The sequence below is a fragment of the Vibrio cholerae ATCC 14035 genome (genome assembly GCF_000621645.1).
In the GTDB taxonomy this organism is placed as follows: domain Bacteria; phylum Pseudomonadota; class Gammaproteobacteria; order Enterobacterales; family Vibrionaceae; genus Vibrio; species Vibrio cholerae.
The window spans coordinates 26,483-84,153 of the sequence record NZ_JHXR01000010.1; the positions used below are offsets into that span (position 1 = coordinate 26,483).

Genomic DNA, 57,671 nt, shown 5'->3' on the forward strand with positions numbered 1-57,671 from the left:
ACAGCAACAGCAACAGCAACAGCAACAGCAACAGCAACAGCAACAGCAACAGCAACAGCAGGATTCGTCATCTGGCTCCTCCGGTCAAGAAGTGCAAGAAGACTCATCAGCAAATCCCTCAAATACAGCTAAGGAGCAAGAGGCGAGCTCTCAAACAAAAGGCGCATCGACGCCTGATCCACAGCAGGATCTACAAGAGAGTACTGAGCCCAAAGCGAATGCAAAACCACAGGAGCAACCAAACGCTGTGGATGATGCGCAAGCTGGGGAACCCAGCGCGCACCAGGAGCAATCAAAAGATCCGAAAAATGGGCAGCCAAGTGGAACCGAGCAAAACGATGAGCAGAGTGACAAAGCCAATGCCGCTCAGCCCTCCGAGTCGGTCACCACCTCTTCTGATCCCAATCTTGACCCTATGTTACGTAAGTTGGAGCAAGTCGAGAGTGCTCGCGATCCGAGTGCACTACTGCGCGCGCAATTTATTCTGCAAGCCCAACGTAAACCTCAACCCACGGAACCCGATCAGCCATGGTAAAGATACACGCACCGTTTCAATCCGTACTTTTTTGGCTAACGCTGCTGGTAAGTTTGCTGGCACTTCCCGCGCATTCCGCTGATTTAGTGGCCAGTGTCAGCAAAAATAAAGTGGTCAAAAATCAAGTGTTTCAGCTGCGAATTGTCAGTCATGACAAAGTCTCTGCTGATGCCCTCGATTTTTCCCAACTGGAGCCTGACTTTTTTGTTGGCCAGCCGAGTTTTGCCTCCTCGACCAATATCATCAATGGCAACTACTCACAACGCAGTGAATGGACCGTTGCGCTTGCGGCGCAAAAAGTAGGCATAGTGACTATCCCAAGTTTCCAGTTAGGGAGTCACCAAACCTCCCCTATCGCGATCCAAGTGACTGAAGATCAAGACCAACCTGCCCAGGAAGAGTTGGCGGAGGTACGCAGCCGTTTAGAACGAACAGAGCTTTATCCTGGTGAAAGCACACTATTCCACGCGCAGTTGATCATTAAGGAAGACATTCGTCGCCTGCGCGACCCCAAGATTACCCCACCGAAAGTCGAGGGCATGCGTTTAGAATCGGCGAGCGAGCCGAAACAGTATCCGAGTGTGCTCAATGGGGTAGAAGTGACGATTGTCGAACAATCCTTTCGCATCACCGCTGAGCAGGCAGGCCAGTTTACCTTAAGTGAGCCTGTGCTTAAGGCCGGCTTATTGTATGGTAACCAATACAGTGGCAATACTCGCTTAATCCCAATACTGACTAAGGCCAAAAACTACTCAATCCAAGTATTAGAAAAACCCAAACACTATCAGGGCACTTGGCTGCCCACCGCCAAGCTGAGCCTGACTCAAGAGTGGCAAGATGGGCAACAAAAGCTCGACTCAACCACTGCCTACTCGACTCAAGTTGGCCATGCCATTACTCGCGAGATTCGTCTGCAAGTCAGTGGGTTGACTCAACAACAATTGCCAAACATCCACATCCCATACCCAGAGAGCATCAGCGTCTATGCTGAGAAGCCGCAATTTAGTACGCTGGATAATGGCGATACCGTAATGACCTTCAAGCAAGTGCTGATCCCTCGTCAGGCAGGAGATATTCACTTACCCGAGTTCAACCTCAACTGGTGGAACACCCAGACACAAGCGGAGCAGACCAGCCAAGTGGCAGGCATGACTTTGCAAGTCAAACCCAGCGAAGAAACGCCTGTATTACCCACGCCGAGCCAGCCGAGTACTCCTGAGATCCAGCAGGTCGTCGACGCTGGCTATTGGCCATATATCACTCTGCTGTTTGCGCTGCTGTGGCTCAGTACGGCCCTCTTGGCTTGGATGTTGTGGCGTCACAAGCACACCGACCCTCAGGCGAACCATAAAACGAAAGCGGCCTCTAACGCACCGTCTTGCGCCTATCAAGCCGTGCTACAAGCTATCGAGCAACAAGACTTACTGGCTCTGAGCCCAGCGTTACGTACTTGGCAAAAGGAAGTGATGCTGAATCAAGAAGAGGAGCAAACCCTGACGGCTCTTGTCCATACATTACAGCAAGCTTGTTTCTCGGAGCGGACGGAGCAACCGGATTTCAATCCCTTGAAAAATTGGCTTGTGGCTAAACAGAAACAGCAGGGGAAAATGCAGCGCAGCCGTTCATCCACTTTACCACCGTTATAACTTTGGCTTTGACAGGAGGCTGACAATTTCATGTCCTCGAGGGATAGCTTGTTAAGCGTGGTAAGAGTAATTTAGAGCGCGATGAAAAATGGTGGAGAATGTGGCTAGGTGTGGTACTTCTCTGTCGTCAGTTAAAAGGTCAATCACTGGGAGGACATCCATGACCAATATCAATACCAAAGCCGCCACTGTGCTCGGACTAAGCCTGATTATCGGGCTTTCCGCACTGGGCTTCTTGGTACAACAAATGGCGGTTAAGTTTAAAGAGTACGAGCGCGTTGTGGCGGTGAAAGGGCTGTCTGAACGTGAAGTGGTGGCCGATACCGTCATCTGGCCAATTCAATTTACCGTTGCGGATAATCAGCTCTCTTCTCTGTTTGCCACTGTCGATCAGCAAACTCAGCTCATTACCCAATTCTTAGTGGAAAAAGGCGTGGATCGCGCAGCGATTTCCCTTTCAGCACCTGCTGTGATCGATAAAAAAGCTCAACAATATGGTGAAGACCGCGCTGAGTTTCGCTATTTAGCGACTCAAACCTTGACCGTGTACAGCAAACAAGTCGATCAAGTACGCAAAATCATTAGCGAAATTGGTCAGTTGGGTAAGCAAGGCGTGGTTTTTAACCAAGATCCTTACAACAATCGCGTTGAATTTAGCTTCACCGGGCTCAATGCCATCAAACCAGACATGATTGAAGAGGCGACGAAGCAGGCAAGAGAAGTCGCGCAGAAGTTTGCAAAAGATTCGCAAAGCACGCTAGGCAAGATCAAAACGGCTTCACAAGGACAGTTTTCCATTACTGATCGTGATAACAATACGCCATACATCAAAAATGTACGCGTAGTCACCACCGTTGAGTATTACCTGTCCGATTGATACACCCTAACCATTTCTCGTAGCAACAGTGTGGGCAAGATGAGAATCACGTCTTGTCTATGCTGATAGGGATGAGGCTGATGGGGATGAGCTCACTGAACAGCAACACTAGGGTGTTTGGGATAAGAGCGCATTCATCGAAAGCAAAAAATGAATGGAAATCCATTTATTAGAAATTCATTTTTTAGAAAGCAATTTTTGTTAGAAAACAATGTTAGAAAATAATCTATTAGAAAGTAAAAAGGGGCGTGGTTTTCACCACGCCCCTTTTAGAATCAATCTGAGCTAATTACAGCGCAGTAACTTGAGCAGCTTGTGGGCCTTTTTTGCCTTGCTCAACGGTGAAGCTTACACGCTGGCCTTCAGCCAGAGTTTTGAAGCCTTCAGAAACGATAGACTTGAAGTGTACGAACACGTCTTGACCGCCGTTGTCTTGAGAGATGAAACCAAAACCTTTAGTTTCGTTGAACCATTTTACTGAACCAGTCATTTTCTGAGACATAGTAACCTCTGATATATATTTGCTATGAGTTTATTTGGCTGATAACGAAAGCTATTGAATGGTATATCAAGACAAAGTTGACGCAGGTTTAACGAGAAATCGATAACGATCTGAGATTGAACTTTCACTGAATTTAACATTAACAACTCTTACCTAAGAGCCGAGGTAAACTATACACGTATTTTTTCGAAACGCTACATTTATTTGTGTTATTTGCCAAAGCGTAAGAAATCTGCTGGATAATGCTACATTTCTACCTGTATGCAGTCGATATTTTCAACAATAACGCCAATAACCTGATTCCGTCCTTGGCTTTTCGCTCTGTACAAGGCTTTATCCGCTTCTGCATAGAGCTGATCAAATTGAATCTCTCGCGGTTTATAACGAGAAGCAGCATAACCAATCGATACGGTCAGTAGCTCACCACTGGGATTTTCGCAGTGTTCTATGCATTCAGCTTCAATACTTTTACGAATATTTTCAGCCAGTAAGTGAATCTCCTCGGCGCTTCGATTGGCGACTAAAAGCAGAAACTCTTCCCCACCAATACGACAGAACAGTTCATGCTCAGATTGCGCATGTCGACTGAGGATATTACCAATCCGCATCAGAGCAATATCGCCTTCAAGATGACCATAGCAGTTGTTGAAAAGCCCGAAATGGTCAATATCGAGCAAGATCACGCCATAATTGACCACCTCTTTGATGGTCTGTTCGCAAGTTTGCTCCAGTTGGTGCTCAAGCATACGGCGATTCCCTAAACGAGTCAGCGGATCTAATTTCGCCATTAAATCGAGTTTTTCGTTGGCTTTTTGCAAATCACGAGTGCGATTACGCACCTCAAGCTCCAGCGTTTCATTGAGTACCGAGATCGCTTCTTGGGCTTTGGCTCGCATCAAGACTTCGGTGAGGTTTGAAGCAAACATACGAATCACTTCACGCAGTTGTGAAGTCAAGGGGGAACGTCGGATCAAATTATCCGCCGCAATAAAGGCAATCGGGGTGCCTTTGTCGGTGAGCATGGTCATCGCCGTCCAACCATAACCTACAATTTTACAGTCGTGATAGATGGGAACACTCTCTTTAAACACCACTTCGTTTGGGTACACTTTGGCAAGGTCGACAATGTCATTTTCATGCGTTGAACCACGGAAATAGGATTCATCGACAATATTGCCTTGAATATCCGTCCCCCACGTCCCCTGAATATAAGAGCAAGCTTCATCTGTCAAAAACACCGCCATGCGATCAATCCCCATTCGGTTGATCGCAAAGGTGACTGCCGATTTACACACTTCACTGACTGTCATACAGCGAGACAGTTCGACCATGCTGGCATGCAGCATACGTACGTTTTGTTCCTGCTTTTTACGAATATAAATTTGCGCGAGCAATGAGCCAAACGACTCAAGCATCTGTTTTTGATACTCGGTAATCGGCTGCCGATTGATATAGTTGTCGATGGCAATCCAGCCTATGGTGTCATTACCATCACGCAAAATCAGCATGGCATTCCAGCCTTGTCCCACTACCTGTCCGACGGTGTACAAAGGCACATCTTCTACCACCATCAAAGTGCACTCTTCATTGGATAAAGCTTCGAGATATTGAGGCTCTAATTGGTGCAGATCATACTGGGTGTGCTGTTCATCAATCGTATTACCGTGCTCATCGGTACCATAAGTACCGCTGAAGCAACGCTTTTTCATATCAAGCAACAAGAGCGCGGATCGATCAAACCCGAGACGATGTCGCATAGCCTCGACCGATGCGCGGTGTAGCTCATCAAGATTGGCGGGGTTGGACAACTCGAGCGCGACTTGATGCACCAGCTTCATGTTGTCAATAAACTGCTCTCGCTGACGAATTTCACTAAGGTACTGCGCCTCACGTAAATCACGATTTTTAAACTCTTTCGATGCTTCAATTTCCGCTCGTAAGCATTGCCATTTCGCTGCAATTAACTGTAAAAAATCCAACTCACCGGATTGAGTGCTCAGGTGTACTTTATCGACGCATGCCGCTTGAATGATCAGATAAGTCCGATGCTGAGGATGATTATCCAGCATAAAAATAAACGACTCACCGCCCATCACTGGCAAATAGTTCCAGCGACAGGTATTGATGGCAAAAGGGATCAAGCCATCGGAAGTATCAAACTGCGCAGCCCATGCCCAAAAGGCTTCAGGATACGCTTCTAGCGGCGTAAACGTGTTGGAAGAGAGTAAGGTGTGACCTGCCACGTCTTGAGATGGTGCTCGTACGATCCCAGCTGATTGCGATAATAGAAATGTCGTTAAGTACTCAAACGTGGTCTCGGCCAACATTCGATAATTACGACTTGAGGTAACTCTTTTGAGTAGGGTTCGAGGAAACATGCGCAGCCTGACTTAATCTTTGTTTTATGCGAAATCATGGCCGAAATTCTGATAAGCAATCAATTGGTTATCCTTCTGGCAGTTAACTACGCCGCACTTTTTTTAGATAACTGATCGCATACTCGGCACAGCCAGCATTTTTGCGAGGTTGTTTCCATTTATTGCATCAATAGCATGCTCTTTTTGAATTTTTTCTCATTAATGAGTCAGTTTTTTTGTGGTTGCCGTCTCCTTGTAATAGCCCAGTTTTTTCAAATCCCTTCCCGAACGATTTGGACTTTGAGGTAGACACACTCTCTTAAGCGCTGTGCGGAGTGTGAAGTCAGCATGGCTAACCACACCATAGCTTCAAGTAGCAAGAAGATATCTGCTAGAATTAGGCGCAGTTTGTTTCCATCTTGGGTCTCCTATGCGTCTTTTCTCTGCCGTACTGCTGTTATTGCTGATTTTCCCTAACCTGAGTTATGCGCAAGTCGATTTAGTGAAAGTGGATAAATCGAAACGGCGTATGTACTTACTCCAAGGCAATGAAATCATTCGTGAGTATCGTATTGCTCTAGGAAAATCGCCTAAAGGGCATAAGCAGCAAGAAGGCGACCAACGCACACCAGAGGGACACTATCTTTTAGACTTTATTATTGAAGATTCGAGCTTCTACCGTTCGATACACATTAGCTACCCCAACACTCGCGATCAGCAGCTCGCTCATTTGCGCGGCGTAAATCCCGGTGGTGATATTAAGATTCATGGCTTAAAAAACGGTGATGAGAGAGAGCCGAGTTTCGTACAAAGCTTTGATTGGACGAACGGCTGCATTGCCATTACCAATCAAGAAATGGATGAGTTTTTAAGCCTAGTTCAGCCCGGTGTGCCCATACATATTGAGTGGTAAATGGGTTGGTCTCGCGCTGAAAACGCAGACCAAGAGATCGCCACAACATGGCGCAGCAATCCAGTTTGGTTACTGTTTTAAAGGTTTGACTAAGGATTCTAGCCCCTCAATTTTGATCGCTAGGCAGAGCTCCAGTAACACGCCTAGCTCTCCTTCTGGAAAACCTTGTTTTTGAAACCAAAGTAAATAAGGTTCTGGCAAATCAATCAAAACTCGACCTGCGTATTTACCAAATGGCATTTTCATTTGTGCCAATTTTATAAGATGCGTTTTCTCAAACATTGTGAATATTGAATATCGTCGATAACTCAGCGGGCAGACTAAAGCGAAGCGTGAGAAAAGTAAATCTCTTCCTGCATCTGGATGCAGATAAAAATAGCGGAATAAATGTGATTCACCACCCACTATTTTATTTTTTGTTAGCGTATTCTCAATTTATTCATTTGTCAGATGACGAATGGCTATTTTCATCCATAATCAAAGTGGGTTTGAAATGAATCATTTCAAATAGGTGAAAATATGAGAACGCACAACAACTCTAGTATCTGGTTTACCCTCGATTATAAAATCGCTTTCTTCTTTCCTGCGTAATCCCTTCTCGCGTGGATGACTAGGCATGTTTTTGCAGTCAATCGACTGCAATCCGGTTTTGTTATTCCGCTGTCTTACTCGCTTGACGCATGGCTTTATATACCCACACCACTTGGAATTGCAGGTAGTAGGCAAGGGTGTTCATCCCCATGAGCATAGATAAACTTTGGGATTGGCGGTGAACGAACGTTGCCAACAACGCTGCAGCCTCAAGTAAGCAGGGGATATCGCTTACTGCCAGATATCGACAATTTTAAGTCTATCTAATGACTTATATTGGTCTTTATCTGTGTTTAGTTAAGCCATTGAAGAAAATATAAATATGCGTTTTAAGCTTTGTAAGCATTAAATATGCATTCGCTTCGACGTAGATATTATTTACGTCATAGCTGCATAGTGAATCAATCTCAGCACAAGGAATTTCATTTATTCCTTGCACGACTTTATATTTAAATTTTTAGGAATACCCAGCATGGAAAATTTTAAACACTTACCAGAACCTTTTCGTATTCGTGTTATTGAACCTGTTAAACGTACCACACGGGAATATCGTGAAAAGGCGATTTTAAATGCCGGAATGAACCCCTTTTTGCTCGATAGTGAAGATGTATTTATTGACCTGCTCACCGACAGCGGCACTGGCGCTATCACGCAGGAGATGCAAGCCGCCATGTTCCGTGGTGATGAAGCCTACAGCGGCAGCCGCAGCTACCACGCACTCGCGAGAGCGGTTAAAGATATTTTTGGTTATGAATACACGATTCCAACCCACCAAGGTCGTGGTGCAGAGCAGATTTATATTCCTGTTTTGATTAAAAAGCGTGAAAAAGAGAAAGGACTCGATCGCAGTAAAATGGTCGCCCTATCTAACTACTTTTTCGATACCACTCAAGGCCATACCCAAATCAACTGCTGTGTTGCTAAAAACGTGTACACCGAAGAGGCATTTGATACCGGTGTTAAAGCCGATTTTAAAGGTAACTTCGACTTAGAAAAGCTCGAACAAGCCATCCTTGAAGCGGGCCCGGCAAACGTCCCATATATTGTCAGCACCATCACTTGTAACTCTGCGGGTGGCCAGCCGGTTTCGATCGCCAACTTAAAAGCCGTGTATGAGATTGCCCAGCGTTACGACATTCCCGTGATCATGGATTCTGCTCGTTTTGCTGAAAATGCGTATTTTATTCAGCAACGTGAGCGCGATTACCGCAACTGGAGTATCGAAGAGATCACGCGTGAAGCTTACAAATACGCCGATGGACTCGCGATGTCGGCCAAAAAAGATGCCATGGTGCAAATGGGCGGTTTACTCTGCTTCAAAGACGAAAGCTTCTTTGACGTATACACCGAATGCCGAACCCTGTGTTTGGTGCAAGAAGGCTTCCCTACATACGGTGGCTTAGAAGGCGGTGCGATGGAGCGGTTGGCGGTTGGCTTATATGACGGTATGCGCCAAGATTGGCTCGCTTATCGCATTAACCAAGTGGAGTATCTGGTCAATGGTTTAGAAGCGATTGGGGTTATTTGCCAACAAGCTGGCGGCCATGCTGCGTTTGTCGATGCGGGTAAACTGCTGCCTCACATCCCAGCAGATCAATTCCCTGCTCACGCTTTAGCTTGTGAACTCTATAAAGTCGCAGGCATTCGCGCAGTAGAAATTGGTTCACTCCTGCTTGGCCGTGATCCTGCAACCGGAAAACAGCATCCTTGCCCAGCCGAATTGCTCCGTTTAACCATTCCACGCGCGACTTATACGCAAACACACATGGATTTCATCATCGAAGCATTTGAGAAGGTGAAAGCCAATGCTCGTAACGTCAAAGGATTGGAGTTTACTTACGAGCCACCCGTGCTACGCCACTTTACGGCTCGCTTAAAAGAAAAAGCCTAATACGGTATTGAAAAAGTGCAGCCTGCATAGGCTGCCTTTTTTTGACCTGAAAAACATAACAACAAAATCAACAATAACGTGAAACCCAAGGATTTTATCATGTCGAAACAACCCTCACTGTTTGGGGGAGCCTGCATTATTGCCAGCGTCTGCGTAGGTGCTGGTATGCTTGGTCTCCCCAGCGCAGGTGCCGGAGCATGGACTCTCTGGTCTATGTTGGCGCTCGCTTTAACCATGGCGGTCATGACGCTTTCAGGCTGGATGCTACTTGAAGCCTTTAAACACTATGATCTTCGAGTCTCGTTTAATACCGTGACCAAAGATATGCTAGGCAACCATATCAATCGCTTTAACAACCTGACCGTTTACTTTGTCGGTGGCATTTTGTTGTACGCCTACATCACCTCTTCTGGTTTGATTTTGCAGGATTTACTGCATATTAATAGCAAAATAGCCTCGATACTGTTCGTGGCGGTATTTTCCGCTTTCGTTTGGCATTCGACTCGCGCAGTGGATCGCATCTCAGTTATTTTGATCGTATTTATGGTTCTGAGTTTTATTTTTGGTGTTTCAGGATTAGCGATCAATGTGAAAACATCCATCCTATTTGACACCCTAAATCAAAGTGGTGAGTACGCTCCTTATGCGATGGCAATGCTGCCCGTTGCGCTGACCTCGTTTGGTTATCATCACTCCGTTTCATCCATGCGTGCCTATTACGGCGAAGAGCGCAAAGCCAAGTACGCGATTTTGGGAGGCACAGTGATTGCGCTAAGTCTTTATGCGCTTTGGCTATTTAGCATTTTTGGCAATTTACCTCGTGCCGATTTTGCGCCTGTCATACAGCAAGGTGGGAATGTGGATGTGCTTTTAAAAGCCTTAGGTTCGGTGGTGGAGTCGGAGAAAGTCTCACAAGCGATCAACGCCTTTTCGATGGCCGCAATCCTATCTTCCTTTATCGGCGTTGGCTTAGGCGTATTTGATTTTCTGGCCGATTTATTTCAGTTCAGCAACTGTAAACAAGGGCGTACCAAAACTTGGCTGGTCACCTTTTTGCCGCCTCTCATTCTCTCTTTGCTGTTCCCATTCGGCTTTATCATTGCGATCGGTTACGCAGGCGCAGCCGCCACTATTTGGGCCTGTATTATCCCAGTACTGCTTGCGCGTAAATCGCGCACTTTAGCCAATGGTGCGCAGGGGTTTGTCGTACCGGGAGGCAATCTAGCTCTTGGACTTGTTCTGATTTTTGGTGTGCTTACCGCGGTTTTTCATATGATGGCGATGGCCAATTTGTTACCTGCGTTTAAGGGATAACGTCAAAAACAACCCCATCAATACAAAGAAGCCGTAGCGAAACAATTTCTTACGTATCGCCGCGGCTTCCCTATTTTATAGCGCAGACAAGCATATCGATGAGATCTAATCTCAGCATTACATAAACCCTTACAATTACTCGCTATGACATAGGCCAGCAATATGACTAATCTTTAATCAACCAAGGAGCTGGCTATGAAAAAATTTAAGAATATCTTATTTGCAACTCAAGGCTTACCCGGACACAGTGACGCGTTGGAGCAAGCGATTCAACTTGCTTACAATAACCGCGGTCAACTTGCTGGTTTGATTGCATTTCCAGCATTTCCTGCCGATCTACAACGCTATCAAGAACCCTACGAGCAATCCTATCTGAACACTTTGATGGAAACCGTAGAGGCGTGCCGTTCACAGCACCACATCCATAAAGATGAGGTTCCTTTTCCTTTAATGGTTAAGCACAGCGAGCAACCCGCGGTCGCGATTATTAAGTCGGCACTCAACCATCATATCGATCTGTTGATCAAAGAAGCGGAACCTATGACTCATAGTCAGCAAGGTTTTAAAGCTTTGGATATGACACTGCTGAGAAAATGCCCTTGCCCGGTTTGGTTGCATCGCCCGTTAGCCAAGCCAAAAGCCAATCGGCGTGTTGCGGTGGCTATCGACCCTATCACCACGACCGAGCAGCAAAAGGCCCTAGCATTGCGTTTACTCGAATTATCACGCTCAATTGCCAACACGTGTGACAGTCGCCTGCATATTGTTTCCTGCTGGGAGTACTATTTAGAAAACTATCTGCATGATCAGGTATGGATTCAAGTTGAGCAGCAGCAAATCGCAGAAGAAATCGCACAAGCAAAAATCAGACATGAGCAAGCCTTACGTCAACTGATTGATGAATCAGGCATTACAGGCGAGTTGGTGATACACCATCTACACGGTAAACCCGATGAACTGATCCCCGAATGGGTCACGGCAGAGAATATCGACATTCTAGTGATGGGGACTCTCGCTAGAACCGGTATTGCAGGCTTTGTGATTGGCAATACGGCAGAAAACATCGTTCAGTCGATTGAGTGCTCTTTAGTCGCTCTTAAACCAGAAGGATTCGTTTCGCCGATCAAAAACGAGTAAGTAATGCCACATTGGGTCAACCGACCTTCATCTGTTGGCTAGACCGTTGTGATCCTTAGTCTAAGGAGGATGTGATGAAAAAGTTCTGCCCACACTGCCACTGTGAAATGTTGGAGCGTGCCAACCTCTATATCTGCCCAAGAAATGCGATCGGTGATTGTGTTTACGACGCCATGCTCACGAATGAGCTACCGCTCGTCAGCCTGCCTTTTGACTCAGAACGCAGCCATTTTGATGAGCGACCTACACCCTTTGACTCACAATCAAAGTAGATCATGCGTCACGCTTCCACCAACGAACTCGACGCTATCAACAATTAGCCTATACTTTTCAAAGTAGTAGATACCTGTACCCGCTCAGGACGTCGCAACAAGGACGCACTGAGCGGCGTTAATATGACATCGAAGAGGCTGCCATCTTGAAGACAGGACTCGATAAGCATACATCCCTCACCCCAAATACAGTGTCGGCGAGATTACTTCCTTTCGCCGTTTTACCCATCCTTCTATTTGGGTGGGTGTTTTATTGGCATCAAACCGGTGGTAACGCTTGGCAAGTCACTTGGGTTCCTGGGCTGGATCTGAATCTCAGTTTCCGACTTGACGGGCTCTCTTTTCTTTTTGCCTCGTTGATCACAGGCATCGGTGCCTTGATTCAAATCTATGCCCTCGCTTACATGAAAGAGAAAGCGGCGCGCTTCTCATTTCATCTCTACCTCACTCTCTTCATGCTCGCCATGCTTGGCGTGGTGGTAAGCGACAATATTTTACTGCTGTTCATCTTCTGGGAACTGACCACCATCACTTCCTATCTGCTGATTGGTTTTAATCATGACAAACCAGTCTCACGCAAAAATGCCCTACAGTCACTTTTAGTCACGGGGGCCGGAGGACTCGCGCTGTTAGCCGGACTGATTTTACTTGGCTTGATGGCCAATAGTTATCAAATCAGCGTCATCATTGAACACGCGGATCACATCGCGCAACATCCGTGGTTTATGCCTTCGCTGATTTTAGTTTTACTCGGTGCATTCACTAAATCTGCGCAATTTCCATTCCATTTCTGGTTACCCAATGCCATGGCCGCACCGACACCGGTGAGCGCTTACTTGCATTCAGCGACCATGGTTAAGGCTGGAATCTATCTTTTGGCCCGCTTATCACCGATTTATGCCAGTAGTGATTTTTGGTTCTACTGCTTAACCATTGTGGGCGCGGTAACGGCACTTTGGTGCGCGCTACTGGCGTTCAAGCAAACCGATCTAAAACTGATGTTGGCCTACAGCACCAATGTTGCGTTAGGCAAATTGACCCTGCTGCTGGGATTAGGTACCGAGGTCGCGCTGACCGCTGCTGTGTTGTTTATTTTCGCCCACTCATTTTACAAAGCCGCACTCTTTATGGTGGTCGGCAATATTGATAAAGCGACGGGCACTCGAGAGCGAGAAAAGCTCGGCAACTTAAAATCCGTCTTGCTGCTGAGCCTTATTGCTGCGGTTATTGCCGCTTTATCCAAATCCGGTGTTGCGCCTATGCTCGGATTTTTGAGCAAGGAGTACATGTACAAATCCAGTGTGGAATCTGGCATTGCGTGGATTTCGCTGGTCTTATTACTGATTAATGCGCTGATGGTGGCGTTAGCCATCGCACTACTTTACAAACCCTTTTTTGGCCAAGCGACCAAGGAGAGTGAAAGCCACCCACCCAAAGCGATCGAACAGAAAAAATCCCTTTGGCTACCTGCGATGGGATTGGCTATCGCCAGTTTCCTACTGCCTGTTTTTGCCCTGGATTGGATTAACCAGCATTTAGTCATACCAGCAGTCATGGCGATGGATCCAAACAGCGTTCCACAAGCCGCAAAATTATGGCAAGGCTTCAATATCCCGCTGGCTTTGAGTGGTATCACGCTTGTGTTAGGGGGCGTGCTGTATCTGAACTACGCAACCCTAGTCACATGGCTCACGCGCCTAGTGAAGCCGCTGCCCAAAGCTGAGCAAATGTTTGATGCCGTGCTGGCTTATTTAGCGACATTGGCAAGCTGGCAAACGCAAATGCTGCAACAAAAACGCTCAAGCGGTTATATGCTGCTATTTTTTGCCGTTTTAGCCTTAATACTGCTCTATCAGCCGCTACCTTTACCAGCCACTTTCAGCGCCTCGCTGTTTGATGTTCATTTTTATGAAGTCGCAATTGCGCTCGCACTCATCGCTTCTGCGCTGTTGTGTGTGCTGAGCACGTCTCGTTTGCTGTCGGTATTAGCGCTCGGCATGGCTGGATTTATGACGACGCTGGTCTTTATGATTTACAGCGCTCCTGATGTTGCCAAAACCCTTTTGCTGGTCGAAACACTGATGGTGGTGTTTGTGGTGCTTTTGATGCGTCATATGCCCTACTTGTCGACGGTCGCTCGCCATTCTGTAGCGCGTCGCACATTGAATGCGGTGATAGCCAGTGTGATTGGCGCATCCGTAACCTTAATCCTGCTCAATATCACAGCGCATCCTATCGATACCACTTTGTCTGACTATTTTGCGCAGCAGAGCGTTCCCGGCGGTCATGGCCGCAACATCGTCAATGTCATTTTGGTCGATTTTCGTGCCTTTGATACCTTGGGAGAAGTCATTGTGGTCATCATGGCGAGCCTTGTCGCGATTAGCCTCTTACCCAAACGAACCGAGCAACCACAGAAGATTCATTCTCTAATCTTTGCCACTACCGCACATATTGTGACTGCCTTGATGCTGATGTTTTCCCTCTATCTACTGCTGAGAGGACACAATGCTCCCGGCGGCGGCTTTATCGGCGCATTGATCGCGGTGATCGGCTTTTCGCTGCTCCTCTTCGCCGAATCGCCCCAATACGTGAGAGATCGTCTCCACTTCTCGCCACTCAATATTGCCCTGTTTGGCATTCTGCTCAGTTTTATGGCAGGAGCCATGAGTGTCGCGGTCGGTTTACCTTTCCTAACTGGATTATGGTGGAAAGAAATTTTACCGCTTGGCACCCCACTGCTCTTTGATGTCGGCATCTATCTGGCGATCATCGGCGGTGTCATGAGCATGTTGCTGCGCGTTAAGGAGGAACTCGACTAATGGAAGGATTATGGAGCATTGTTGTCGGTGTTTTTGTCGCCGCCGGTATCTACTTAATGCTAGAGCGACACTTACTGCGCTTATTGTTTGGCCTGATCCTCCTCAGTAGTGCGGTGAACTTGGCCATTTTTACCGCAGGACGCTTAACCCCCGCCTCACCACCATTAATTGAGGTAGGAGCCTTGTTACCAGCGGAAGGTGCGGCGAACCCGCTGCCACAAGCCCTGATTTTAACCGCCATTGTGATCGGTTTTGGCTTACTGGTTTTTGCTTTGATGTTGTTTTACCGAGCTTATTTTGAGACTCGCAGCGCGGACGTCGATGAGATGCGTCGCTCAGAGGAGGAAGAATGACCGCGATTGGGTTGACCTTACCCGTTGTGATCTCACTGCTCACCGCAGTTGCGATCTTTTTAGCGGGGCGTAATCGTTGGCTGACCAACGGTTTGAGTGTGATCTGCAGTGTCATCAATCTCTTTACTGGCGCTCTACTCACGATCACCATTTACACTCATGGCCCAGCATCTATTGCCTTTGGGCAATGGCCAGCCCCCTTTGGCATCGTTTTTGTCGCTGATTTATTGAGCGTCGGTATGGTCATGGTGACGGCCATTATTGGTTTGGTTAGCGTTATCTATGCGATTGCCGATTTAAGCGCCAAACTCTCATACGCGCGCTACCACGCACTGTTGCATGTTCTACTGGCTGGTGTGTATGGCGCTTTCTTAACGGGGGATATTTTCAACCTTTATGTCTGGTTTGAAGTCATGCTGATCGCTTCTTTCGGCTTGATGGTGTTGGATGCAAACCAGCAGCAAATCGATGGCGCCATCAAATATGTGCTGCTCAATCTTATCTCTACCTTGGTGTTTTTACTTTCGATAGGACTGCTTTACGGTGCCACAGGAACCTTAAACCTCGCAGATTTACATGACAAAGCTCAATCCCTCGCTCCTGAGATGAAAACCATGCTCGCTGGATTGCTATTGTTCGCGTTTTCTATCAAAGCAGCGCTGTTTCCTCTGTTTGCTTGGCTACCGGCGTCTTATCACACCTTGCCGAGCGCCATTGTTGCCCTGTTTGCTGCTTTACTCACCAAAGTCGGTGTCTACGCTTTGCTGCGGGTCTTCACTCTGGTGTTTCCGCTCGATGGCAGTGGTTGGCAACCGGTTCTACTGGGGATTGCGGCGCTGACCATGCTCACTGGCGTACTCGGTGCAGCAAGCCAATATGACATTAAAAAAATCCTTTCTTTTCATATCATTAGCCAAATTGGCTACATGATTATGGGACTGGCCATTTATACTCCTTTGGCCATCACAGGGGCGATTTTTTATGTTATTCACCATATCTTAGTAAAGGGGAACCTATTTCTGATTGGTGGCCTGATTGGCAGAAAGTACGGCACTACACAATTGACGCAGCTCGGCGGAGTCTATCGCGCCATGCCCTGGCTTACCTTTGGCTTCTTACTCGCCGCCTTCTCTTTGGCGGGCTTCCCTCCTCTGTCGGGGTTTTGGGGCAAGTTTCTAGTCATCAAAGCGAGTTTGGCTGCTGAGCTGTATTGGCTTGCCGCAATTGCGCTATTGGTTGGCCTGCTAACGATTTTCTCGATGACCAAAATTTGGAATGAAGTGTTTTGGAAAGATGCTCCTGCCGCTCTACCGCAGGAGACGTTAGCCCGCTCAACACTCGGTCTTTATGCACTGCCGATCCTCGTGCTCACTCTGTTTAGCCTAGTGATTGGTTTGGCTGCGCAGCCGTTTTACCAATTTGCAACCTTAGCGGCAGAACAATTATTAACGCCAACCGCTTATATCCATGCTGTTTTGGGAGGCTCAAAATGATTTATCTCTTCCTCAACCTCTTTCTTGCCACAGCGTGGATGCTGCTCAATGGTGACTACTCCAGCTTGCAATTCTTATTGGGATTCGTGGTGGGTTTTTGGGCATTGCGCCTCAGCCAGCCATTTGGCTTAAAAACCACTTACTTTCGCCGTTTTAGAGCCATCACCACTTTAATTCTCTATTTCATCTACGAGATGGTCGTCTCTGTCGCACGAGTCGCATGGGATGTCGTGACGCCAAAGCATCTGAGCGATCCTGATATTGTCTACGTGCCATTAGATGCCCGCAGCGATCTTGAGATTACCCTTTTGGCCAACATGGTTTCGCTCACTCCCGGCACTTTAAGTCTCGATGTTAGCGAAGATAGACAATATTTGATCGTTCACGCGATGTTTGCGCCAGAGCACCAAGCGGTGATCAACGACATCAAAAATGGTCTTGAAAAACGGATACTGGAGGTCACTCGTGGATAATTCATTACCGCTGGCGATTCACTTCGCCTATCTAGGACTTTTGCTTAGCTTGGCAATGGCGTTTATCCGCTTAGTGTTAGGCCCATCGCTCGCCGATCGCGTGGTGGCTCTCGATTTAATTTCCTTTATCACCATAGGCTTTATTGTCGTTTATAGCTTAGACAGTGGTCAGCAAACGCTATTGGATATTGCCTTAACCCTAGGCTTAGTGGCTTTCCTTGGCACCATAGCATTTGCACGATTTATCGCTAAACGAAAAGGAGAACTTTAATGTCGATGTTAGCGGCCCTCTTACTGGTTCTCGGCACCTTATTCACGCTATTTGCGAGCCTAGGCATTTTGCGCATGCCCGATCTCTATACTCGCATGCACGCCGCCACCAAAGCCGGTACCGCAGGCTTGTCTCTATTGCTCCTTGCTGTCGCGCTCTGTATGCCTGAGATTGGCGTAATATCACGACTGGTTGGCATCATGCTGTTTATTTTTCTGACCGCTCCCGTTGCGGCTCATTTACTGGGTAAAGTCACACAACAAGCCGGCTATGCTTTCTGGCGTAATCAAGACGCGGCCAAACAGAAAAAGGCGCAGAAGTAGTTTGCTGCCTATCCATCTCTTCCAGCCAGTGATGGCCTTGCCACTACTGCTCATCACTCATCCGTTCGAAAGCCCTAGCGCATCACGAATTGTTCTTCATGAAACTGGCGTGACAAATCCACTTGGTAAGGTTTAAGCGCTTTTTTCAGACTATTGGAAAATGCGATTGGCCCACAGAAATAGATTTCGAAACGGCTTAAATCTCCACATCGGCGCGCAATGTCATCTGCTGACAGATGAGGATCAACGCTCGAATCTATAATGGTTAATGAAACCCCAGCCAACTGCGCTTTGTGGCGAAGTTCTGCGCACAAATCCGGATCAATTTGATGGCAACAGAAAAAAAGATGTACTGGTGGGTGTGCTCTCTCCCTCATTAACCAGTCGAGTCCAGCCATAAATGGCGCAATCCCAACGCCACCACCGATCCAAATCTGAGGTTGCTGAGTCGAAAAATCAAACTTGCCATAAGGGCCTTCGACTTCCAAAGACTCTCCGTTTTGTAAGCGCTGATGCAGCCCCGTTGTAAAATCACCCAGCTCTTTAATCAAAAAGCGAAGTTGGGAGCCCTGATGAGCACAGGCGATAGTGAACGGATGTGGTTCTTCACCGGCAAACTTTAAGTACGCAAACTGCCCAGCCTTGTGACCTAACCAAGGCTTATCTAATTGAATGGTTAAATCCAAGGTTTGACTGTTAGGGCAGTAATGAAACGCCTTAACATGAGCCGGATAACGAGATTGTCGACCGACCAAACCGAGCAAGCTATAACATGCAGCCCATGAACCCACCACAATAAACAGCATTGTTAGCCAGTAAATTGGCTCACCCCAATAGGCTTTTTTCAGCAAGATCACACTGTGCAAAGCAATCAACAAATACACCACCGCCATCAAGCGGTGAGTCAGTCGAAACGGTTTGTATTTAATGGCCGACCAAAGCGAAACCACCAACAGCACAATCAAGGCGTAGAATCCCCACTCCCCGATTTCCATCGCCAAAGGCTTAGCCTCTTTTAGCCATAAAGCCAAACCGGATAGGTTACTATTTGGGCCAGAACCGTTAAGGCGGGCGGGTTTCGTCAGTAGTTCGAGTGAGATAAGCCATTTAGGAATCTGGTAAGCAAGCCAATGCAAGATCCCCAGTAAGAGTGCGGAGATCCCGATCCATTTATGAATGCGATAGCCTTTGTCTATGCCACGCGTCCAGCGTTCTACCGAAGGTAAACGTAGCGCTAATAACATCGCCAACGACATCAACATGAGCGCCAGAATACCGGAGAACTGCACTAAACCTGATCGCCACTGAAATAAGTTTGTTGACCCAAACAGTGTAGGTTCAGCCTGTACCCATAACAGAGTGACGATGCCAACCATTACCCAGAGAGTGTATTTAACCCTGTTCATAACCTAATTCCGCTTTATCAATAAGGTTATTTTAAAGTAACAAACCTAATGTAAAGCGCTGTCGCAGAAGGGTAAAGTTGAGTAAAGATCAAAAAGGCCGCCCGTTATACAGGCGGCCTTTCTATTTTGAAATAATCAAAGTGTCACGATTAACGTGCGCGATTCTTCACATGTTTTTTGACTTTTTTCATCGCCATTTGCTGTTTTAGTGGTGATAGATAGTCGATAAACAGATTGCCAGAAAGGTGGTCAATTTCGTGTTGCATGACAATGGCAAGGAAATCGCTCGTTTCGATGCGCAGTGGCTTACCCTCACGATCCAGCGCTTCCACCACGACAGAAGTATAACGCTCCACATCCGCGTAGTAGTCTGGCACCGATAGACAACCTTCTTGACCCATCTCTTTATTGCTGCCACTGACCACTTTTGGGTTGATCAGCACCAGTGGCTGGTCACGATTGTCTGACAAATCAATCACCACAATCGCTTCTTCGCGGCCTACTTGCGGTGCTGCCAGACCAATACCGTTGTCCGTGGCGTACAGGGTATCAAGCAGGTCGTCAATTAAGGTTTGTACTGAGGCCACATCCGTGACCTGTTTGGATTGAACACGAAGTCTTGGATCGGGTGCAGTAAGAATCTCTAGAACAGCCATGGTTTCCTTGGAGCATTAGTTGAATAAAAATAACGCGGCGTAAGATAGTGTTTTCTCTCCCAGTTGTAAACCAAGGCCGATAGTTGCAAAAACAATGTTTGGCGAAAAAATAAAGCCAGTCAAACGACTGGCTTTGCAATGAATAACTTAAAACTGGCCGAGATATTCCCAGTGTCCATTAGTTGGATTGGGATCGGTTGGGTAAGGGAAATAACCATACTTCGTCACTTTCAAGCGGTAGTAGTGGTAGCCACCTCTAAACGCATATTGATAAATATCGTTCACGTTGCCACGCTGACCATCACTGCCCCACACGCCCATCGCGTCTTGTTGATACCATTCCAGCAGCATCCGCTCAAAGCTGGCCAGATCGCGATTGAGCTCAGTAAGAGTCTCTTGAATAGAAGAGTCACTGCCTAGCCAAATCCAATCTTGGTTTGACGCTCCGCGCGTTGGGAATGCCTCCCCTTCGCCCGGACGCTTTTGGATAAAGTAATGGTTTTCACCTTCGATTTGACCAACAAACACTGCGTTATAAGCGTTGTCCCACGTGGTTGAGGTGCGTTCATCCCATGTCAGCAAGCGTGATACACCAAAGTAGCTTTGCACACGTGCTTCAACGCTCACACCCTCGGCTCTGTTGAGCTTGATTGGGTTGAAAGCAAAGTTAATGTGGTCATCTGCCGAGCCAAGGTATTTCCAACCTTGATCACTGGTTTGGTCGGTCGGGAACGCCCCAGCTTCAAGCGTGCGCATCACAAAGTAGTCGCGCGTGCCCGTTTCTGGATTCGGGTAAACATACAACGCCCCTGCACGGCGCTCCGCTTTTGTCACACCATTGTTGAGCACGCCGCGCCCATAGTGTTCGGCCACAAAGGCATCAAACTCAGCGATGGTCGCAAAATCCGTGTTCAGCAAAGTCTGGTTCTGGGCGAAGGTTTTCGTCATATCGATGACTTGGCTGTAACCGTATTCCTGACCGATGATGATTGGACCTTTGAGCTTATCCAGCGGCGGATTCTGATCTGGCGTGAAACGTGTCAGCGTTGAAGTACCGTTAAGGTCACTACAGCTCAAACTCACTTGGGTAGGTACACCTTTTTCCATCGATAAGTTAACGTGGAACTTGTTACTTTCGGTCGATTTATGACGATTGCCATCCAGTGCGATGTGGGTTGAACCATTGCGATGTTCCACCACTAACTCACAACGACGTTGAGAAGCTAAGGTTCTCGACAACACTTCGCTATTACGAATTGCATAGCTCCAAACGCGACCTTCAGCGTTATTTTTCACGCCTTCGACTTGCTCACAGCGGCCATTGCGAACAAAACCTGCCCCGTCATGACTACCGTTATTGTGCGGCTTGTTTAGAGTACACAGTTGCACTTCTCCAATCTCCGCATTCGGAGTGTAGGTCACATTGCCTGCACCAAATTGTGAAAGTAACTCGTACTGCCCCACTAGCGAATCAATCTGATAATCGTTATACCAGCGCATATCTCGGCTACCTTCACACACGTTACGCTGTGCATTTAAGCCGCCAACAAACGTCGCGCTTTGACCATTGGTATTGGTGTAATCAAAGCGGCAAATTGGCAGTTGTTGCCCATCAATCAGTAGCGTCTGCCATTGGTTATTTTGGATTTGGGCTTGAGTGAGATCCCCGACCGCTTGCCAACCTTCTAGCTGATACTCACCTTGCTCTGGCTGTGGCAGCTCAAACAGGTTGCCATAATTTGAGTAAACCAGAGGATAGATTTGGCTAGGGTTCTCATTCTGCGGATCGTAAATCCCCAATAAGGTCACTACCGGCACACCCACTTGCTGGGGTTTGGGTGTATCCGTTTCGACGGCTTTATAACGTTGCGTCGCCTGATCCCATTGCACATAGCCGCTTGGGCTGTGGCTATCTAGGTTGAAGCCGTTGTTCATCCAACGCTGTGCTTTGCGCGACTGAGCCGGATGCTCCAAGGTAAAGCGGCTGATGGTGCCAACGTACTCTTGCTCTCCGCCATTTTGCGCATCACGTAAGAAACGAAACGCATCTTTAAACGGTGGCACAATATCATCACCTTGCTGTTGGGTATAAACATCGCCTTTCCAGTGTAAGTTACCAATAAAGCGTTGGTGGAACGCATCCCAACCCCAACCGGACTCCATATCGTGAATCGAGGCCATGTACGGCCAATGACCTAAGCCATAGTTATGCCCAAGCTCATGAGACCACTCGTTACCTGTCGTCGCCTCCAGTGTCACGATGCCACCGCCACCACTGCCGCCATGCACCACGACTTGCGGTAAATCCGTGTCTTTTTTGGTGTAGATGCCCACATTGGTATGGGCTGTGATGTGGTTAAAACGTCGATTGTACTGCTGCGAATAACCCGCACTGCTCACAATACCGACGTTGGCATTGTTGATACCCGTAGAGACCATGGCTTTACCGATCGCTTCACGCATATCACCGCTGTGCCAACCGCCCGTACTTGCGCTCTTATCGGTATACACCACACCGTTTGGCATGGTCACGACTGGGAAATGCGCTGGCGTATAATCGGCCATCACCAGTTTAGAGGCTGGAATTTTCTGGAAATAATCCGCCGCAAGCGTAGGCAAGTTTTGGATCATGGTGTTGCGATCCCGCGGTGGCATTAACATGCCGATATCGATGTTCTGGATCACCAACTCAGGCGCACCGCCAAACTGGATTTCACCTTGGCTGAGCACCCCCTCACGGCCTAAGTTGTCAGTCAGGCGCAGCGATAGTCCCGGCTTCATCCAATCCCATTGCAGGGGCAGCGACCATGCATGATGCGAAAATACCACTTTCATGCGGCCATTTTCTGGCTGATCCGACGCGGCCAGAGCACTGGGCGGCAGCATCAAGATGGTTTGCACTAATTCGCCATCGAGGAACACTTCGGCGCGGACTTGGTTAATCTCCTCACCTTGCTGCGGCGTAAACAGCAGTAAAGCTTCACGGTTCATGATCGCATCGAGATGGCCTTGCCCAGTCAGCTCATTGCCCTTGGGCGCAACCGAAGTATGGGTTTGCGTGATGCTCAACCCGCCTTCTAAACTGCCTTGCAAATGGTTCGGGGTTGGGATCTCATCAGCAAAGCCAACTCGAGCTTCCTGAGTTGTGAAGCGCACCACTTTCGGCTCAGCGCAATCGACTTGATTGCAGGAACTGAGGGCTATTTCATACTGGGTTTCTGGCTTAAGCCCACCCACAAAGAAACCCGCAGAAACATGGTCATAACGTCGAACATCACTGTGATCACTGAGGTTAGTGACCGTGAGTGTCACTGAGTCCGTTTCGTTTTGCCCAAGCCAGTCAAATGACACACCGACATCAGACAGGCTCGAAACGGTTAACGAGCGAATCTCTGGCTTTACTAACGCACCGCAATCATTGGTTTCGGTGCGATAGATGACATCACGCTCCCAAATGTAGCTGCCGTCGGCACGCTTAGAGCCGTGTGACGCAGGAATGTACTCAATAAAGCAGCCTTGCTCGTCTGATTCGTAAACACCAAATTCACGGCTCATGAGATAAAAACCGCCGTCATACATCATGAATTCCCAACTCTGATCGACAAAGTCAATCACGTTGCGATAAGGCGTATCATCGCCGCCTTGATAAGGCAGAAAAGGGAACTGCAGATCATTTTTGTAGCTCAGGCGATAGTCCGTCCCTTTGTAACGGATCCAGCGTTCGCCATTGCGCTCAAATACCCCTTCTCCACGTTCGGCCATGGCTTTAATCGATTCTAGCCGCTCAACGGTTTTTTCGCCGATCTGCACCAGAGTGAGCTCATGTTGCGCCCACGCCGATGTGCTTCCCAATAGCCCAGCTATCAGAAGCGTTAATGGTTTCTTGTTCATGGTTGGATTTCTCATTTTGTTTTTCTTGTGGTTAGCGTGCGTGATGCGACCTGAATTTCGGCCGCAGTAACCCTCGAAACCTAGGGTATTCACACCACAATAGGTTCCGGACATAGACAACCGAGTTACGGATTTATTATTAGTTACCGAATGGCATTTCGGTAGAATCGCTGCTTCTACAACGAGATAAGGGTTCCAACTCTGTGAAGATGGCTTCTTGGAAATGAGACTCTGTGCCAAAAAATATGCAAATGATTACACATAAAATCAGCAAATAGTTACACAACAATCAATTAAAGATGATGATATGTAAGCACTTTACAATTCGAAGTGAAGAAAATGCCCACCTTCATTGATGGGCATTGAGAGGTTCAAGCGAGCGATTTTTCCGCGATTTTATCGCACAGATATTCGCCGATTGGCATTGCGGAAGTGGCCGCTGGAGAAGGCGCGTTACACACATGCAAACTGCGCGGACTTTCGGCAAACAGAAAATCGTGCACCAGCGTACCATCACTTAATACCGCTTGGGCACGAATGCCTGCAGGGTAAGGCTGAAGATCCGCGAGTTCGATATTTGGGCAGTATTTACGTACCAACTGTAAGTAGCCCGCTTTCCACCATGAGTTTTTCATTTCGACCATACCCGTTTTAAAGTGCTTGGCACTCACTTTCCAAAAGCCGGGGAAGCAAACCATCTCCCACACATCGCGGAGGCTAACATTCCATTTGCAATAACCTTCACGCTTAAAACCTTGTACGGCATTGGGACCAACGGTCACGCTGCCATCAATCATGCGAGTTAAATGTACGCCGAGAAACGGCAATTCAGGATCCGGAATCGGGTAGATAAGATGACGCACCACTTGGTTATGCTTGGGTGCCAAACGATAGTATTCGCCACGATAGGGGATGATCTGAAAATCGGTCGGCAAACCGAGCATCTTGGTTAAGCGATCGGCCATTAAGCCTGAACAGGTGACCAGAAATTTGGCCTGATAACTCACGCGTTGGTTCTTCTGTTGGCAAGTTAGCGTGATCGAGGATGGCGTTTCTTCCAAGCCCACCACTTCCGTGCCTATTTTCACATCACCCCCCAACTGCATAAAGGCTTCGGCCATTTTCTCGGTCACCAGACGATAATTGACGATACTGGTCGCTTTCACCAAGATCGCCCCCAAGCCACGAATATTGGGCTCCGCCAGCTTCAACTGCACGGCATCCAGTTTTTCAACGTCGATCTGATTTTGTAAGCAGCGATCATAGAGTGCGTGCATGCGTTCGAGTTCTTGCTCATTGGTGGCCACCAGTAACTTGCCGCAGTTTTCCACTGGAATATTGTGTTGCGCGCAAAACGCCAAAGTGCGTTCGACTCCGCGTTTACAAAAATCAGCCTTCAAACTACCAGGAGCATAATAAACCCCCGCATGGATCACCCCGCTGTTGTGACCAGTTTGATGGCGGGAGAATCCCGCCTCTTTTTCCACCAGCAGAATCGATTTTTCCGGATAACGCAGTTTCAGTTGCCAAGCCGTGGAGACACCGACAATCCCACCACCAACAATCACGTAATCATAAGTCATGCAGATTTTGCTCCCCGTACTGCGCTGTGGGCACGCTCAACACGCGCTGCCGTTTTTCCAGAGTAGATAAAGATAGCGATAAACAGCGCCACACAGACTAAACGGATCCAAATCGGCAAATTTGGCCACACCAGCAGCACACCGATCACCGCCAACAGCAAACGCCATAAGAGATTCAGCCGCCCTTCCAGATAGCCTTCAATCGCGCCAATCATGGCGTAAGTGCCAAAAATCGCGAAGATGCCGATGGTGACAACCGTGGTCGCATCCCAACTGATGAGTTGGGTATAGGCAATCAACACGGGAACCAAATACAAGCCTTTAGCAATTTTCCACGCGGTAAATCCGGTGCGCATCGGCGGGGTTTTGGCGATGGTGGCCGCGGCAAATGCCGTCAAACACACCGGTGGCGTCACGTTACTGTCTTGCGAGAGCCAGAAGATAATAAGGTGCGCCGAAAGCAGAGCCAGACCAATCGCTTCTAACCCTAAGCTTTGTTGTAGCAAGGTTTCCACAAAATCCGCGGGCACAAGGCTAATCAGCTCATGGGCTTTTTCCGCCGCCATAGGCGCATTGAGCAAACTGAGTTGATCCGGTGCCGCCAGCATGAAAATCGCTTTGGCTTGTTCCGGTAATTGCCCCGAAACCATCAAATCCACCAACTGGCTTTCGGCCAGCAGTTTGTACAGCGCAGGAGCCGAAAGCGTACCCAGCACAATGTACGCCGCCGTTACTGGCAGCCCCATCCCCAGCACTAAAGAGGCCAAAGTGATCAACACCAGCATGGTCAGCAGATCGCCATTTGCCCAGTTGTTGATCATCAATGAGAAGGTATTGCCGATGCCCGTTGTGCTAATCACGTTAATCACCAAGCCGATACCGACCAGCAATACCGCGGTGGTCGCCATGTTTTTCGCCCCTTGCTCCAACGCTTCAATGATCGCTTTAGGACCCATTTTGTGATTTTTGGAAAACCACGAAGCAACAATCACCGACAGAATCGACAAGCCCGCCGCGTACGTTGGGGTAAAACCTACCACCAATAAAGTCACTAACACGGCGAGTGGGATCAAGTTATGCCAACCCGACAGCAGCACTTTCATAAACGGCTCTTGGCTCGTAGTGACAATCTGTACGCCCATGCGTTTGGCTTCAATCCGCACGAAAAACGCGACGGACAGGAAATAGATGAGTGCCGGAATAAACGACACTGCAACAATATCCACATACGGAATTTGCGTGTACGACGCCATGATGAACGCGCCAGCCCCCATCACCGGCGGCATGAGTTGCCCACCGGTCGAAGCTGCCGCTTCCACCCCTGCGGCGAAACGTGCGGGAAAACCCGCTTTTTTCATCATGGGAATGGTAATAACGCCCGTAGAGACCGTGTTCGCGACACTAGAGCCTGAAACCGACCCCATTAAACCCGAAGCCAACACAGCAATAAAACCGGGCCCCCCCACCACTTTACCTGCCGCAGCGCGTGACACATCCATGATGTAATCGCCGACACCAGAGCGCACTAAGAAGGCACCAAACAGGATGAACATGAACACGAAGCTCCAGCTTATCGCTGCAATCGAGCCAAACATGCCTTCCGAGGAATAGAAACTGCGATACAGCAGGGTTTCGGCACTTAAGCCGGGAAAATGGAAAATGCCGCCTGCCCATTTACCCCAAACCGAGACATAGGTCAGACAGATCAAAATCAGCGTGGGGATAAACCAACCCATAGTGCGGCGGATCATCTCCATCACAATCAAGATCGCGAGAATTGAAAACACCCAATCGCTGGTGACAAATTTCACCCCGCGCTCATAGAGAGCATCTTCTGCCAACATCAAATAGATCAAGCACGCCAGTGCCAGCAACGCTAACAACACATCAAACGCCAGCGCAACTTTGCTCTCACGCCAACGAGGCAAGGCGGGATACCAAAGCGCGCAAATCATCGCGAACCCCGCGAAGTGGATGGCCGAAATCCACAATTCTGACCACGTGGATAGCGTATTAAACCAAATGTGCGCCAGTGACAGCAGCACACACAATACGGAAATCGTGCGCGTTACCCAGCCAAAACGGGTACGGGTCGGCACTTCGAACTTTTCCAGTTCTTGTTCTACTGAATTGCTCATTGCGTTACTCCAACAGCGAGACAACTAAGCCATATCCCCCGCACGAAGCAGCCGTATTGCAACCACTTCCGGCGGTTTGGGGATAGACGAAGAAAACAGAGATGCCCTTTCTTTATTTGTGATTGAAAGGGTAAGACTGCCCGCTCCCGAGCAGTCTTTCGCGTTCGCCGAACTTACTGTGGCATCAAGTGAGCTGGAATTTTAATCCCCACTTCTTGGTAGTAACGCGCCGCACCGGCGTGCAGTGGCATGGGCAAGCCTTCGATGGCTTTTTCAATCGCCATATCTTTGGTCGCTTTGTGGATGCCTTGTAGGAAAGCTAAGTTCTCGTACATGGCTTTAGTGAGCTGATATACATCCTCTTCCGAAATGTCGGTGCGCACCGCGAGGAAGTTCGGCTGAGCAATGGTGGTGATGGTTTTATCGACGCCCGGATAGGTGTTCGCCGGAATATCAAACTTGGTCCACAAATTGTAGTTACCGTTGGCTTGTTTGATCTGCTCATCGGTAAAAGAGAGGATCTTGATGTCGTTGCCCATCGCTGCAAAAGCTTGAGTCACCGCGCCCACGGGCACACCCGCTGGCGTGTTCATGCCGTCAATGGTGCCATTTTGCAGCGCACTAGCACTGCCGCCGTAACCCAAATAAGCCAGATTAAAGGTATCCGGGTCAACGCCAACCCCTTTCATGATCTGCCGACCAGAAAATTCCGTGCCTGAGTTTTTCGAACCAATCGAAAACTTTTTCCCTTTCATGCTGGCCAGATCGGCAATGGTGCCGGTTGGCGCGAGATCAGAGCGCACAATAAAGTGCTCCACGTTCTGCCACAGCATAGAGACGGAACGCAATTGGTTTTGACGCTCCGCATACGGGCCTTCGCCCGCCCATGCCCAAGCACCGTACAAACCTTGCAAAATCGCGAACTGGGCTTCGTTATCGTTCATCAACTTCACGTTTTCACCCGATCCAGCCGAGCTAATCGCGGAGAGTGAAAAGTGGTAGCTCGGGGTGAGTTTGACTTTGGTCAGGGTCGCCAGAGCTACACCTACGGGGTAATAAGTTCCTCCGGTTGACGCGGTGGCAAGAATGTAGCTGCGTTCTTCGGCTGCGTAAGCTCCACCGATTAAACCAAACGAAGTGATGGCGGCTAATAGGGTTTGCGTAAGGCGCTTTTGTTTCATCGTGACTCTCCATGTTGTGATTATTTTTCGATGCTGTACCGTTTCCAAACGTACAGCATGAACAATATCAGTAAGAGCAAAGAAGATGCCAAAAATTAATCCATTGTTTTATAAGACATTAATTTTCAAAACAGATAAAAATGAGCAAAATCTTGCTGATTGAGCCTAAAGTACATCAGCAAAAAACCGCCGATCATCGCGCGTGTTTTAGGCTCAAAAATCAGGAGAGCGATCACGCAAGGTTAACTAAATGTGATCGATGTTAATAAAAACCATTGAAAAGTGATGAGCAAAATTTTGCTCATTCCTCCTGCGCAGTAAAATCACCGCGAAGCAAACCAAACTTCTGCATTTTCTGATTTAGGGTGCGCCTTGGCAAATCCAGCTCTTTCATCACTTCACTGATGTTACCTTGATGGCGATGCAGCGCCTGAGCGATCACTTTACGTTCAAAGTTGTGCACTTGAATCGCCAGCGGTAACCCTGCTGAAGCTTCTTCTTCAGTCATTCCCGGACATGAAGCCAGAATTTCCCCAACACTGATGCTGTCATCCAGCGCATAACGCAGCGCGACATTGCGCAGCTCGCGCACGTTGCCCGGCCAGCGATAAGTAAGCAGCGCCAACCGATCCGCTTCACTCAGGCTGCGCCAAGTCGGTTTCACTTGTACACAGAAGTGTTCAAACAGCAGCAAAATATCGTCGCCTCGCTCACGCAGCGGCGGTAAATAGAGCTGCGCGACATTAAGGCGGTAAAAGAGATCTTGGCGAAATTCCGCGTGTTGACGCAGCTCTTCCTTGGCTGCCGCGATGACCCGCAGATCAATGGTGATCGGCTGATTACTGCCCACCCGCTCTACCACATGATCTTGCAGCACGCGGAGCACTTTCACTTGCATGGCCAGCGGCATGCTCTCGATTTCATCCAGAAACAGCGTGCCTTTATCGGCCAGTTCCAGCTTGCCAATCCTCCGCTTCACCGCACCGGTAAACGCGCCCGCTTCATGGCCGAACAGTTCACTTTCAAACAGATTTTCTGGGATCGCGCCACAGTTGATCGCCACAAACTGACCACGCTGACGCTCGCTGGCTTGATGCAGACACTGCGCCACCAGTTCTTTGCCACAGCCAGTTTCGCCGTAAATGATCACGTTGGTATCCATCGCTGCGACTTTGGCGATTTGCTCGCGCAGCAGTTGAATCGACTTACACTGCCCAATCAAGATCTGCTCTAACCCTTTGGCAGAGGCAAGATAGTGGGCACGCGACTGCGATGACAGCGCGTTTTGGTACTGACTGACCGCTTGCGCCACGGTGTTGGCAAGGCGCTCCGGTTGGAATGGCTTCTCGATAAAATCGAACGCGCCTTGATGCAGTGCTTTCACCGCCATGTCGACATCGCCATGCCCAGTGATCAAAATCACTGGCATCAGCGATTGCACATTTTTCAACGCCACCAACAGACTCAATCCATCGGTATCGGGCAGGCGTACATCACTCACCACGGCGGCGAAACTCTGCTGCTCAATCGCCGCTAACGCGGATGCGCCATCAGCAAACATCGCCACGTCAAAACCCGCCAGTTGTAACCACTGGCCAGTGGCTTGACGCACAATGTCGTCGTCCTCAATCAATGCAATCCGTTGGCTTTCCACACTTGACCCCTTGTTCTATACCCAAACAACTTGGAGTTGCAGGTAGGCGGCAAGTGAGTGAGTCCCCATGAGCATAGGTAGACTATGTGATTGGGGTCAACGAACGTAGCCAACACCGCTGCAGCTTCAAGTAGGAAGGGTATACTTGTTGTGCGGCTAAAGTAAGCAAATTTGTCGAGCTTGGAAAGGAGCCGCCTCTCACTTCTGAGTTACCCGTCATTAACATTTATCGCTTTCGTTGCTAAGTTGAACCGTCAAGCTCGGTGCTCGTTTTAAATAGGGAAATGCTTTGAAGCTCAATAAAGCAAGTTGGATAGTGTTGGTGATTTTACTGCTGATCGCGGTGCGATGGGGTTCGCATGCCGTCAGTGAAAACTGGCAGCTGAGGCAAGCGCAGCGCCACGGCGAACAGCGTTTGCTCGATTACATCAGTGATGTGAGGCGCACCCTAAGCCGCTTTTATCATTTGCCCTACTTGATGACCAATGAAGCCAACACACTCAAACTGTTTCAGGGCGATGATCGCCCGCAAGCCCAATTACAGCAACAATTGGCGCAACTCGATAAAGCCGCGAATACCAAAGGTTGGTACATACTGACGCTTTCCGGTTCACTGCTAACGGCCAGTAAAAATGCTGAAAACTGGAAGCTCTCTGATGGCAAAGCCATCATCCATAAAATTTTGCAGCAGCGCGAAGGGATTTCGATTGTCACCAAATCCGTTGGCAGCACCCCCACCTATTTTGTTGCTGCGCCAGTTTATCTGGATGTCGAGATCGTCGGCGCGGTTGCCGTACAAGTGGATTTAAACGTGCTTGCCGATCAATGGTTTGCCAGTGATGAGTTGATCCTTTTTCAAAATTCTCAACGCCATTATTTTCTCTCCAGCAGTTCAGTTTACAGCGCAGACTGGATAGCGACTCACCCCGAAGTGGTCGCAGCGGCGCAAAAACGTAGTCTATTTGATGGAACACGCCTAACACTGTGGCAAGTCGAACAAGCGCCTTATCTTGCCCAATCCGTCACGCTGGATGATCTGAATTGGACGCTCACTTACCTCACGCCGCTGAAAAATCTTAATGCCACGGTTAACTGGATCAGCACCAGTGCCATGGTCGGCGTATTATTGCTGCTATTACTGATGCGTCTGCGTTACGAGCAGTATCAAAAGCGCCTCAGTGAAGCCAAGATTCAACACGTGTTGTTTGAGGCCGAAGAGCGCCAACGCAATATGATCAACAAAACTCATGTTGGGCTGCTGCTGATCGATGGACAAGGCCGCATTGAAGAGATCAATCCGATGGCGAAGCGCTATTTTAGCCTCTCGGACAGCATGGTGCGTCAGCTGCAAGCTTGGTCGCTGTTTGATACTGGAAACCCGAATGCCACCGTGCCACTGCTGCTGAAAAATCTCACCGAGCATCAAGAGCTGGCCGACATCACCAACGTGGAAACGGTTGCGCGGCGCAGTGATGGCAGTTTGTTTCCGGTGCTGTTCTCCCTGATTGCGGTCAGTTGGAAAGATCGCCGCCACTATTTGGTGACACTGATTGATATCAGTAAACGCAAGAAAGCGGAAATCGCACTACAGAATGCCAATCGCGATTTGCAACAGCGAGTAGAAGAGCGCACCGCAGCGCTGAAATCCGCTCAACAAGAGCTGATTGAAGCGAGCAAAATGGCCGCACTGGGACGTATGTCAAGTGCGATTACCCATGAGCTCAATCAGCCCCTTACCGGTTTGCGCACCCTACTTTCGAGCAACGAATTGCTCCTTGAGCGCGGTGAAACCCAACTGCTCAAAGCCAACACTAAGCTGGTGCATTCTTTGATTGATCGCATGGCGGCGATGACTTCCCAACTCAAATCCTTCGCGTTCAATCGCCCCGACGCTTTGCAAGCCATCTCGCTGCCCGATGCACTACAGGAGATTTTGCGCATCCATCAAGCGCGCTTAACTCCGGTGGATGTTCGAGTTCGACTTTCTAGCGATCTGCCGTTGGTGATGGGGGAAGAACAACGCTTGCGCCAAGTGCTCGGCAACTTGGTGTCAAATGCGTTAGATGCGATGAGTCAAACCTTAGAACCGAAGCTCAGCATTAGCGCCGTGAGTGAAGAAGATCAAGTGATCGTGCGCGTGAGCGATAACGGCTGTGGTATTGCACCAGAACTCTTAACCACCATGTTTGAACCGTTTCAAACCAGTAAGAAAATGGGCGAAGGATTAGGGCTTGGCCTAGCGATTGTCGCCAATAGCCTGCGAGATATGCAAGGCAGTATTGTGGCAACGAATAATCCCGATGCGGGCATGAGCTTTGAAATCCGCTTGCGTGCCGCACAATAGCGGCAACGCGCTTGGTTAAAAAGAAAAACAGGTTGTACGAGACAACCTGTTTTGGCGAGTGACAGCCCCTTTTGGCTGTATATAAATGCTCAGTTCGTCAAACAGGCAGCGCGCTTAGCGCCACACACCCCATTCGCCTGTGGTTCCCGGCTCTTCACCTTGTGTCCACCACTGGGCAGTCCAGCTCTTGCCTTTATGAGTGACTACCGCACCCGCGGTATAAGTCTTGCTCTTATCCCATGCATTTTCGGGTTGAGTCGGTGGCGTGGTATCTCCCTTCGTCAGCGATAAGCGGTAAGTGAGGTTACTGTTTGGCGCAAAGACTTGGTTGGCGTACAGATTTTGCGTATCAAACATGTAATGGTTCATCTCTTGGTGCCAAATACCAATAAACCATTCGCCGTTTTTCAGTTGATTAAACTGACCCGCGAGCTCGGCAGGCCAAGTCTCCAAATTGTTGGCACGGATTGGCAAGGCAATATCTGTCGTTTCCATACCTGTCGTATCAAATGTTCGCAAGCGAACACTGTCTCCGACTTCAACAGGGCCAAACCCTTGTGGTACGTAGTAACCCAAAGCGGTGAGCTTAACCGGATCGGTCGGGTCAGTCGGATCTGGTGGCGTGGTAGTGCCGCCAAAGGTGATGTCACTGCAGTTATAAAAGCCTTCACCACCTGCATCTACCCGCTGCCAGCGCGTGTAAAGAATCGCATCGCCACTGCGATCTTGTGGCAAGGTGACTTTAAAACGGTATTTCTTATCACTTCCCGCGGCCACATCGTCCGAGCTGCCAACCAATTCCAAGTCATCCCACGTCAGTGGCTTGGTGTGGTCGTAAGTCGCTTTACTTAAATAAAATTGCCAATACGAGGGATTGTGAGGGGTTGCCGCATGGAACACGACCTCAATTTGACCATTGGCATCTAGGGTGATTCCGGTTTTTTGCCAATGGGCAGAAGGCACATTCAAGCCCGCTTTGGCTTTATCGCCCGCCGAACAGAGCTCGCCATCTTTCACCACCGCTTTTACTGCGGCCATATCCCGATACTTCTGCACATTGGCCGATATTTCATTGCGCTGCACAAACGGAAAAGCACCGGAAACATCATAGGCCGCCTGACAAGCCTGATTTGGAATCGCGTTATCCCAAAAACCACCGTCGAGGTAACAGGTGTTTTGTCTTGCGCTTGGGAATTCCACCCAACCATGTGCTTGTACCTGCGAAGCCGCCAAAACCCCGAGTATGACTGAGCCTAGCGCACTGATTTTTAATCCGTATTTCATGGTTATTCCTTCTTGATTGTGACTCTTGTTATTCGCCATTTCTGTTTACAAATGGCTAACAAAAGCTAGCAATAACCCCAAAATAACGTGTCAATTTCGGCACAAAACCACGCGGGAAATCGTCAATTTGCCGCCTACTTTCCAGTAACTACATGCAACAGTCTTGGCTTTCTTGGGCTCTTCGAGGCACTTCAAACTCCCTTAGCCAGAGCCCGGTGTGACGATGCTAAATCAGAAAACTAAGGCTGATGGAGACTTAACAGTGTCATGAAAACCCAGCTTAAGTCAGTTTATGTAAAGAAACCCAACCATACCTTTTCAAAAGCTTTACCCTACTTGACGGACTCTTTACATAACCATTGATAGTATGAATACCTCTCTCAATAAGAGAAAACAAATTACTTTTAGAAACTCATTACAGCTTTCAAACTCAATAAGGAAAACTTATGAAAAAGATTATTCTCGCCGTTACCGCTCTTACTCTCAGTGCTGGTGCGTTTGCGTCTATCGATACCAACCACAAAGCACGCTCAATCAATGCGGGTGTTTACGCGAGCCAAGAACAAGCTTACGCCGCTGGATTTAAGAAAATCGAGCAGTTACAAGCTCTACCTAGCAACAAATTAGCGAATGAACTTTCAGTATGGCAGAACAGCGTTGTGCCAAAAAGTGTCAAGATTGATGGTACTGAAGTTGTGGTTCAATCTTTTGCAAAACAGCCAGGTGTCGTTGAGTATCGCTCGATTGTTAAAGTCGACTACCAATACAAAACTCGTGAAAGCAATCGCGACTAAGTCGATCAAACCTGTCTCAGATGGCAAAGGATTGCCATTGATTCACCCTCCTACGTCCATTCCCTCTCTTCTTATCCCCATCTGCACTTCCAACACTCAATTTACGAAACTGTTTTATTTTCGTTCAATCTACATTTAATTTCAGACGAAAATTTCATCACCACAAAAGCAATGGAAATAATCCAAACGCTTAATTTTGCGATTAAAGTCAACAAAATCGAAAATTTACAATTTGTTTCTATACGTAAAATAATTCACGTGCCACATCAATCACAGTAATAACAATTCAGAAACATAAGAATCTCGACACTTTCGAACGAAAATAAATTGCTCGTTCGCCATTTCTTTACTGCGGTGATGCTCACATCTGTACTGTGAGTTCCGATAGTAGAGGTTTATACCATCGCAAAAACAATGAGGTCACTATGTTCGAGCTCTTCAAACCGGCTGCGCATACGCAGCGGCTGCCATCCGATAAGGTGGACAGCGTCTATTCACGCCTTCGTTGGCAACTTTTCATCGGTATTTTTGTTGGCTATGCAGGCTACTATTTGGTTCGTAAGAACTTTAGCTTGGCAATGCCTTACCTGATTGAACAAGGCTTTAGTCGTGGCGATCTGGGTGTGGCTCTCGGTGCGGTTTCAATCGCGTATGGTCTGTCTAAATTTTTGATGGGGAACGTCTCTGACCGTTCTAACCCGCGCTACTTTCTGAGTGCAGGTCTACTCCTTTCGGCACTAGTGATGTTCTGCTTCGGCTTTATGCCATGGGCAACGGGCAGCATTACTGCGATGTTTATTCTGCTGTTCTTAAACGGCTGGTTCCAAGGCATGGGTTGGCCTGCTTGTGGCCGTACTATGGTGCACTGGTGGTCACGCAAAGAGCGTGGTGAGATTGTTTCGGTCTGGAACGTCGCTCACAACGTCGGTGGTGGTTTGATTGGCCCCATTTTCCTGCTCGGCCTATGGATGTTTAACGATGATTGGCGCACGGCCTTCTATGTCCCCGCTTTCTTTGCGGTGCTGGTTGCCGTATTTACTTGGCTAGTCATGCGCGATACTCCTCAATCTTGTGGTTTACCACCGATTGAAGAGTACAAAAACGACTATCCCGATGATTACGATAAGTCGCATGAAAATGAGATGACTGCGAAAGAGATCTTCTTTAAGTATGTCTTCAACAACAAACTGCTTTGGTCGATTGCGATTGCTAACGCCTTCGTTTACCTGATCCGCTACGGTGTACTTGACTGGGCTCCGGTTTACCTCAAAGAAGCCAAACACTTCACGGTTGATAAATCTTCTTGGGCTTACTTCCTGTACGAGTGGGCGGGCATTCCGGGTACTTTGTTGTGTGGTTGGATTTCCGACAAAGTGTTTAAAGGCCGCCGCGCTCCAGCAGGCATCCTGTTCATGGTTTTAGTAACTCTGGCAGTTCTGGTTTACTGGTTCAACCCAGCTGGTAACCCAGCGGTAGATATGGCTGCTCTGGTCGCGATCGGCTTTTTGATCTACGGCCCTGTGATGCTGATTGGCCTTTACGCTCTGGAACTGGCTCCGAAGAAAGCCGCCGGTACCGCAGCAGGTCTGACTGGTCTCTTTGGCTACTTAGGTGGTGCTGTGGCAGCTAACGCGATATTGGGCTATACCGTTGACCACTTCGGTTGGGATGGCGGCTTCATGGTCTTGGTTGCCTCTTGTGTACTCTCAGTGCTCTGCTTGATTTACGCTTTCGTTGGCGAACGCGCTCACCATAACGATAAGCTTAAACAAGCGACCATTTAAGAGCGTGTGTCATCAAGCAATAACATCGTCAGTATAGCTTGTCCCCCTCGCCGCGCTCTTACCTGATTAGGAGCGCGGCAACTCTCTCTCCCACCCTAACGTCACGCGCCATTTGACGCCTTAGGGCCGGGAAGAACAAAAAAGGAATTCATGATGCTAAAACCATTCTCGCTTTCTCTGCTGGCTCTGGCCTGCTCAACGTCTTTATTTTCAAGCATTGTTTCTGCAGAACCAATAGTGATTGCTCACCGTGGAGCCTCTGGCTACTTGCCAGAACATACATTAGAAGCCAAAACACTGGCTTATGCGATGAAACCGGATTACATCGAGCAAGATGTGGTGATGACCAAAGACGATCAATTGGTGGTATTACATGATCACTATTTGGATCGCGTCACCGATGTTGCGGAGCGTTTCCCTAACCGCGCACGAGCCGATGGCCGTTATTACGCGATTGACTTTACCTTAGCCGAAATCAAAACCCTGCGTGTCACGGAAGGGTTTGATATTGATGCGCAAGGCAATAAAGTCGCCGGTTTTCCTGATCGTTTCCCTCTTTGGAAAGGGGATTTCACTGTCCCGACTCTCGCAGAAGAAATTGAGCTGATTCAAGGGCTCAATAAAACGCTCGGTTACAACATTGGTATCTACCCTGAAATCAAAGCACCTTGGTTTCACCGCCACGAAGGCAAAGATATTTCTCAAGCCGTCCTCAAAGTGCTAAAGCAGTATGGTTACGACAGCAAAGACGACAAAATCTATCTGCAATGTTTTGACCCTATCGAGCTAAAACGCATTAATGATGAGCTGCTTCCTGCAATGAAGATGGATCTCAATCTAGTTCAGCTGCTGGCGTACACCGACTGGAACGAAACCATGGTTTATCAAGCAGACCAAGCCACACCTTATGACTATGACTGGATGTTTGCCGAAGGCGGCATGGCCAAAGTCGCGCAATACGCCGATGGCATCGGCCCTTGGAAACCTATGTTGGTTGATGATGCTTCCACCAAAGACAACATCATGATTAAGCCGTTGATGAAGCAAGCAAAAGAGGCTGGCCTCGTGGTGCATCCTTACACTTTCCGAGCCGATAAAGGGCGCATTGCACCTTGGGCAGACAACTTCGAAGGGATGTTGGATGTGTTCTACAACCAAGTGAAAGTCGATGGTCTGTTCACTGACTTCCCCGATAAAGCGGTGGCTTTCTTAAATCAATAATGCTTTAAATTGACATTATCGCCAGTCAGCGAATAAGCGAGGGACACCTCGCTTATTCAAAGCTGGCCACAAAAGCACGCAGAGCTTCAAGATCTTTGATGATAAGTCCACGCTCACCTTTTTCAACCAATCCCCTATCCACCAACTCTTTCACCGCTCGGCGATACACTCGGCTCGATGTACCAAAGCGTTCCGCTTCTGGCTCCATCCGTTCAAAGCCACCCAAATTGACCCGAGTTTCATGCTGGAGCAGCAGATCATACGCAATGTTAAAGCTGATTGAATGCATCAAACGCTGCGTGTAAATGTCCAGCGACTCTTGGTAATCCTGCGCTAAAGCAGAAGCAAAAAACAGGCTAAACACAGGTTGCTGTTCAAGGCACTCTTGCAGCTTCTGAGCACAAATGACCATCGCTTGAATCGGTTCTTCAGCCACCACATTCCACTGACAAGGCATAGCGGTAAAAAACTCCATCTCGCCAAACAGGTGATCGTCACACTGCACTTCACCGAGTTGAAAACGGCGTCCATTAGCCGCCAGAATATGCATCGAAACTCGACCACAAGACACCACATACAGTGACTCAACAGGTTGGCCTTGCTGCAACAGCGCCTCACCCGCATCAAACCTTTTTGTCGCGGTTTGACATTGAGCCAACGCCAGACGAAACGCAGGCAGTTGCGCATTCAAATAGCCTGAGAAACGGCCGGTAGTATTCGCGGTAAGTTGCATAGCGTTTTGAAATTCGATTCACATGAGCATAGGCTACCTGTTTTTTGCTATTAGGCGAAGCTCTACCTAGATTCCTCACTCAACTAAGCAATACCGCTCATTGAGTGAGGCCATGTAATGGGTCGTGAATAGGTTGGGACTAATCGAATTTAAGCGCGTTTAATGCATGCAAAGCAGCACGTGCAGCCAGCGTTTCACCCTGCATCATTCTTTGATCAGCATTGACGTATTGATTCACGCCCTCTTGCACATCTTGCTCATACAACACCACATTATTGAGAACGGAAGCGACCTGTAACCCGCGTAAACGGCCAACCGTGAGTAGCGCAGAGGTTTCCATATCCGCCGCAAGAATCCCTTTGCGATGCCAATAACGGCACAGTTCTGCTTCTTCATCGGTATAAAAGCTGTCATGCGAGCGAACAATACCTCGGTGAATGGGTACTGACTGCTCAGCTAAAAAGCGTTGCATCTCCAGCACCAATTCAAAGCTTGAGTAAGCCGGATAAGCGGCGCCAATATATGCCTTTGAACCGCCCTCATCACGCACTGCGCCTTCCACCAAAATCAGTTCACCTAATCCGATTTCTGACTGCATTGCGCCTGCAGAACCTACTCGCACAATGGCTTTTGCACCACTTCGCGCTAACTCTTCCACCGCGATGATTATGGATGGCGCACCAATCCCTGTGCTGCATACGGTCATCGGCTGCCCTTCGAACTCACCACTGAATAAGCGGTATTCGCGGTTTTCCGCCACAAGCTTAGCGTTATTCAACAAGCTGGCAATGCGGTTCGCACGATTCGGTTCACCGCAGACCACAACACGTGGCGCCACTTGAGCAACATGAATGTGAGGTTGAATGCTCATGCAGTTGCCTCAATGGTCAGGTTTTTTTCTGCATTATGGCGAGCGGTTTGCATCCAAGCTCGAGTGCCATTGGCAGCGATGAACAGCAAAATCGCGTATTCGATAGAGAGGGCATACACACCTTGCGCCGCATAAATTCCGACACTGATGATGTTGATCACCACCCACAGAATCCAGTTTTCCACGTATTTACGCGTCATCAAAATCTGCGCCACCACAGAAAGTACTGTCATCGTCGCATCCCAGAATGGGAAAGCATCCGGAGATAACACTGGGCGATCCAACTGTGCGCCGAACAGATTCAATACATCAACGGTAATATTGGCTAAAGAAAAGAATACCGGATCGATATAAATGGTCATCAAGATAATGCTGATCACGCTAATGCATGCCGTGAGCAGCAATTTTTGGCTGCTCATCCAACGCACGACGAGCGTATCCCCTTGGGCATTGGGACGAGTCCACGCATACCAGCCATAAATGTTGGCGCAGAAGAAAAACAGCTGGAGCAACAAGATGCCATACAGTTGGATCTGATAGAAAATCACCGCAAACAGCGTGACATTAATCAAGCCAAACAAATAGTTAATGGTTTTTTCTTGGCTCGCAAACCAGATACACAGCAAACCAAACAGCGTTCCTACCGCTTCAATCCACGACATGGCATATCCGCCACCGATCGGAATATTGACTAGGGTGTGGTTAATATCAAAAAAAGTCATCAGATCCATTTGTTCTATCTCTCATTGTTATGACTTGCCACACTATAAGGAACAATATGAGGAAAGCGAGAGGACATTTGTCCTCTTCGATTGGTTTGGATCATAAATTAGAACAATGGGACGAGCGGAGAGCGCTAGCCGAGTTTTCGTACACTATTACGCACCACTAAAGTCGGCTCTAACTGTACCACTTGCGCAGTGGTGTCTGGATTTTCCAACCGATAAAGCAGGGTATCCACAGCGGCTTTGCCGAGGCGGTATTTGGGTTGATGGATGGTGGTTAACGCCGGGGTCATAAACTTAGCGATATGCACATCATCGTAGCCAATCAAGGAAAGATCGTCCGGCACTCGCAAACCTCGTTGGCTAGCGGCTTGAATCACGCCCATCGCCATCATGTCATTGGAAACAAACAAAGCACTGGGCAATTTGCCACGCTGATAGAGTTTTTCAAAGGCTTGGTAACCACCTTCACACTCGAAGTCAGATTCCACAATCCAATCTGGATTAATGGCAATTCCCGCTTCCGCGAGCGCACGTTTGTAACCTTCATAACGCATCTGTGCTTGGTGGCGAATCAGCGGACCTGTGATACAACCAATCTCTTTATGCCCACACTCAATCAGATGCTTGGCCGCCATGTAGCCACCTTGCAGTGAGTTGTCTTGAATTTTGTCACTCGCAAAAAGGATCGGGCCCCAGTCCATGACCACAATAGGAATGTCGGGATAGCGGTCAAACACATCCAACCTTTCACCCTCAAGGGTTGAGCACATCAGCAGCAAACCATCGACACGCTTTTGCAGCAAGGTGTTGATGCTGGCTTTCATGCGTTGGTTATCCCCTTCGGTATTGCACAAGATTAGGTTGTAGCCTTGGTGATAACAGCTTCGCTCTACGCCTTTTACCACTTCACCAAAAAATGGGTTGGTCGAGGTGGTCACTAACATGCCAATGGTTTTGGTGCGGTTCATTTTGAGGCTACGCGCGAGAGCGGAGGGGGCGTAATTGAGTTGCTGAGCGGCGTTATTCACCCGCTCAGCAATTTCATCACTCACAAAACGACTCTTATTGATCACATGGCTTACGGTTGAAGTGGAGACGCCAGCAAGTCGAGCGATATCCTTCATGGTGGCCATGTGTTTTCTCCTATGAGTGTTCTGCTAAAAAGGCCTCAACTTCCGCACGAGTGGGAATCGAGGTTTGTGCACCAAAGCGTGTTACCGAAATTGCGGCAGCGGCATGGGCAAACTTAATGGCTGATTCTAGAGGCATTTCTTGCAACAAGCCAGTCACCAATGCACCGTTAAAGGTATCACCTGCGGCGGTGGTGTCCGTGGCTTTCACCACAAAACCGGGAATTCGTTGCCCGCGACCATTTTGGCTCAGCCACACACCCTTTGAACCAAGGGTAATAATCACAATCTCGATGCCTTTACAGTGTAAAGCGTCCGCCGCTTGCTGCGCGCTAGAATCATCATAAACCGTAATTCCGGTGAGCACTTCCGCTTCGGTTTCGTTCGGCGTAATCAGATCTACACACTTCAGCAACTCATCAGGCAGTTCACGGGCTGGTGCAGGGTTAAGAATCACATTGGTTTTGGCCGTTTTGGCTTCTTGCGCTGCTTTTAAAATGCCATCAAGCGGTGTTTCCAGTTGCATCAGCAAATAACGTGCATCCCGAATCGCCGCAAGATCGGGCTCAATCGCAGCGGCCGTCAGCTTGGCATTGGCTTCTGCAGAAATACAGATACTGTTCTCACCACTGTCTGAAACTTGAATCATCGCAATACCAGTTGGACAATTCGGTTGCAGCTTCACGCCCGCCGTATTAATGCCATCTAGCTTAAAACTTTCACGAATATTAATGCCAAACGAATCATCGCCAACACAGGCAATGAAACCTACATCCGCTTGCATACGCGCGGCGGCAACCGCTTGGTTTGCCCCTTTTCCGCCCGGAATGACTTGATAATTGCGCCCGTGTAGGGTTTCTCCGGGGCGAGGAAATGAAGGCACTTGCAGCACATGGTCTGCATTGACGCTACCCAGAACCACCAACTTATTCATACGGTTATCCTTTGTATTGATGAGGAAAAACAGAGTGGTTTAATGGCTGATACCCTCTTTATTCGTTGGGTAAACGAGGAAAATAAAACCAGTAAACCGCTCGGTTTTCCCTCCTCATGTGAGGAGGGAAAGAGGAGATTATTTTGCAATCACTTTCAGAGCGACTGGGATGTAAGCTTCCACTTTTTCACCCTTGAGCATTTTGTCGGCAGTTTCAATACCAATCGCGCCAATCATGTCTGGCTGCTGTGCGACAGTGGCGGCTAATTGACCGCGCTCTACCGCTGCGATGCCATCATCGGTGCCATCAAAGCCAACAATCATCACCGACTTGCCTGACGCTTGAATTGCACGCAGTGCACCCAATGCCATTTCATCGTTTTGCGCGAAAACCGCTTGAACATCAGGGTTCGCTGCCAGTAGGTTTTCCATTACGTTCAAACCTTTAGTGCGGTCGAAATCCGCAGGTTGGCTAGCCAGCAGTTGCATCTTGCTGCCTTTCACTGCATTCATGAAACCTTCACCACGCTCACGCGCCGCTGAAGTTCCGGCGATGCCTTCCAGTTGGATCACTTTGGCATCGCTACCAATTTTCGCTTCAATAAAATGGCCTGCCATTTCGCCGCCGACTACGTTATCGGACGCAATGTGGCTCACTACCTCACCACGGCTCGCGCCACGGTCAAGCGTCAGCACTGGGATCTTGGAGCGGTTCGCGATACGAATCGCGTTAGAAACCGCATCCGAATCAGTCGGGTTGATCAGAATCGCTTTCACGCCGCGCACAGTAAGGTCTTCCACGTTCGAAAGCTCTTTGCTTGGGTCATTTTGCGAGTCCAGCACAATCAGGTTGTAGCCAAGTTCTTTGGCTTTCGCTTCGGCTCCATCCTTCATGGTCACGAAAAACGGGTTGTTCAGCGTTGAAAGAACAATCGCCACGGTATCTTGCGCTTGCGCAACAAAAGAAACCGAAGTGGAAAGTAGAGCAGCAGAGATAAGAGTGGTCAGTTTTTTCATTCTCATAGTCCTTTTTGGTTGCGCCTCGCAGCTCTTGCCCTGCTGAGGCGGATTCACGTTTTATTTATTTTTGTTGTCTACCAAGACCGCCAGCAAAATAACCACAGCTTTCGCAATCATTTGGTAGTAGGAGGAAACATCGAGCAAGTTCAATGCGTTGTTTAAAAATCCGATGATGAGAGCGCCGATCAGCGTGCCCATGATGCGACCTTTACCGCCCATCAAACTGGTGCCCCCTAGCACCACAGCCGCAATCGCATCCAACTCATAGCCCATACCCGCAGTAGGTTGCGCAGAAGAAAGGCGAGATGTGACGATGATGCCTGCTAGCGCAGCCAGTAAACCACAGATGGCATACACGCCGATTTTGACGCGATCTACGTTGATACCTGAAAGGCGAGTTGCTGATTCGTTGCCGCCCACTGCATACACATAGCGGCCAAAGCGAGTGTGATTGAGCAAGTACCAAGCGCCGGCAAATACCACGACCATCAGCCATACCGGAACCGGAATGCCCAATGTGTAGCCTGTACCAAACCATGCAAAGGTGTCCGCCGTATCAGTGAATCCGGTCGAAATCGGACGCCCATCGGTGTACACCATAGTGACACCGCGCAGCAGAGTCATCGTCACTAACGTCGCGATAAAGGCCTGCACTTTGCCTTTGGCAATGATGATGCCGCTGATTGCGCCAAGCGCAGCACCAGCCAGCAAAGCCGTAGGCACAGCTACCAGAACAGGAACTTCCATCGCCACTAAGGTGGCCGCAAAAGCGCCACACAGTGCTAATACTGAGCCAACGCTCAAATCAATCCCTGCGGTTAAGATGACCAAGGTCATACCCACCGCGATGATCGCGTTGACCGAAGTTTGGCGCAGAATATTCAGTAAGTTATCAACCGTGAAAAAATTCGGGTTTAAGAAAGAGACGACAACCACTAAAAACAGCAGTGCGATCAGCGATTTTTGTTCAATCAACCACTCTTTGCTGAGCAGTTTTTTACGGTTATCAGATGTCGTATTAGTCATGGTTCGGGTACTCATGCTGTATCCTTGTTTCATGCTGCGTGAGCAGGGTTACGCCCTACCGCACACGCCATTAATTTCTCTTGATCGGCTTCGCTCGCCATAAACTCGCCGCTAATCCGCCCTTCATGCATCACCAGAATGCGGTCACTCATGCCCAGCACTTCGGGCATTTCTGAGGAGACTAAAATGATGCTCATGCCTTCAGCTTTGAATTGGTTGATCAGTTGGTAAATCTCTTTTTTGGCGCCAACGTCAACACCGCGAGTCGGTTCGTCCAAAATCAGTACTTTGGGTTTGGTCATCAGTCCTTTAGCGATCGCCACTTTCTGCTGATTGCCCCCAGAAAGGTTGCCAATGATTTGCTCACGACTTGGGGTTTTGATGTTGAACAGACGAATAAAGTCATCCACAGCAATCACTTCATCGGCATGACGAATTTGCACACCTTTGCTCAGTTGATCGAGCGCGCAAAGTGACATGTTCTCTTTCACCGAAAGACCGAGTACCAAGCCATCGCCTTTACGATCTTCAGAAATATAGGCGATGCCATTGGCCAAACCATCTTGCGGACTGACAGGGTTAACCGTGCGCCCGTTGAGGTTAATCACGCCACGCTCCGAAGGGAGCGCGCCATAAATCACCTTCATCAGTTCAGTGCGCCCAGCCCCCATCAGGCCAGAGACACCAAGAATCTCGCCTTTTTTAAGCGTAAAGCTGACATCGTGCACACCCGAGCCAGTTAGGCCAATCACCTCAAGGCTGATGTCACCCTGCTGCGCGGCAATACGTGGGTACTGCTCTTCCAGTTTACGGCCAACCATCATCTCAATCAGGCCATCTTCATTGGTATCGCACACGCGGCACTCGCCAATAAATTTGCCGTCACGCAGCACTGTGATGTCGTCACAAATCTCAAAAATTTCTTTCAAACGGTGTGAGATATACACAATGCCGCAGCCTTGTTCGCGCAGTTCATTAATGACATTAAACAGAGATTCGGTTTCGGTATCGGTCAGCGCATCGGTCGGTTCATCCATGATGATAACTTTCGATTCAAACGACAGCGCTTTGGCAATTTCCACCATCTGCTGCTCACCCAAGCTCAGCTCTCCGAGCAAGGTTTTAGCACTGTGTTTCACATTCAAACGTGCGAGCAGTTGATCCGCTTTACGATGCATTTCATCCCACAGAATGCGTCCGAATGGCGAAGTCATCTCACGGCCAAGGAAAATATTTTCCGCAATCGTCAGCTGCGGGATCAGGTTGAGCTCTTGGTGAATAATGCTGATGCCCGCCAGCTGCGAATCTCGTGGGCCTTTAAAACTGACAGGTTGGCCTTGATACTCAATGCTGCCCGCATCTTTGCTATAAATGCCGGTCAGAACTTTCATCAAGGTTGATTTGCCAGCACCGTTTTCACCCATTAACGCCATTACCCGCCCCGGATAGACATTCAGGCTCGCTTTGTCCAAGGCTTTCACGCCAGGGAACGCTTTTTCAATTTGGCTCAGGGCTAAAATTGCTTGAGTCATAGTGGCTCCTCCATGGTTGGGCGTGGTTAAAACACGACACCCGCTTGGAAAATCACATTGGCGTAAGGTGTACATTCACCGGTGCGCACTACCGCGCGGCTTTGCAGCGTGCGTTGTTTAAACGCTTCATGGCTGATGTATTGGATGGCAATTGGCTTACCGCACAACTGTTCTTCTGCTTTCAGCTCGCGATATAAGGCTTCATGCAACACCGGGCTTACTTGAGCAAACTCCTGTGCCACGATGACACTTTCAATCTGCGATTCAGACAAAATCACCCGTACTGTTTCCAAAAAAGAAGGCACCCCGTGAGTCAGCGCGAGATCAATACGCGTCACTTCATCAGGGATTGGCAGCCCAGCATCACAGATCGTGATTTCATCGGTATGGCCGAGTGTTGCCACCAAGTAAGAGAGTTCAGAGTTTAGTAGGGTACTTTTTTTCATGGTGATACCTTTTATTGATTCACGTTTGAATAACGACAGCATCACTTTCAATTGGCGAAAAAATGCACATCGAAACGTTTCGATGACATAATAGTTTACTCAATTAAGTTTGCACGCGACAAATCCACAGAGTGTGAAAACGATCAGCAAAATGATGTACTGAATACTCACTTTGATGAATAGTGATAGGGTCGAACCGTGATCATTTCGCGCCGATTTAACACAGCGGCATCTCAGTTCGGTATAGTGGCAGCAAGTAATGAAGATTTGATGAGGATAATTGATGAAAAACACTCTGCTGATGATCATGAGTACGCTTACGCTTTCGGCCTGTAGCGAAGTGGGCAGCAAAGCTTGGTGTGAAGATATGCGCGAAAAACCAAAAAGCGAGTGGAATACTCAAGACACGCTCGACTTCGCCAAACACTGCATTTTCAACAATGAAGTCGGTAGCAAATCTTGGTGCGAAGATATGGATGAGAAATCCAAAGGTGACTGGACAGCCAAAGAAGCAGGTTCGTACGCTAAATATTGTGTGCTGTGAGAAGGAAAACCCCCAGTATTTAATTGCTCTGGGGGTTAAACAACGACTCAATTTAATCGATGTATTTTTAATATCATTGATATTTAATTAAAAATCCGTAGTAAACCCAAAGCATTCATTATCACAAACTTATTTGTGATGCTAATCCTAACTATTATCAACATCCTCTATATACTGTTGAATGTAAATATCAAGGCCTTGTAGCATCGAAAGTTCACATTGGTTCATTAGCAATTCACCACGTTGGCCACCGACATTTATATAAAGCATACACTTTTCATGAATAGCTAATCTTTGCTTGCTGTAGAAATCATCAGGAAAGCCATAATCTATAGACTTAGAAGAAATATTATTTCTAATCTGAGTCTCTGACTTAGCTATCTCATTTTGGATACACACTAGAATTTTTTGATGCACTCCAGATGTATCATTGCAGTTTTCACTAGCAATAGCGCCACCACTAATACTTAATAATATCAACAGCATAGTTACATACGCAGAAAGCAAGTTATTCATTTTATATCAACCTCCAAACCGTCAATTTCTAGTTCAAGTAAAGCTTTTTTCTCTGATACCGCACGTTTTTTTAAATCACTCCACCATGATGGCGAAGACTTAAAAAGCCTTTCTGTATTAACAAGCTTGTAATCTTGTACCAGAATAATGATGTCCTTATCAGTCATACTTTCCATATTTTGTCCATTCAATGCATTGAAAATCAAATTAGTTCTCCCACCAAACTGTACTGAAGTAGACCAGATCAAATCATGTACAGCAGCTCGATTATGTTCAAACAAAAGTCCTTTCCCTCTAAGATGTCCTATTTGTATATCATAATGAATTCTCTTAATAAATTGGTGTTGTTCTTCTCTGAATTCCTGAGGATATCTTGAAGCTATATCCTGCCAAACAACATTAAACTCTTTCGTAGCGGGATTTAATCCACTAAAGAATTCTTTGAATTTTGATGACTGAATATATTTTTGTACCACACCAAGATTTGATGACATTTGATAGCAACCATATGAAGCCCCACCATAATCTCCATTTCCTGTTGATATAACCCCTGGGCCTCTTCCTGCCGACTCATATTTCTCTGACGTTTTACCTAGAGGCCATATTTGATAAATATTATTCTCATACACCCACCCATCCATCAAGGCTTCGTCTAGTGCCAGTAGTGTACCTTTGCCGACAATACCGTCAACAGCGCCAATGCTGTAAGACGGGTGGGTTTGGTGGCTTGGTTGATAGCTTTTCTGGAACTGCTCAATCGCGGTTTTAGTTTTGCTCCCAAAGTCACCATCAGCTCCTGCTTTCCCGAGATCAAACCCCAATTTTATGAGCGCTTCTTGTAGTAACTTAACCTCATCGCTGTGATTACCTTGACGATAAGCACTCGCTTGTCGCTTGGCGAGTTTCTCTAACTCATCGGATGGTTTGAGGAGATCGGATTTTAAAATTCGCTCCGGTGTTTTCTCTTCGGCCACAGGCTCATCATTTGCCGTGTTATTGGCTGAACTCGGCATCATTGTGGGGAGTGATGCCACATCAATAACACGCGCCGCGCCTGATTGCATTGAGGCCGCAATATCCGGCTGAACCAATTCTGCTACTGGTTTAGCTTGCGCTAACATTCTCGGTGCTGCCGCTAATTGCCCGCCATAAGCGCTACCGCTGCCTGCACTGCCGCCCGCGTTTAGGTTAATGGCAGGACCGACTAAGTGCACGCCACCAGCATCGACTTTTACAAAACTGCCCCCAGCTTTTAGGGTTAACTCCGCTCCGGCTTCAACCACGATTTTTGCGCCGCTTTTGAGTGAAATCTCTTTACCCGCCTCGACAGCAATGCGCTGCCCGACTTTGTGTTGTAGTGACGCGCCGACTTCATGGCTGCTATCGAGTGCGATTTTGCTACGGACTTCACCTTCAACCGTTAAATGTTGGTTGCGCTGAATGCGGGTAAAGCGATCATTGTCCACAGTGAGATGTTGATCGTGGCGAATCACTTCGGTGTGATCATGCTCAATCAACGCATCCCAATCTTTTTGTGCATGCAGCAAAATCTGTTCGCTGCCCGCTTGATCCTCAAAACTCAGTTCGTTGTAGCCTTGCCCTTGGTGAGTCTCAGTGCGCAGCACGGTTTTGGTTTTGTGGTCAGGCAAGGCGTAAGGCGCGGTATTGGTCGCATGATACGTACGACCTGTGATGATGGGTTGATCCGGATCGCCATTCAGGAACGAAACAATCACTTCATGGCCAACTCGCGGAATCGCCATACTACCGTATTGGCTACCAGCCCATTCTTGTGCCACTCGCACCCAGCAAGAGCTTTTTTCGTTGCTACTTGAGTAGCGATCCCACGGGAAATGCACTTTCACGCGACCAAAGTTATCGCAATAAATCTCTTCACCTTGTGGCCCAACCACGGTGGCGATCATGGGACCATCCACTTGCGGCTTAGCACAAGGCCTTGCTCGCCAAGTGATGTGAGCGGGAATAAGTTTTAGCTGATTGCTGTAAGTGGTAGCGCCTGAACCACCCTCTTCTTGTAACGCTTGTGGCTGCGTCCCTTGGTGATTGGCTTGTACCACGAGCCAATCTCGATTCATTGCGTGATCAAGGTGATCTTGCAAGTCAAAACGCACTCCCGCCAACAGCAAAGGTTCGTCACTCTTCGCATCAGCAAGCAAAGCATCGCGACGTAAATACTCTAAGCGAATTTGGCTAAAGGCCTTGCCATTTGCATCGTCTTTGTAGCGTCCCGGAGCATCAAAATGCTCATAATTTGGCTGCTGATAAGCGATATCTTTACCCTGCGTGCGCTGAGTAAATCCGTAAGCTGGCTTTTTAAAGCTGTAATCCTTTAGCTCGGTATGGCTGACTTGTGCGGTGGTCTTGAATTGCAGATCGACCACATAAGGGAGATTGATCTCGCCACCCGCCAGCGCATTATAAGGTACTGGCTTGGCTAACTTCGGTTGGCTGTCCGAGCTATCGGTAAACAGTAGCGTGTGTTTCTGCGCTTCATGTAGGTGACTGTATACCAAGCCTTCTTCGGCGGCGATACGGTGTAAAAACTGCAAATCCGTTTCACGGTACTGCACACAAAACTCACGCTGGGCACACTCACGCTTAAGGGCAAAGGCGTAATCTTCAATCCCCATCTCTTGCAGTAAAATAGAGATAATTTCCGGCACGCTTTGCTGCTGGAAAATACGGCTATTACTGCGTAAAGAAAGCCGCTCCAGCGCAGGTACTAACGTAAGAGAATAAAACGTGTGCCGATGCCCAGTATCGCCTTTACTCAATTGGCGTACGATACCGTTAATTTGCTGCACCACTTGCCCGTCACGCAGAATGGTTAAATGCGCGGTTTGGTCGACAAATTGCTCAGCAGTAAGGTTGCTTAGCGCACTGGCTAAATCAACCTGATAGCGAAAACCATAGCAGGGTTCACAGCGCCATACAGAATCAGACAAGGACTCTTGCCCTTCAAATCCGCGTACGACGAGGGATTCATCCTCAAGGCCATCCACCTTTAATTGAAACTGTAACCTTGCCATGCTGTTTTCCTTGTTCTTTTTTTCGACGATAGCACTCGATATGTGGCCATCTTAAGTTCGATGAAAATGGTTCGTTGAAAATGGTGCGTTGAAAATATTGTGTGGCAGTCAATGGCAAACTCAATGCCAGCTTTTTGTCTACTTTTCCCTGTTTCGCACCAGGGTTAACTCTTATCACTGAGCAATCCCTTGCCCCAATCAAGCAAAAAACTGCCTATAAGCGAGTTTTTGCCCCACCTCTTCCTTCAGCCATCACTGCAACAAAGCCGCATCGCCGATACGCTGCTCAAGCTCGGCAATTTTCCAACTTAGGCTATCTAGCCTTTGTTTGAGGATCGCAAACTCTTTCTGGGCATTTGTGACATCGCCCTGTTCAAGGAGGCCTTGCACATAGTCAACTCGACCATAAATCGGTGATAGGCTGACCGCGAACTCTTCTAATGATTTGGTCTGCTTTTCTAACTCAGCCCATTTCCCTCGCTTAGCCAATAACGAGATATTGGCCATTTTGGTGCGAATTTCGCTGAACTTAGCCACGAACAGCGCGGTTTGCTCCAACGCTTGTTGCTGCTGAAGGGCAAACTCTTGACTCAGTGCATTCACTTGCTCGTTTTCAGGATAAAGAGTGCGCAATAGATTCAGCTGAGTGATGGCATGTCGCTTAGGTTCACTAAACGAGATGGTTAAATTCTGCTGCAAAGTATCGCGATACAGCGGGATCAGATCATGTTGCCAACGCGCACGCTCACTTGTGGAAGAGTCGTTGAGCAGTGCTTGAGTTTGAGAGGCCTCATTCAACGTAGTGATGCGCTGTGGCGCGGCATAAGGCGTGGTATAAAACCAAGGCCACCCCCAGTAGCCCCCCACCATTCCCAGTGCAACCCCGAGTACACCTAGAGTGAACAACGCGTAACCGCGCTGCCAAAACTTAAGCTTAGGTGGCTGAGCCTTCTCCTGCTTTTTCAATAAGCTGTGGTATTGGGTTTCAATTCTGTCTATGTGTTCAAACAGAGCAAACCCGACCCCTTCAAAGTCTACTTTGTATTCGGTTTGTTGCTGTTCAAACAGCTGATGTAACCGCTCGCAATGGCGCTCAGCCCGATACAGATCTCGCAGCGACTCATAAGTTGGCTTAAGTGCTTTCAGTTCCTGCACCACACGTGCATTGACCCAATCAAGGATCTCTTTGCGCACTTTGGCGCTTTTCACATCACACTCACCTTGGTTGGCAAGGCTTGCACTCATCAGCTCCATACCGGTGGCATACCCCGCTAACCCCTGAGTTTTCAGGCAGGCTACCGCATAGTAACCGCAGATCAGAAAATCCATTCCTTGGTTACAGGCCAGTTGTTCACAGTACTCTTTTACCACTGCCCAATCCGTGCCCCCAGCAATCGGATTGAAGCGGCGGTTTATCTCCTCACGAACCTTCGCATAGGGCTCTAATCCGCGAATCTCCTCAGAATCATTGGTTAATCGGTAGCAAACGTTATCAATAAAAATCACATTGGACATCACAACTTCGTCCTAAAAAGCCAGAGCGAAAAACTCGCTCTGGCAACCTATTAATAGAGTGTTTTAGACAGTTTGAACGACTTGAACAGGCGTTCGGTAAATGGGTTGGCATCGGCCTCTGCGTTAATACGGTAGATCATCTCACCGCCATCGACGATAAATTTGAAATCAACCGACGTTTGACTCGCCGAAACCACATCACCTTGATCCAATAAGCGGAAGAATGCCCACGGTCCTTGGATTTGCAAACTGCGCGGTGACATATTGGTTTGGGTTGGAATCAAGGTCACCTTAGACACCGCAGAATCACGCAGCGTGTTAGGCCAAATCAGCTCCACATTTTCACGCGGACCATGGCTGTAAGCTAAGAACTGACCATCCACATTCAGCACACTACGACGCTTGTTGTTACTCAAACTGAGCGGCTCAACCGAGAAGCTGACATCCAAAATCCCTTTACGGTTGAAGAAAGCCTCACGAATTTTCTGCGCTTGCTTGATCTGATCCAGCACTTCTTTACGAATGATCGACTGCGCTGAGTCATCCGACGCGACGCTGATGTTCTCATCAATAAACATCTTCAGTTGCTGATTGTAGAAGTTGTCTAACGTGCCATTCGGCGCAAAGAAGGCTTCAAAATCGGCCAAGGCAACATCTTTATTTGATGCGGGGTTGAATGGATAACGCCCAGCCAGCTTGCTTTGGAAGGTTTTATACACATCCTCCGTCCAGCGAACTTCCAGATGCTTGATCGCTTCTTGCTTGACCACATACCAGCTCTCATCTGCAAGCTTTGCCATCATGCTATCCAGCGGCTTCGGCAGTCCTGACGAGATACGTTTTAAGGTATAGATAGGGTCAGCATTAACCAGTTTGACCCGCGCTTTGGTCGCATCGAGCGCCGCCATACCGACATCGGGAGCATCTTGAATCGATTTCAAGTAGCTTTTCAGCTCATCCACCGAAGCCAAGACTTCCGTCATGTACGCTGGTTTGCTGCCCACCGGTTTGAGCATACCGTTCAGATCAGCAAACGGAGTTTCAATCATCGAAGCCACTTTGTATTTCGGACTTTTCAGCAGCTCTTTTAACGCCGATTCATCTTTAGGTAACGCACTGTACAGTTGGGTGTTGTCATCTAATGTGCGCAGTAGACGCTGCATCGGCTCAAGGTTACTGGTGATATTTTCCAAAACCATGACCGCATCATTGATGTCATTGAAATACTTCACATCAATTTCATTGAGTGCCGCGCGCCATGTGTTGGTGTAATCCGCCACATAAAGATCGCGGATTTTTTCGCGCAGTGCCTGCTTGTCTGCTTCACTAAACTGTGCCGTTTTGCTCTGTCCCAGAACCCAACTGTCAATCAGTGCCAGCTCAGAGACCGATTCAGATTGCGGCATAAAGTAGTCATCAAAACCACGCTTGGTGAGCATTTGAGGAATAAACAGGCTGCTACTGTTAAGAACGCGCTCTTCAAACACCACATCGAACACCGGCCCAATCAAGCTACGCAAGTTAACCGAAGGACCAAGCACCGTTTGTGCGCTCAATTTCAAGTTACGATAGACGCGCTGGTCGTTTGGCATTGAACCCAGTTCAACCTGAGCACGAGCAATCACTTTATCGTAAGGGCGCATCACCTGCTCCGCCCCTTTATCACCATTGAGCCTCTCTGCAGTGAGGTCCGTATGACGCATCGCGTAATCTAAGTGGCCGAGCAGCTCTTCCTGAATTTGACGCTGACCTGAGAAGGATTTTTGCCAATACTTCGCAAAATAATCCATCACATAGTCTTGGTAACGACCACTTTTATCGACCAGCATGCGATACACACGCAGCACCGCTAATTTTTCTTCATCTGTCTCAGCTTGATTGAGCGCAACAATGGTGTCCGCCATCAACAGAGGCAAGAAGCGAGTTTCGAGTAAGTTTAAGTAGGTCTCTTCTACTTTCGGGCCAATGGTGTGCCCTTGGTAGAGACCAAAATCGGAGATGTACTGAGGTTTATCACGGAAGAAACCAAACTCCAGTGTCGCCTCACGGATCTTGTTCAACGGATCCAATACCTCTCTTTGTGAGGCCAATGAACGGCTGGTCGGGAACTGCTCTTTATACTGATTCACTTTGGTTAATACAGTATCGGCGTGTTGCACGTTATTGAGGTAGTTACGATGCCAAGTTCCCGCCAACAGCAAAGTCGCCACTGAGCATGCGACAAAAGAGAGCCCCATCAAACGGCGTTTGTTTTTTGCAACCCGGAAATTATCCGACGCTAAACCCGCTTCAGGATAAATGATGTGGGTAAACAGTTTTTGCGTGAAATAGACCGTGGAGTTTTTCGCGCGCTGCGCCGTATTAATCGCATGAGACAGACCATAACGACGGGAAGCCGCATCATCAAAAGCGTTGGTAGGTACACCTTGTTGGTAAACCGACGTGAAATAGGCACCACGCACCAGCGCTGACGTTGAGAATTGATCGCTCGCCAAAGCCTCTTGGAAAAACTGTTGCAAAATCTCTTTCAAACCTGAGATTTGACGCGTGAAGCTGTAAATCGCGTTACGTTCTTCAAGCGTCATTGGCGCTGCGACCGCATGCGGCAGCATGCCATTAACTCGTGACACAAATTGAGTGTACTCACTGGCAAACTCTTCCAACCATGAATCTAGGTTATCTACCGAATCCATTGAGAAGGTAAAACCCAACACCTCTTCGCGCTGACTTTTGGTGTAGTGCTTAAAGAAAGGCTCAAAACCGTGCAGTAAGTCGAGCTTAGTCAGTGCAATGTACACCGGCAGACGAGTCGATAAGGTTTCCATCAACTCACGCAGACGAGCACGCAGCAAATTGGCATAAGCTTTACGCTCTGAGGCGGTGGCGGTAGCAAGATGCGCCACATCCAACGCCAACACGATGCCGTTTAACGGGCGGCGGCTACGAGTGCGGTCTAGCCAATCGACAAAATGCAACCATAAGCGGCGCTCTAACGCACCATCATTTTCTTCACTACGATTGCCTTGCGTTAACAGCTCACCATCAGGATCAATCAGGACAGATTCATCACCAATCAAACGAGTATGGGTTTTCGCTTTTTTGTCCCGAAGCTCGCATGACCGAAGAGAAGACAAAGTTCTGACCAGAACGGTTGATCAGGCTGGTTTTACCCGCATTTTCTAAACCTAGAACCAAATACCAAGGTAGTGCATACAAGTAGTTGTGTTTATTTAGGCTCTGCTTCATATTGAGCATCACCTGATTCAGTTCAACCTCTTGGCGCTGCTCATACACCTTGATCGGATCTTGGCGCAGTTGCTCTTCGCGCTTTTGCTCCGATTTGAAGGCTTGCAACTTACGCCACTGCCAAATGCCCCACACGGCTAAACAGCCGAGAGTAAACAGACTGCTTGCCACAACTCGAGCCATGATCGACTCCAGCGGTTTATAGCCAGCCACTTCTAACCAAGGGCCTGCCCACCAAATGGCAACGTTCAGCAAAATGAACGTAGTGAATAGCAAAATGGGAAGTGCTGCCACCACCGTGGGTTTAAGCCGCCTTACTATTCCAACAATGAATTTCCACATGAATTGTGTCCTTGTTTACTCTGACGTTGTATATCTTTGAATTTGTTCCACTAAACTCGGTTCCCACTCAGGAACAGACAGCGTCGTTACCTGATTGAGCAGAGTTTGATACTGTTCACCAGCCATCGCATCGAGATGATTTGCCCGCAGCAGATCTGCCGATAGCAATCGCCAGTAAAATTTGTCTCGCGGCTCCACCGCACTGACCAAGCCATCATTGAGCATGGAAAGTGCCACCGCGATTCCACCTTCTTTAGCCAGTTGAAACGCCTCTTTACGCTTCTCTTGCCAATCTCCGCCGACCGATTGCCCCGCAGCACCTTGGCTCTGACCTACGCTCGCCAGCCACTCTTTGACCGAATCGCTGACAAACGGCTCTCCGCCTTTGAATTTGAGCTCAAGCAGCGAAGGCAAACGACGTAAAAACTGTTGTGTTTCTTCGGCAATCGCCTGACACCAATCACTTTTGCCGAGTTGCTGGGCAATGGTGTAACTCATCCACTGTCCTTCAAACCAATAAGGAGCCATGGTTAAGCTCTGTTCGACTTTGCGCCACAAGGCTAAATCGGGGTGACGAAGTTGATCTTGGTAATCCTTGACGCGATCCGCCTGCATTCCACGCAGCAGTGTTTCACCATCGGGTTTATGATCGGGCAATGAGGTAATGCTGCCCCACACCGCAAAGCGGCGCAGACGAATCGAAAGAGCGATACCAAACTCTTGTTCGGCAAGAAAATCTGCCACTTTGAGTAGGGTTTGTTTCGCTGCTTTGTCACTCGAATGATCCACCACCATACTCGCCGCAGGAGAAGGCGTTGCAGCACTTGGTGTTTCACGCTCCGCGCTGCTTTGCGCCGTCACTTGCTGGCGCTGCTCTGCGCGTTTGATCTCCGCGGTAATTCGCACCACCACAGACTCCACCAACTCAGAAGAGAGCCCTTGTTTCTCAACGGCTTGTTGCCACTCTTCAACCGCCGCTTGTAGCGCTTGGCGATCCGCTTCATCCAGATGATGAAAATCGAACTTTTCGATCACCGTGGTAAAACGTTGCGCCATCTGGCTGAAAAATTTACGTCGCGGCAGATTGCCACGTGGGCCCGGCGCTGGATAACTGTCGTTCCAATATTGATTGAGGAACTCACTCATCACCGCAAACGAGGTAATAAGGCGCGTCGGGGTAACTTGGTTATGCAGACACTGCAGCAGGTAAACCAAAAGCTTGATGTCTTTACTCTGTTCACCAAGCAGTTTGAGAGTGCTGTGCTCCACTTCATCCCACTGCACTGAAGCGTGAGAGAGAGAGCCCACTTTCATCATCTGATCCTCAATAAAATCAAACAGTGGGTGATCGACTAGCCGCTCTCCGACAGGATTGCTACTGCTGATCGGTTTGGCCACACACTGACGGTATTCAGTCATTTCCATACGGGCTCCTTACCAACCACAGCGTTCGCGCAAAGCATCAAGGGCTTCATTGACACCTCGAGTATCAAACTGTAACCCGTCAGCAAAGGGCGCATTAGAACGCAGCAACAGGCGAGACTCACTGGCGGCCAATTTCATCATTTCGATCGCAGGCATGCCGCGAGCCGAGGAAAACAGTACGCCGTGATCGTCACTGCGCCAGAACTGTGTCTCGTGTCGGATAGAGACTTGAATCCGTGCATCAGCCACTTCTTTCGGTAAAGCCAGCTCAATGCGGCTCAGGTTATTAATGCAACTGAGCAAGAGCACTGGCGGAGATGTTTCCCCTGAGCTGCGATTTTGCGCAGGCAAAGCAATCCAAGCGCTGCTGCCCCGCCCTTCACCTTGCGTACCTAATACCCAACCCGCTTCGGACTGCGACTCAGACAATGCCACCATGGCGCGTTGCCACTCTGCGGGATAAGGATTGGACGGTGCGATAGCCACTTGCTCAAGGGGCGTGGCAAAGACACGGTCAAAACAAGCCAAACGCTCTAAACGCGCAGGAATTTCGCGGCACAGCTCAGCTTGCTCAACCTGTGAGCCCGCATCTTGCGATGCTGCTAAAACATGCGCAGAGCCCGCGCAACCCAAGATCAAACTGACCACTAAAACGGTAATTCTCATGGGGTTTTGATCTCCAATTTCAGGCACTTGTAGGCCAAGGTACGCTTAGGGATACCGAGACTTTTCGCCGCTTTCGCGCGATCGCCAGCAAAGCGGTTCAAACGCTCACTGATGATCAACGCTTCAAACTGACTGACCGCCTGTTTCAAATCATGGATAACCGCAAAATTCGGTTCTCCAGCCAGCGCAACCGAGGGTTCAAGATCCACGTTCTCAGTTTCGACAGAAACGGCTACCGGCG

Annotated in this window: 45 protein-coding genes and 2 pseudogenes (1 of these 47 cut by a window edge); 20 read left to right on the forward strand and 27 right to left on the reverse strand. The window is 48.4% G+C overall.

Annotation, left to right across the window (positions count from 1 at the left end):
• The 3 genes and pseudogenes from T411_RS1000000121560 to T411_RS0107060 form a co-directional block, all read left to right on the forward strand.
• A pseudogene (locus T411_RS1000000121560) lies at positions 1-535 on the forward strand (hypothetical protein); the annotation flags it as partial.
• A complete protein-coding gene (locus T411_RS0107055) occupies positions 529-2,181 on the forward strand; it encodes a BatD family protein (RefSeq protein ID WP_000238822.1) in 1,653 nt (550 codons plus the stop codon). The pseudogene T411_RS1000000121560 and the gene T411_RS0107055, both read left to right, overlap by 7 nt.
• 160 nt (positions 2,182-2,341) lie before the next feature.
• Positions 2,342-3,058, forward strand: coding sequence for an SIMPL domain-containing protein (locus tag T411_RS0107060; RefSeq protein ID WP_000181878.1), 717 nt, complete (start codon positions 2,342-2,344; stop codon positions 3,056-3,058).
• Positions 3,059-3,347: 289 nt separating this feature from the next.
• Here the strand turns inward: T411_RS0107060 and cspE are convergent, their stop codons facing one another.
• Entirely contained in the window at positions 3,348-3,560 is a 213-nt protein-coding gene (gene cspE, locus T411_RS0107065) for a transcription antiterminator/RNA stability regulator CspE (RefSeq protein WP_000078819.1), read from the reverse strand.
• Between the two features lie 245 nt (positions 3,561-3,805).
• The gene (locus T411_RS0107070) at positions 3,806-5,803 is read right to left on the reverse strand and encodes a GGDEF domain-containing protein (RefSeq protein WP_001912115.1); all 1,998 of its coding nucleotides are present in this window, start codon (positions 5,801-5,803) and stop codon (positions 3,806-3,808) included.
• Positions 5,804-6,347: 544 nt separating this feature from the next.
• Between T411_RS0107070 and T411_RS0107075 the strand changes: the two genes are divergently transcribed.
• Complete coding sequence (locus tag T411_RS0107075; protein WP_001236188.1) at positions 6,348-6,830, forward strand: L,D-transpeptidase family protein; 483 nt, start codon at positions 6,348-6,350, stop codon at positions 6,828-6,830.
• A gap of 69 nt (positions 6,831-6,899) precedes the next feature.
• Here the strand turns inward: T411_RS0107075 and T411_RS0107085 are convergent, their stop codons facing one another.
• A complete protein-coding gene (locus tag T411_RS0107085) occupies positions 6,900-7,112 on the reverse strand; it encodes a DUF3820 family protein (protein WP_000462097.1) in 213 nt (70 codons plus the stop codon).
• A gap of 237 nt (positions 7,113-7,349) precedes the next feature.
• On the opposite strand from T411_RS0107085, the gene tnaC reads away from it, so the two are divergent.
• The 11 genes from tnaC to mnhG all read left to right on the forward strand — a co-directional run bounded on the left by tnaC (position 7,350) and on the right by mnhG (position 17,770).
• On the forward strand, positions 7,350-7,421 hold the full coding sequence (gene tnaC / locus T411_RS1000000121565) for a tryptophanase leader peptide (RefSeq protein ID WP_071908331.1): 72 nt from the start codon (positions 7,350-7,352) through the stop codon (positions 7,419-7,421).
• 472 nt (positions 7,422-7,893) lie between these two features.
• Positions 7,894-9,312, forward strand: a complete 1,419-nt coding sequence (gene tnaA / locus T411_RS0107090) for a tryptophanase (RefSeq protein WP_000427052.1) — start codon at positions 7,894-7,896, stop codon at positions 9,310-9,312.
• Positions 9,313-9,411: 99 nt separating this feature from the next.
• On the forward strand, positions 9,412-10,626 hold the full coding sequence (locus T411_RS0107095) for an aromatic amino acid transporter (protein ID WP_000043400.1): 1,215 nt from the start codon (positions 9,412-9,414) through the stop codon (positions 10,624-10,626).
• Positions 10,627-10,821: 195 nt separating this feature from the next.
• Complete coding sequence (locus T411_RS0107100; RefSeq protein WP_000713805.1) at positions 10,822-11,763, forward strand: universal stress protein; 942 nt, start codon at positions 10,822-10,824, stop codon at positions 11,761-11,763.
• A gap of 74 nt (positions 11,764-11,837) precedes the next feature.
• On the forward strand, positions 11,838-12,035 hold the full coding sequence (locus T411_RS0107105; protein ID WP_000712921.1) for a hypothetical protein: 198 nt from the start codon (positions 11,838-11,840) through the stop codon (positions 12,033-12,035).
• Between the two features lie 245 nt (positions 12,036-12,280).
• The gene (gene mbhE, locus T411_RS0107110) at positions 12,281-14,857 is read left to right on the forward strand and encodes a hydrogen gas-evolving membrane-bound hydrogenase subunit E (protein WP_000500259.1); all 2,577 of its coding nucleotides are present in this window, start codon (positions 12,281-12,283) and stop codon (positions 14,855-14,857) included.
• Positions 14,857-15,210 carry a Na+/H+ antiporter subunit C gene (locus tag T411_RS0107115; RefSeq protein ID WP_000398830.1) on the forward strand — a complete coding sequence of 118 codons (354 nt, stop codon included), beginning with the start codon at positions 14,857-14,859 and terminating at the stop codon, positions 15,208-15,210. The genes mbhE and T411_RS0107115 overlap by 1 nt, the downstream gene beginning before the upstream one ends.
• Positions 15,207-16,703 (forward strand): proton-conducting transporter transmembrane domain-containing protein, encoded by a 1,497-nt coding sequence (locus T411_RS0107120; protein ID WP_000125094.1) that lies wholly within the window; start codon positions 15,207-15,209, stop codon positions 16,701-16,703. Before T411_RS0107115 ends, T411_RS0107120 begins: the two co-directional genes overlap by 4 nt.
• Positions 16,700-17,176: a Na+/H+ antiporter subunit E gene (locus T411_RS0107125; protein WP_000639706.1), complete on the forward strand. Its 477-nt coding sequence runs from the start codon at positions 16,700-16,702 to the stop codon at positions 17,174-17,176. Before T411_RS0107120 ends, T411_RS0107125 begins: the two co-directional genes overlap by 4 nt.
• Positions 17,169-17,447 carry a cation:proton antiporter gene (locus tag T411_RS0107130; protein ID WP_000370509.1) on the forward strand — a complete coding sequence of 93 codons (279 nt, stop codon included), beginning with the start codon at positions 17,169-17,171 and terminating at the stop codon, positions 17,445-17,447. The genes T411_RS0107125 and T411_RS0107130 overlap by 8 nt, the downstream gene beginning before the upstream one ends.
• A complete protein-coding gene (gene mnhG, locus T411_RS0107135; protein WP_000062160.1) occupies positions 17,447-17,770 on the forward strand; it encodes a monovalent cation/H(+) antiporter subunit G in 324 nt (107 codons plus the stop codon). The genes T411_RS0107130 and mnhG overlap by 1 nt, the downstream gene beginning before the upstream one ends.
• A 74-nt stretch (positions 17,771-17,844) precedes the next feature.
• Here the strand turns inward: mnhG and T411_RS0107140 are convergent, their stop codons facing one another.
• From T411_RS0107140 to T411_RS0107175, 7 genes are all read right to left on the reverse strand, one after another.
• Entirely contained in the window at positions 17,845-19,176 is a 1,332-nt protein-coding gene (locus tag T411_RS0107140) for a ferredoxin reductase family protein (RefSeq protein WP_011929348.1), read from the reverse strand.
• A gap of 149 nt (positions 19,177-19,325) precedes the next feature.
• On the reverse strand, positions 19,326-19,832 hold the full coding sequence (gene def / locus T411_RS0107145; RefSeq protein WP_000279461.1) for a peptide deformylase: 507 nt from the start codon (positions 19,830-19,832) through the stop codon (positions 19,326-19,328).
• Between the two features lie 147 nt (positions 19,833-19,979).
• On the reverse strand, positions 19,980-23,723 hold the full coding sequence (locus T411_RS0107150) for a M66 family metalloprotease (RefSeq protein WP_001035989.1): 3,744 nt from the start codon (positions 23,721-23,723) through the stop codon (positions 19,980-19,982).
• A gap of 371 nt (positions 23,724-24,094) precedes the next feature.
• On the reverse strand, positions 24,095-25,306 hold the full coding sequence (lhgO, locus tag T411_RS0107155; protein ID WP_000220537.1) for an L-2-hydroxyglutarate oxidase: 1,212 nt from the start codon (positions 25,304-25,306) through the stop codon (positions 24,095-24,097).
• On the reverse strand, positions 25,303-27,444 hold the full coding sequence (locus tag T411_RS0107160; RefSeq protein WP_000072009.1) for a TRAP transporter permease: 2,142 nt from the start codon (positions 27,442-27,444) through the stop codon (positions 25,303-25,305). The genes lhgO and T411_RS0107160 overlap by 4 nt, the downstream gene beginning before the upstream one ends.
• Positions 27,445-27,617: 173 nt before the next feature.
• On the reverse strand, positions 27,618-28,625 hold the full coding sequence (locus T411_RS0107165; RefSeq protein ID WP_000810879.1) for a TAXI family TRAP transporter solute-binding subunit: 1,008 nt from the start codon (positions 28,623-28,625) through the stop codon (positions 27,618-27,620).
• Positions 28,626-28,926: 301 nt separating this feature from the next.
• On the reverse strand, positions 28,927-30,279 hold the full coding sequence (locus tag T411_RS0107175) for a sigma-54-dependent transcriptional regulator (protein ID WP_000445762.1): 1,353 nt from the start codon (positions 30,277-30,279) through the stop codon (positions 28,927-28,929).
• 289 nt (positions 30,280-30,568) lie between these two features.
• Here T411_RS0107175 and T411_RS0107180 point away from each other — a divergent pair, with 289 nt between their 5' ends.
• Entirely contained in the window at positions 30,569-32,623 is a 2,055-nt protein-coding gene (locus T411_RS0107180) for a sensor histidine kinase (RefSeq protein WP_000773430.1), read from the forward strand.
• 114 nt (positions 32,624-32,737) lie between these two features.
• On the opposite strand, the gene T411_RS0107185 is transcribed toward T411_RS0107180, so the two are convergent.
• On the reverse strand, positions 32,738-33,907 hold the full coding sequence (locus tag T411_RS0107185) for a lytic polysaccharide monooxygenase (protein WP_000873599.1): 1,170 nt from the start codon (positions 33,905-33,907) through the stop codon (positions 32,738-32,740).
• Positions 33,908-34,353: 446 nt separating this feature from the next.
• Here T411_RS0107185 and T411_RS0107190 point away from each other — a divergent pair, with 446 nt between their 5' ends.
• The 3 genes from T411_RS0107190 (at position 34,354) to glpQ (ending at position 37,706) form a co-directional block, all read left to right on the forward strand.
• A complete protein-coding gene (locus T411_RS0107190) occupies positions 34,354-34,701 on the forward strand; it encodes a DUF3316 domain-containing protein (RefSeq protein ID WP_000720501.1) in 348 nt (115 codons plus the stop codon).
• Positions 34,702-35,126: 425 nt separating this feature from the next.
• Complete coding sequence (gene glpT, locus T411_RS0107195; RefSeq protein ID WP_000462374.1) at positions 35,127-36,485, forward strand: glycerol-3-phosphate transporter; 1,359 nt, start codon at positions 35,127-35,129, stop codon at positions 36,483-36,485.
• A gap of 153 nt (positions 36,486-36,638) precedes the next feature.
• Positions 36,639-37,706, forward strand: coding sequence for a glycerophosphodiester phosphodiesterase (gene glpQ, locus T411_RS0107200; RefSeq protein ID WP_000917228.1), 1,068 nt, complete (start codon positions 36,639-36,641; stop codon positions 37,704-37,706).
• 52 nt (positions 37,707-37,758) lie between these two features.
• On the opposite strand, the gene T411_RS0107205 is transcribed toward glpQ, so the two are convergent.
• The 9 genes from T411_RS0107205 to rbsD form a co-directional block, all read right to left on the reverse strand.
• Complete coding sequence (locus T411_RS0107205; protein WP_001177495.1) at positions 37,759-38,439, reverse strand: Crp/Fnr family transcriptional regulator; 681 nt, start codon at positions 38,437-38,439, stop codon at positions 37,759-37,761.
• Between the two features lie 139 nt (positions 38,440-38,578).
• Positions 38,579-39,310, reverse strand: coding sequence for a nucleoside phosphorylase (locus T411_RS0107210; RefSeq protein ID WP_000027390.1), 732 nt, complete (start codon positions 39,308-39,310; stop codon positions 38,579-38,581).
• Positions 39,307-40,041: a nicotinamide riboside transporter PnuC gene (pnuC, locus tag T411_RS0107215; RefSeq protein ID WP_000365214.1), complete on the reverse strand. Its 735-nt coding sequence runs from the start codon at positions 40,039-40,041 to the stop codon at positions 39,307-39,309. The genes T411_RS0107210 and pnuC overlap by 4 nt, the downstream gene beginning before the upstream one ends.
• Before the next feature lie 125 nt (positions 40,042-40,166).
• The gene (locus T411_RS0107220) at positions 40,167-41,171 is read right to left on the reverse strand and encodes a substrate-binding domain-containing protein (RefSeq protein WP_000224436.1); all 1,005 of its coding nucleotides are present in this window, start codon (positions 41,169-41,171) and stop codon (positions 40,167-40,169) included.
• A gap of 10 nt (positions 41,172-41,181) precedes the next feature.
• Positions 41,182-42,102: a ribokinase gene (gene rbsK / locus T411_RS0107225; protein WP_001038380.1), complete on the reverse strand. Its 921-nt coding sequence runs from the start codon at positions 42,100-42,102 to the stop codon at positions 41,182-41,184.
• A 138-nt stretch (positions 42,103-42,240) separates the two neighbouring features.
• Positions 42,241-43,119, reverse strand: coding sequence for a ribose ABC transporter substrate-binding protein RbsB (rbsB, locus tag T411_RS0107230; RefSeq protein ID WP_000737186.1), 879 nt, complete (start codon positions 43,117-43,119; stop codon positions 42,241-42,243).
• Positions 43,120-43,179: 60 nt separating this feature from the next.
• Positions 43,180-44,163 carry a ribose ABC transporter permease gene (rbsC, locus tag T411_RS0107235; protein WP_000107609.1) on the reverse strand — a complete coding sequence of 328 codons (984 nt, stop codon included), beginning with the start codon at positions 44,161-44,163 and terminating at the stop codon, positions 43,180-43,182.
• A gap of 14 nt (positions 44,164-44,177) precedes the next feature.
• Positions 44,178-45,680, reverse strand: coding sequence for a ribose ABC transporter ATP-binding protein RbsA (rbsA, locus tag T411_RS0107240; protein WP_000189455.1), 1,503 nt, complete (start codon positions 45,678-45,680; stop codon positions 44,178-44,180).
• Between the two features lie 26 nt (positions 45,681-45,706).
• Positions 45,707-46,126, reverse strand: coding sequence for a D-ribose pyranase (gene rbsD, locus T411_RS0107245; RefSeq protein ID WP_001911632.1), 420 nt, complete (start codon positions 46,124-46,126; stop codon positions 45,707-45,709).
• Positions 46,127-46,409: 283 nt separating this feature from the next.
• On the opposite strand from rbsD, the gene T411_RS0107250 reads away from it, so the two are divergent.
• A complete protein-coding gene (locus T411_RS0107250; protein WP_000799238.1) occupies positions 46,410-46,670 on the forward strand; it encodes a DUF3012 domain-containing protein in 261 nt (86 codons plus the stop codon).
• 147 nt (positions 46,671-46,817) lie between these two features.
• Here T411_RS0107250 and tsiV3 read toward each other — a convergent pair whose 3' ends face one another.
• The 7 genes and pseudogenes from tsiV3 to vasH all read right to left on the reverse strand — a co-directional run.
• Entirely contained in the window at positions 46,818-47,186 is a 369-nt protein-coding gene (tsiV3, locus tag T411_RS1000000121085; RefSeq protein WP_001061295.1) for a type VI secretion system antitoxin TsiV3, read from the reverse strand.
• On the reverse strand, positions 47,183-50,236 hold the full coding sequence (gene tssI, locus T411_RS0107260) for a type VI secretion system tip protein TssI/VgrG (RefSeq protein ID WP_000113294.1): 3,054 nt from the start codon (positions 50,234-50,236) through the stop codon (positions 47,183-47,185). Before tssI ends, tsiV3 begins: the two co-directional genes overlap by 4 nt.
• 252 nt (positions 50,237-50,488) lie before the next feature.
• Positions 50,489-51,751, reverse strand: coding sequence for a type VI secretion system ImpA family N-terminal domain-containing protein (locus tag T411_RS0107265; protein WP_000073077.1), 1,263 nt, complete (start codon positions 51,749-51,751; stop codon positions 50,489-50,491).
• A 50-nt stretch (positions 51,752-51,801) separates the two neighbouring features.
• Positions 51,802-55,339, reverse strand: a pseudogene (gene tssM, locus T411_RS0107270) (type VI secretion system membrane subunit TssM).
• Between the two features lie 15 nt (positions 55,340-55,354).
• Entirely contained in the window at positions 55,355-56,764 is a 1,410-nt protein-coding gene (vasJ, locus tag T411_RS0107280) for a TssA family type VI secretion system protein VasJ (protein WP_000426093.1), read from the reverse strand.
• A gap of 9 nt (positions 56,765-56,773) precedes the next feature.
• Positions 56,774-57,430, reverse strand: a complete 657-nt coding sequence (vasI, locus tag T411_RS0107285) for a type VI secretion system-associated protein VasI (RefSeq protein ID WP_001223389.1) — start codon at positions 57,428-57,430, stop codon at positions 56,774-56,776.
• On the reverse strand, positions 57,427-57,671 hold the final stretch of the coding sequence (gene vasH / locus T411_RS0107290; protein ID WP_000084793.1) for a sigma-54 dependent T6SS transcriptional regulator VasH. It continues 1,348 nt past the right edge of the window; only the last 245 of its 1,593 coding nucleotides appear in the window; the start codon falls outside the window, past its right edge; its stop codon occupies positions 57,427-57,429. Before vasH ends, vasI begins: the two co-directional genes overlap by 4 nt.

Coding starts and splice junctions, on each gene's coding strand:
- T411_RS0107055 (WP_000238822.1), top strand. CDS start 529: ATGGTAAAGATACACGCACCGTTTCAATCCGTACTTTTTTGGCTAACG.
- T411_RS0107060 (WP_000181878.1), top strand. CDS start 2,342: ATGACCAATATCAATACCAAAGCCGCCACTGTGCTCGGACTAAGCCTG.
- cspE (WP_000078819.1), bottom strand. CDS start 3,560: ATGTCTCAGAAAATGACTGGTTCAGTAAAATGGTTCAACGAAACTAAA.
- T411_RS0107075 (WP_001236188.1), top strand. CDS start 6,348: ATGCGTCTTTTCTCTGCCGTACTGCTGTTATTGCTGATTTTCCCTAAC.
- T411_RS0107085 (WP_000462097.1), bottom strand. CDS start 7,112: ATGTTTGAGAAAACGCATCTTATAAAATTGGCACAAATGAAAATGCCA.
- tnaA (WP_000427052.1), top strand. CDS start 7,894: ATGGAAAATTTTAAACACTTACCAGAACCTTTTCGTATTCGTGTTATT.
- T411_RS0107095 (WP_000043400.1), top strand. CDS start 9,412: ATGTCGAAACAACCCTCACTGTTTGGGGGAGCCTGCATTATTGCCAGC.
- T411_RS0107100 (WP_000713805.1), top strand. CDS start 10,822: ATGAAAAAATTTAAGAATATCTTATTTGCAACTCAAGGCTTACCCGGA.
- T411_RS0107105 (WP_000712921.1), top strand. CDS start 11,838: ATGAAAAAGTTCTGCCCACACTGCCACTGTGAAATGTTGGAGCGTGCC.
- T411_RS0107115 (WP_000398830.1), top strand. CDS start 14,857: ATGGAAGGATTATGGAGCATTGTTGTCGGTGTTTTTGTCGCCGCCGGT.
- T411_RS0107120 (WP_000125094.1), top strand. CDS start 15,207: ATGACCGCGATTGGGTTGACCTTACCCGTTGTGATCTCACTGCTCACC.
- T411_RS0107125 (WP_000639706.1), top strand. CDS start 16,700: ATGATTTATCTCTTCCTCAACCTCTTTCTTGCCACAGCGTGGATGCTG.
- mnhG (WP_000062160.1), top strand. CDS start 17,447: ATGTCGATGTTAGCGGCCCTCTTACTGGTTCTCGGCACCTTATTCACG.
- T411_RS0107140 (WP_011929348.1), bottom strand. CDS start 19,176: ATGAACAGGGTTAAATACACTCTCTGGGTAATGGTTGGCATCGTCACT.
- def (WP_000279461.1), bottom strand. CDS start 19,832: ATGGCTGTTCTAGAGATTCTTACTGCACCCGATCCAAGACTTCGTGTT.
- T411_RS0107150 (WP_001035989.1), bottom strand. CDS start 23,723: ATGAACAAGAAACCATTAACGCTTCTGATAGCTGGGCTATTGGGAAGC.
- lhgO (WP_000220537.1), bottom strand. CDS start 25,306: ATGACTTATGATTACGTGATTGTTGGTGGTGGGATTGTCGGTGTCTCC.
- T411_RS0107160 (WP_000072009.1), bottom strand. CDS start 27,444: ATGAGCAATTCAGTAGAACAAGAACTGGAAAAGTTCGAAGTGCCGACC.
- T411_RS0107165 (WP_000810879.1), bottom strand. CDS start 28,625: ATGAAACAAAAGCGCCTTACGCAAACCCTATTAGCCGCCATCACTTCG.
- T411_RS0107185 (WP_000873599.1), bottom strand. CDS start 33,907: ATGAAATACGGATTAAAAATCAGTGCGCTAGGCTCAGTCATACTCGGG.
- T411_RS0107190 (WP_000720501.1), top strand. CDS start 34,354: ATGAAAAAGATTATTCTCGCCGTTACCGCTCTTACTCTCAGTGCTGGT.
- glpT (WP_000462374.1), top strand. CDS start 35,127: ATGTTCGAGCTCTTCAAACCGGCTGCGCATACGCAGCGGCTGCCATCC.
- glpQ (WP_000917228.1), top strand. CDS start 36,639: ATGCTAAAACCATTCTCGCTTTCTCTGCTGGCTCTGGCCTGCTCAACG.
- T411_RS0107205 (WP_001177495.1), bottom strand. CDS start 38,439: ATGCAACTTACCGCGAATACTACCGGCCGTTTCTCAGGCTATTTGAAT.
- T411_RS0107210 (WP_000027390.1), bottom strand. CDS start 39,310: ATGAGCATTCAACCTCACATTCATGTTGCTCAAGTGGCGCCACGTGTT.
- pnuC (WP_000365214.1), bottom strand. CDS start 40,041: ATGGATCTGATGACTTTTTTTGATATTAACCACACCCTAGTCAATATT.
- T411_RS0107220 (WP_000224436.1), bottom strand. CDS start 41,171: ATGGCCACCATGAAGGATATCGCTCGACTTGCTGGCGTCTCCACTTCA.
- rbsK (WP_001038380.1), bottom strand. CDS start 42,102: ATGAATAAGTTGGTGGTTCTGGGTAGCGTCAATGCAGACCATGTGCTG.
- rbsB (WP_000737186.1), bottom strand. CDS start 43,119: ATGAAAAAACTGACCACTCTTATCTCTGCTGCTCTACTTTCCACTTCG.
- rbsC (WP_000107609.1), bottom strand. CDS start 44,163: ATGAGTACCCGAACCATGACTAATACGACATCTGATAACCGTAAAAAA.
- rbsA (WP_000189455.1), bottom strand. CDS start 45,680: ATGACTCAAGCAATTTTAGCCCTGAGCCAAATTGAAAAAGCGTTCCCT.
- rbsD (WP_001911632.1), bottom strand. CDS start 46,126: ATGAAAAAAAGTACCCTACTAAACTCTGAACTCTCTTACTTGGTGGCA.
- T411_RS0107250 (WP_000799238.1), top strand. CDS start 46,410: ATGAAAAACACTCTGCTGATGATCATGAGTACGCTTACGCTTTCGGCC.
- tsiV3 (WP_001061295.1), bottom strand. CDS start 47,186: ATGAATAACTTGCTTTCTGCGTATGTAACTATGCTGTTGATATTATTA.
- tssI (WP_000113294.1), bottom strand. CDS start 50,236: ATGGCAAGGTTACAGTTTCAATTAAAGGTGGATGGCCTTGAGGATGAA.
- T411_RS0107265 (WP_000073077.1), bottom strand. CDS start 51,751: ATGTCCAATGTGATTTTTATTGATAACGTTTGCTACCGATTAACCAAT.
- vasJ (WP_000426093.1), bottom strand. CDS start 56,764: ATGGAAATGACTGAATACCGTCAGTGTGTGGCCAAACCGATCAGCAGT.
- vasI (WP_001223389.1), bottom strand. CDS start 57,430: ATGAGAATTACCGTTTTAGTGGTCAGTTTGATCTTGGGTTGCGCGGGC.